Origin of the sequence: Shewanella sp. NKUCC05_KAH (assembly GCF_019345585.1) — a bacterium.
Lineage (GTDB): Bacteria > Pseudomonadota > Gammaproteobacteria > Enterobacterales > Shewanellaceae > Shewanella > Shewanella oncorhynchi.
Map to the genome: position 1 here is coordinate 230,686 of NZ_JAHKQZ010000004.1, position 56,636 is coordinate 287,321.

General features: G+C 44.5%; 52 protein-coding genes, 1 other RNA gene and 2 pseudogenes. 30 read left to right on the top strand and 25 right to left on the bottom strand.

Annotated features, from left to right (window positions below; genetic code table 11):
* Window positions 1-95: 95 nt before the first annotated feature.
* Entirely contained in the window at window positions 96-1,451 is a 1,356-nt protein-coding gene (lysC, locus tag KO533_RS05910) for a lysine-sensitive aspartokinase 3 (RefSeq protein ID WP_219253268.1), read from the top strand.
* A 1-nt stretch (window position 1,452) separates the two neighbouring features.
* Window positions 1,453-2,574: a succinylglutamate desuccinylase/aspartoacylase family protein gene (locus KO533_RS05915; protein ID WP_219253269.1), complete on the top strand. Its 1,122-nt coding sequence runs from the start codon at window positions 1,453-1,455 to the stop codon at window positions 2,572-2,574.
* A gap of 102 nt (window positions 2,575-2,676) precedes the next feature.
* Here the strand turns inward: KO533_RS05915 and KO533_RS05920 are convergent, their stop codons facing one another.
* Window positions 2,677-3,642, bottom strand: a complete 966-nt coding sequence (locus KO533_RS05920) for a zinc transporter ZntB (protein WP_131525184.1) — start codon at window positions 3,640-3,642, stop codon at window positions 2,677-2,679.
* A gap of 196 nt (window positions 3,643-3,838) precedes the next feature.
* Here KO533_RS05920 and KO533_RS05925 point away from each other — a divergent pair, with 196 nt between their 5' ends.
* Window positions 3,839-4,213 carry a YacL family protein gene (locus tag KO533_RS05925; RefSeq protein ID WP_105250233.1) on the top strand — a complete coding sequence of 125 codons (375 nt, stop codon included), beginning with the start codon at window positions 3,839-3,841 and terminating at the stop codon, window positions 4,211-4,213.
* A gap of 91 nt (window positions 4,214-4,304) precedes the next feature.
* Here KO533_RS05925 and KO533_RS05930 read toward each other — a convergent pair whose 3' ends face one another.
* Both KO533_RS05930 and narQ read right to left on the bottom strand, forming a co-directional pair.
* Complete coding sequence (locus tag KO533_RS05930; RefSeq protein ID WP_173247473.1) at window positions 4,305-4,934, bottom strand: response regulator; 630 nt, start codon at window positions 4,932-4,934, stop codon at window positions 4,305-4,307.
* Window positions 4,927-6,762: a nitrate/nitrite two-component system sensor histidine kinase NarQ gene (gene narQ / locus KO533_RS05935; protein ID WP_219253271.1), complete on the bottom strand. Its 1,836-nt coding sequence runs from the start codon at window positions 6,760-6,762 to the stop codon at window positions 4,927-4,929. The genes KO533_RS05930 and narQ overlap by 8 nt, the downstream gene beginning before the upstream one ends.
* 225 nt (window positions 6,763-6,987) lie before the next feature.
* Here narQ and nrfA point away from each other — a divergent pair, with 225 nt between their 5' ends.
* Entirely contained in the window at window positions 6,988-8,391 is a 1,404-nt protein-coding gene (nrfA, locus tag KO533_RS05940; protein ID WP_219253273.1) for an ammonia-forming nitrite reductase cytochrome c552 subunit, read from the top strand.
* Window positions 8,392-8,545: 154 nt separating this feature from the next.
* On the opposite strand, the gene KO533_RS05945 is transcribed toward nrfA, so the two are convergent.
* Window positions 8,546-9,088, bottom strand: coding sequence for a hydrolase (locus KO533_RS05945; protein ID WP_028761799.1), 543 nt, complete (start codon window positions 9,086-9,088; stop codon window positions 8,546-8,548).
* Window positions 9,089-9,432: 344 nt separating this feature from the next.
* Here KO533_RS05945 and KO533_RS05950 point away from each other — a divergent pair, with 344 nt between their 5' ends.
* The 5 genes from KO533_RS05950 to aroG all read left to right on the top strand — a co-directional run bounded on the left by KO533_RS05950 (window position 9,433) and on the right by aroG (window position 14,277).
* Window positions 9,433-9,771, top strand: a complete 339-nt coding sequence (locus tag KO533_RS05950) for a P-II family nitrogen regulator (RefSeq protein WP_028761800.1) — start codon at window positions 9,433-9,435, stop codon at window positions 9,769-9,771.
* Between the two features lie 10 nt (window positions 9,772-9,781).
* Entirely contained in the window at window positions 9,782-11,032 is a 1,251-nt protein-coding gene (locus KO533_RS05955) for an ammonium transporter (protein WP_219253275.1), read from the top strand.
* 178 nt (window positions 11,033-11,210) lie between these two features.
* Complete coding sequence (locus KO533_RS05960; protein WP_131525189.1) at window positions 11,211-11,549, top strand: hypothetical protein; 339 nt, start codon at window positions 11,211-11,213, stop codon at window positions 11,547-11,549.
* Between the two features lie 127 nt (window positions 11,550-11,676).
* A complete protein-coding gene (locus KO533_RS05965; RefSeq protein WP_219253277.1) occupies window positions 11,677-12,870 on the top strand; it encodes a hypothetical protein in 1,194 nt (397 codons plus the stop codon).
* A 351-nt stretch (window positions 12,871-13,221) separates the two neighbouring features.
* Window positions 13,222-14,277 (top strand): 3-deoxy-7-phosphoheptulonate synthase AroG, encoded by a 1,056-nt coding sequence (aroG, locus tag KO533_RS05970; RefSeq protein ID WP_131525191.1) that lies wholly within the window; start codon window positions 13,222-13,224, stop codon window positions 14,275-14,277.
* 103 nt (window positions 14,278-14,380) lie between these two features.
* Here the strand turns inward: aroG and KO533_RS05975 are convergent, their stop codons facing one another.
* Window positions 14,381-14,557 (bottom strand): hypothetical protein, encoded by a 177-nt coding sequence (locus KO533_RS05975; protein WP_105250227.1) that lies wholly within the window; start codon window positions 14,555-14,557, stop codon window positions 14,381-14,383.
* Window positions 14,558-15,029: 472 nt separating this feature from the next.
* Here KO533_RS05975 and KO533_RS05980 point away from each other — a divergent pair, with 472 nt between their 5' ends.
* Window positions 15,030-16,826, top strand: coding sequence for an ABC transporter ATP-binding protein/permease (locus tag KO533_RS05980; protein WP_219253279.1), 1,797 nt, complete (start codon window positions 15,030-15,032; stop codon window positions 16,824-16,826).
* Between the two features lie 79 nt (window positions 16,827-16,905).
* Window positions 16,906-17,163: a hypothetical protein gene (locus tag KO533_RS05985; protein ID WP_219253280.1), complete on the top strand. Its 258-nt coding sequence runs from the start codon at window positions 16,906-16,908 to the stop codon at window positions 17,161-17,163.
* Between the two features lie 108 nt (window positions 17,164-17,271).
* On the opposite strand, the gene KO533_RS05990 is transcribed toward KO533_RS05985, so the two are convergent.
* The 3 genes from KO533_RS05990 to KO533_RS06000 all read right to left on the bottom strand — a co-directional run bounded on the left by KO533_RS05990 (window position 17,272) and on the right by KO533_RS06000 (window position 19,752).
* Window positions 17,272-17,481, bottom strand: coding sequence for a hypothetical protein (locus KO533_RS05990; protein WP_105250224.1), 210 nt, complete (start codon window positions 17,479-17,481; stop codon window positions 17,272-17,274).
* Window positions 17,482-17,632: 151 nt separating this feature from the next.
* Window positions 17,633-19,123 (bottom strand): FMN-binding glutamate synthase family protein, encoded by a 1,491-nt coding sequence (locus KO533_RS05995; protein WP_173496712.1) that lies wholly within the window; start codon window positions 19,121-19,123, stop codon window positions 17,633-17,635.
* An 11-nt stretch (window positions 19,124-19,134) separates the two neighbouring features.
* Complete coding sequence (locus KO533_RS06000) at window positions 19,135-19,752, bottom strand: histidine phosphatase family protein (RefSeq protein WP_219253282.1); 618 nt, start codon at window positions 19,750-19,752, stop codon at window positions 19,135-19,137.
* A 226-nt stretch (window positions 19,753-19,978) separates the two neighbouring features.
* Here KO533_RS06000 and KO533_RS06005 point away from each other — a divergent pair, with 226 nt between their 5' ends.
* The 3 genes from KO533_RS06005 (at window position 19,979) to KO533_RS06015 (ending at window position 22,168) form a co-directional block, all read left to right on the top strand.
* Window positions 19,979-20,605, top strand: a complete 627-nt coding sequence (locus KO533_RS06005; protein WP_105250221.1) for a DUF5610 domain-containing protein — start codon at window positions 19,979-19,981, stop codon at window positions 20,603-20,605.
* Window positions 20,606-20,729: 124 nt separating this feature from the next.
* Window positions 20,730-21,479: a ferredoxin--NADP reductase gene (locus KO533_RS06010; protein WP_105250220.1), complete on the top strand. Its 750-nt coding sequence runs from the start codon at window positions 20,730-20,732 to the stop codon at window positions 21,477-21,479.
* A 92-nt stretch (window positions 21,480-21,571) separates the two neighbouring features.
* Complete coding sequence (locus KO533_RS06015; RefSeq protein WP_131525196.1) at window positions 21,572-22,168, top strand: glutathione S-transferase N-terminal domain-containing protein; 597 nt, start codon at window positions 21,572-21,574, stop codon at window positions 22,166-22,168.
* Between the two features lie 14 nt (window positions 22,169-22,182).
* Here KO533_RS06015 and KO533_RS06020 read toward each other — a convergent pair whose 3' ends face one another.
* Window positions 22,183-22,584: a hypothetical protein gene (locus tag KO533_RS06020; RefSeq protein ID WP_219253284.1), complete on the bottom strand. Its 402-nt coding sequence runs from the start codon at window positions 22,582-22,584 to the stop codon at window positions 22,183-22,185.
* Between the two features lie 220 nt (window positions 22,585-22,804).
* Here KO533_RS06020 and KO533_RS06025 point away from each other — a divergent pair, with 220 nt between their 5' ends.
* From KO533_RS06025 to KO533_RS06045, 5 genes are all read left to right on the top strand, one after another.
* Window positions 22,805-23,812, top strand: a complete 1,008-nt coding sequence (locus tag KO533_RS06025; protein WP_131525198.1) for a Fe(3+) ABC transporter substrate-binding protein — start codon at window positions 22,805-22,807, stop codon at window positions 23,810-23,812.
* Window positions 23,813-23,888: 76 nt separating this feature from the next.
* Window positions 23,889-25,520, top strand: coding sequence for an iron ABC transporter permease (locus tag KO533_RS06030; protein ID WP_219253286.1), 1,632 nt, complete (start codon window positions 23,889-23,891; stop codon window positions 25,518-25,520).
* Window positions 25,520-26,599, top strand: coding sequence for an ABC transporter ATP-binding protein (locus KO533_RS06035; RefSeq protein WP_219253288.1), 1,080 nt, complete (start codon window positions 25,520-25,522; stop codon window positions 26,597-26,599). The genes KO533_RS06030 and KO533_RS06035 overlap by 1 nt, the downstream gene beginning before the upstream one ends.
* A gap of 145 nt (window positions 26,600-26,744) precedes the next feature.
* Window positions 26,745-28,457, top strand: a complete 1,713-nt coding sequence (ggt, locus tag KO533_RS06040; protein WP_219253290.1) for a gamma-glutamyltransferase — start codon at window positions 26,745-26,747, stop codon at window positions 28,455-28,457.
* Between the two features lie 248 nt (window positions 28,458-28,705).
* Entirely contained in the window at window positions 28,706-29,641 is a 936-nt protein-coding gene (locus KO533_RS06045; RefSeq protein ID WP_173496718.1) for a Dyp-type peroxidase, read from the top strand.
* Window positions 29,642-29,714: 73 nt separating this feature from the next.
* On the opposite strand, the gene KO533_RS06050 is transcribed toward KO533_RS06045, so the two are convergent.
* On the bottom strand, window positions 29,715-30,617 hold the full coding sequence (locus tag KO533_RS06050; protein ID WP_219253292.1) for a LysR family transcriptional regulator: 903 nt from the start codon (window positions 30,615-30,617) through the stop codon (window positions 29,715-29,717).
* Window positions 30,618-30,723: 106 nt separating this feature from the next.
* Between KO533_RS06050 and KO533_RS06055 the strand changes: the two genes are divergently transcribed.
* Window positions 30,724-31,356, top strand: a complete 633-nt coding sequence (locus KO533_RS06055; RefSeq protein ID WP_219253294.1) for an NAD(P)-dependent oxidoreductase — start codon at window positions 30,724-30,726, stop codon at window positions 31,354-31,356.
* A 147-nt stretch (window positions 31,357-31,503) separates the two neighbouring features.
* Here the strand turns inward: KO533_RS06055 and argR are convergent, their stop codons facing one another.
* Window positions 31,504-31,974: a transcriptional regulator ArgR gene (argR, locus tag KO533_RS06060; protein ID WP_006080175.1), complete on the bottom strand. Its 471-nt coding sequence runs from the start codon at window positions 31,972-31,974 to the stop codon at window positions 31,504-31,506.
* Between the two features lie 294 nt (window positions 31,975-32,268).
* On the opposite strand from argR, the gene mdh reads away from it, so the two are divergent.
* Window positions 32,269-33,204, top strand: a complete 936-nt coding sequence (gene mdh, locus KO533_RS06065; protein ID WP_105250210.1) for a malate dehydrogenase — start codon at window positions 32,269-32,271, stop codon at window positions 33,202-33,204.
* A 103-nt stretch (window positions 33,205-33,307) separates the two neighbouring features.
* Here mdh and KO533_RS06070 read toward each other — a convergent pair whose 3' ends face one another.
* Entirely contained in the window at window positions 33,308-33,706 is a 399-nt protein-coding gene (locus KO533_RS06070) for a DUF393 domain-containing protein (RefSeq protein ID WP_198571919.1), read from the bottom strand.
* 253 nt (window positions 33,707-33,959) lie between these two features.
* Here KO533_RS06070 and folM point away from each other — a divergent pair, with 253 nt between their 5' ends.
* The gene (folM, locus tag KO533_RS06075) at window positions 33,960-34,706 is read left to right on the top strand and encodes a dihydromonapterin reductase (RefSeq protein WP_219253296.1); all 747 of its coding nucleotides are present in this window, start codon (window positions 33,960-33,962) and stop codon (window positions 34,704-34,706) included.
* A gap of 56 nt (window positions 34,707-34,762) precedes the next feature.
* On the opposite strand, the gene KO533_RS06080 is transcribed toward folM, so the two are convergent.
* From KO533_RS06080 to KO533_RS06090, 3 genes are all read right to left on the bottom strand, one after another.
* Window positions 34,763-35,461 (bottom strand): 5-formyltetrahydrofolate cyclo-ligase, encoded by a 699-nt coding sequence (locus KO533_RS06080; RefSeq protein ID WP_219253298.1) that lies wholly within the window; start codon window positions 35,459-35,461, stop codon window positions 34,763-34,765.
* Window positions 35,462-35,470: 9 nt separating this feature from the next.
* Window positions 35,471-35,651, bottom strand: a non-coding RNA gene (gene ssrS, locus KO533_RS06085) — 6S RNA.
* Window positions 35,652-35,768: 117 nt separating this feature from the next.
* A complete protein-coding gene (locus tag KO533_RS06090) occupies window positions 35,769-36,071 on the bottom strand; it encodes a cell division protein ZapA (protein WP_105250206.1) in 303 nt (100 codons plus the stop codon).
* A 235-nt stretch (window positions 36,072-36,306) separates the two neighbouring features.
* Between KO533_RS06090 and KO533_RS06095 the strand changes: the two genes are divergently transcribed.
* The 6 genes from KO533_RS06095 to gcvP all read left to right on the top strand — a co-directional run bounded on the left by KO533_RS06095 (window position 36,307) and on the right by gcvP (window position 44,343).
* Complete coding sequence (locus KO533_RS06095) at window positions 36,307-36,882, top strand: UPF0149 family protein (protein WP_105252998.1); 576 nt, start codon at window positions 36,307-36,309, stop codon at window positions 36,880-36,882.
* Window positions 36,883-37,061: 179 nt separating this feature from the next.
* Complete coding sequence (gene ubiH, locus KO533_RS06100) at window positions 37,062-38,303, top strand: 2-octaprenyl-6-methoxyphenyl hydroxylase (protein ID WP_219253300.1); 1,242 nt, start codon at window positions 37,062-37,064, stop codon at window positions 38,301-38,303.
* A gap of 42 nt (window positions 38,304-38,345) precedes the next feature.
* Window positions 38,346-39,569, top strand: coding sequence for an FAD-dependent monooxygenase (locus tag KO533_RS06105; RefSeq protein ID WP_219253302.1), 1,224 nt, complete (start codon window positions 38,346-38,348; stop codon window positions 39,567-39,569).
* Between the two features lie 253 nt (window positions 39,570-39,822).
* Window positions 39,823-40,917: a glycine cleavage system aminomethyltransferase GcvT gene (gene gcvT, locus KO533_RS06110; RefSeq protein WP_219253304.1), complete on the top strand. Its 1,095-nt coding sequence runs from the start codon at window positions 39,823-39,825 to the stop codon at window positions 40,915-40,917.
* Window positions 40,918-40,942: 25 nt separating this feature from the next.
* On the top strand, window positions 40,943-41,332 hold the full coding sequence (gcvH, locus tag KO533_RS06115; protein WP_011845766.1) for a glycine cleavage system protein GcvH: 390 nt from the start codon (window positions 40,943-40,945) through the stop codon (window positions 41,330-41,332).
* Window positions 41,333-41,454: 122 nt separating this feature from the next.
* Entirely contained in the window at window positions 41,455-44,343 is a 2,889-nt protein-coding gene (gene gcvP, locus KO533_RS06120) for an aminomethyl-transferring glycine dehydrogenase (RefSeq protein ID WP_219253306.1), read from the top strand.
* 385 nt (window positions 44,344-44,728) lie between these two features.
* Here the strand turns inward: gcvP and KO533_RS06125 are convergent, their stop codons facing one another.
* The 4 genes from KO533_RS06125 to KO533_RS06140 form a co-directional block, all read right to left on the bottom strand.
* Window positions 44,729-45,478 carry an HNH endonuclease gene (locus KO533_RS06125; RefSeq protein WP_219253308.1) on the bottom strand — a complete coding sequence of 250 codons (750 nt, stop codon included), beginning with the start codon at window positions 45,476-45,478 and terminating at the stop codon, window positions 44,729-44,731.
* Between the two features lie 295 nt (window positions 45,479-45,773).
* Window positions 45,774-48,053: a hypothetical protein gene (locus KO533_RS06130; protein WP_219253310.1), complete on the bottom strand. Its 2,280-nt coding sequence runs from the start codon at window positions 48,051-48,053 to the stop codon at window positions 45,774-45,776.
* On the bottom strand, window positions 48,050-49,198 hold the full coding sequence (locus KO533_RS06135; RefSeq protein WP_219253312.1) for a hypothetical protein: 1,149 nt from the start codon (window positions 49,196-49,198) through the stop codon (window positions 48,050-48,052). Before KO533_RS06135 ends, KO533_RS06130 begins: the two co-directional genes overlap by 4 nt.
* A gap of 131 nt (window positions 49,199-49,329) precedes the next feature.
* The gene (locus tag KO533_RS06140) at window positions 49,330-50,244 is read right to left on the bottom strand and encodes a nuclease-related domain-containing protein (protein ID WP_219253314.1); all 915 of its coding nucleotides are present in this window, start codon (window positions 50,242-50,244) and stop codon (window positions 49,330-49,332) included.
* 649 nt (window positions 50,245-50,893) lie between these two features.
* Here KO533_RS06140 and KO533_RS06145 point away from each other — a divergent pair.
* Window positions 50,894-52,213, top strand: coding sequence for an SGNH/GDSL hydrolase family protein (locus tag KO533_RS06145; RefSeq protein WP_219253316.1), 1,320 nt, complete (start codon window positions 50,894-50,896; stop codon window positions 52,211-52,213).
* A 493-nt stretch (window positions 52,214-52,706) separates the two neighbouring features.
* Here KO533_RS06145 and KO533_RS06150 read toward each other — a convergent pair whose 3' ends face one another.
* The gene (locus tag KO533_RS06150; RefSeq protein ID WP_219253318.1) at window positions 52,707-53,267 is read right to left on the bottom strand and encodes a DUF2726 domain-containing protein; all 561 of its coding nucleotides are present in this window, start codon (window positions 53,265-53,267) and stop codon (window positions 52,707-52,709) included.
* A gap of 161 nt (window positions 53,268-53,428) precedes the next feature.
* Window positions 53,429-53,509, bottom strand: a pseudogene (locus tag KO533_RS06155) (DUF3297 domain-containing protein); the annotation flags it as partial.
* An 86-nt stretch (window positions 53,510-53,595) separates the two neighbouring features.
* On the opposite strand from KO533_RS06155, the gene KO533_RS06160 reads away from it, so the two are divergent.
* Complete coding sequence (locus KO533_RS06160; protein WP_251073360.1) at window positions 53,596-54,411, top strand: ABC transporter substrate-binding protein; 816 nt, start codon at window positions 53,596-53,598, stop codon at window positions 54,409-54,411.
* Between the two features lie 154 nt (window positions 54,412-54,565).
* On the opposite strand, the gene KO533_RS06170 is transcribed toward KO533_RS06160, so the two are convergent.
* The 4 genes and pseudogenes from KO533_RS06170 to KO533_RS06185 form a co-directional block, all read right to left on the bottom strand.
* Window positions 54,566-55,096: an SMI1/KNR4 family protein gene (locus KO533_RS06170; RefSeq protein ID WP_219253321.1), complete on the bottom strand. Its 531-nt coding sequence runs from the start codon at window positions 55,094-55,096 to the stop codon at window positions 54,566-54,568.
* A gap of 385 nt (window positions 55,097-55,481) precedes the next feature.
* Window positions 55,482-55,727: a DUF3297 family protein gene (locus KO533_RS06175; RefSeq protein ID WP_006080205.1), complete on the bottom strand. Its 246-nt coding sequence runs from the start codon at window positions 55,725-55,727 to the stop codon at window positions 55,482-55,484.
* A gap of 165 nt (window positions 55,728-55,892) precedes the next feature.
* Window positions 55,893-56,291, bottom strand: coding sequence for a short chain dehydrogenase (locus KO533_RS06180; RefSeq protein ID WP_251073361.1), 399 nt, complete (start codon window positions 56,289-56,291; stop codon window positions 55,893-55,895).
* Window positions 56,288-56,636 (bottom strand): annotated as a pseudogene (locus KO533_RS06185) (IS4 family transposase); the annotation flags it as partial. The gene KO533_RS06180 and the pseudogene KO533_RS06185, both read right to left, overlap by 4 nt.

Consider the following 56,636-nt stretch of genomic DNA (forward strand, 5'->3'; position numbering starts at 1 on the left):
ACGAAGTCAGTTCGGAGTGTGATCATGTTAGTTAATCAATATTTTATTCAATCTGCGTTTATTTCTTGCCCTACGTGTTTCACGGAGGTGCGCTAATGTCCTTCGTTGTCGCAAAATTTGGTGGCACCTCAGTCGCCGACTATAACGCTATGAATCGCTGTGCAGACATAGTGTTAGCTAATCCTGATTGCCGTTTAGTCGTGGTCAGCGCTTCGAGCGGCGTGACGAATCTGTTAGTGGAATTGACCCAAGAAGCCATCAACGACGATGGACGATTACAGCGATTAAAACAAATTGCCCAAATTCAATATGCGATTTTAGATAAGCTCGGTCGTCCTAACGATGTGGCCGCCGCATTAGATAAATTATTGAGTCGCATGTCGGTATTGAGTGAAGCGCTCGCATCACAACGCAGCAAAGCGACTATGGATGAGTTGTTGTCCCTCGGTGAGCAATGTTCTTCGGCGTTGTTTTCGGCGGTGATCCGCGAGAAAGGTGTCAACTCAAGTGCCTTCGATGTGCGCCGAGTATTACGTACTGACAGCCACTTTGGCCGCGCGGAACCTCAGGTTGAGCAGATTGCGACTTTAGCTCGTGATTATCTACAGCCACTGTTAGCTGAACAAGTGATTGTCACGCAAGGCTTTATCGGTGCCGATGACGCCGGTCAAACGACCACGTTAGGTCGCGGCGGTAGTGATTATTCTGCTGCGCTGTTAGCCGAAGCGTTACGCGCCTCAGCGGTCGAAATTTGGACTGATGTTGCGGGGATTTATACAACGGATCCTCGTTTGGCGCCCAATGCCTTTCCGATTGCCGAGATCAGTTTCAATGAGGCTGCCGAGATGGCGACCTTTGGTGCTAAGGTATTGCATCCAGCGACTATTCTTCCTGCCGTTCGTCAGCAAATTCAAGTGTTTGTGGGTTCAAGTAAAGATCCTGAAAAGGGCGGGACTTGGATCCGTCATCAAGTGGAAGATGCGCCCGTATTCCGCGCTGTGGCCTTGCGCCGCGATCAAACTCTGTTAAATCTTCACAGCCTGCAAATGCTGCATGCGCAGGGCTTTTTAGCGGAAACCTTTGCGACATTAGCGCGACATAAGATCAGTGTGGATCTGATTACCACCTCAGAAGTGAATGTGTCTCTAACCCTCGATAAAACCGGTTCAGATTCAAGTGGTCAAGGTCTGTTGAGTGAGGCATTGCTGCAAGAATTATCACAGCATTGTCGTGTGCGAGTTGAAGATGGATTGGCCTTAGTGGCGATTATCGGTAACCGCATCGCGACGACGCCGGGTATTTGTCGTCGTGTGTTTGAAGTGTTAGAACCACACAATGTGCGGATGATTTGCCAAGGTGCCAGCCCACATAATCTGTGTGTGTTAGTGGCAGAGTCGGAAGCTGCGCAAGTGGTTAAATCGCTGCATCAAAATCTGTTCGAAGGCGCTTAATATGTTGCCGACAACATCGTCTCTGCAAATCGGGGAGCTTGCCGCAGGGCAAGCACTCACTTTGCCTATCTACCATTTCAAGCCGAGTGACGATAAGGCGACTGGCCCCAAAGTGTATATTCAGGCCAATGTCCACGGTGCTGAAGTACAAGGTAATGCGGTGATTTATCAGTTGATGAAGCAGCTTGAACACTGTGACATCCGCGGCGAAATCACCTTAGTGCCATTGGCGAATCCACTCGGTATCAACCAAAAAAGTGGTGAGTTTACCCTTGGCCGATTTGATCCTATTACGGGCGCGAATTGGAATCGTGAGTATTTGAATCATGCAATCGATTTAACGACTTGGTATGGGGAACATGCCAAGCTGAGTGATAGCGAGCTGATCCAAGCCTATCGCAGTACTTTGGTTGAAGCTTGTCAGCAAAAATTACGGCATGAATGGGGCATTACAACCGGCCATAGGCTTGCGGTTAACCTGCAGATTATGGCCCATGGTGCGGATATAGTGCTCGATCTGCACACCGGTCCTAAGTCTTGTAAGCACTTGTATTGTCCTGAATATGACTTAGCTGCTGCGCAGTTTTTGTCGATCCCTTATACGCTCATTATCCCCAATGCTTTTGGTGGCGCCATGGATGAGGCTGCGTTTTGTCCTTGGTGGCAATTGAGTGATTTTGCAAAATCTCAAGGGCGTGATTTAGGGGTTGCAGTGTCAGCGTTAACGTTGGAATTGGCGAGCCAAGAGCGCGTCTGTCTTGAGGATGCACGGGTTGATGCACAAGGGATTTTGGCATATTTAAGCCACCGAGGCGTGATCGCTGAAACCGTTGCGCCCGCTAAAATGCCGCGCTTTGGTTGTTATCTAAAAGACTATAAAAAATATCACGCGCCAAGTTCTGGTTTAGTGGAATACCTTGCACCTGTGGGCGAGCCATTAGCTGCGGGGCAGCCCTTAGTGAATTTACTGCGTATGGATTTATACGGTACGGCGGATGAGCTAAAAACGGTTAGTTTGCCGCAGGACTGCGTGCCGATTTTGCACTTTGCTTCGGCATCAGTGCACCAAGGAACTGAGCTTTATAAAGTCATGACTCATGTGTTTGAGTTACCAACGACATAATCGCCCGCTTAGAGTATAAGCATTAGCCCATAACAATTAGTTTATGGGACTGAGAGAAAACAACGCCAATCCTAATCGATTGGCTTTGTTGTTTTAAGGTGGCTATAACCACTTAAATCGATAAAACAGCGCCATTTGCAGGGCGACGAGTGAGATTAATATGCCGCAGAAGGTGGCGAAGGCCCAAGTGTTGTCCGCGCCCGGTATCCCGCCAATATTGACCCCAAGTAAGCCTGTTAAAAAGCCCAACGGTAAGAAGATTGCTGACACTAAGGATAAGAAGTATAAGCGTTTGTTGAGTTGCTCCGACTGCTGACTGAGTAATTCTTCTTGAGTCACATTAGCCCTATCGCGCAGGGCATCGAGATCTTCAATGGTGCGGATAAGTTTATCGTTTGTTTCCCTCAGCTTGAGTCGCTCAGTATCTTTAAATAGGCTGAATTGCTCGGAAATCATTTTCGAGAATGCTTCGCGCTGTGGGGCTAAATAGCGGCGAATGGCTACAGTTTGACGGCGCAGTTCGGCGATATCGGTACGTAAGTCTTTCACATTGCCTGAGACGACTAGCTCTTCTAAATCAGAGAGCTGTTCTTCCAATTTATCAATAAACTCGACTTTACGATTGGTCAGTCGCTCACAGATTGCGACGATAAAGTCCCCCGTAGTTGTAGGCCCATTTCCCTCAAGGATCAACTCGGCGACATCTTTGACCGACTGTAACTCGCGATCGCAGGTGGAAATGATCCGCTGTTTATCGGCATAGATACGCACTGCCACCATGTCTTCGGGAGCAGAATTGGGGTTGAGGTTAACGCCGCGTAATGCGAGTAATATGCCTTCACCTGTAATCACAGCGCGGGGGCGAGTGTCTTGGGCGAGTAGGGCATCACTTTCGACCTTAGGCAGACCGCTATTGAGTATCCAGTGGCGTGCCTTTTTATTGCGATAGCGAAGGTGTAACCAGAGTAGGCCATCCTGAGGATCCCATTTTTCGATCTGTTCTAGGCTCAAGGTGGAACCCGCTTGGGCGCCGCTGAGCACTAAACTGTAGATAAACCCTTCGTGCATATCGCATTCCATTTAACTTTCAAAATCATCCAAACAAACTAACTGATTTTGTCATGAAAATGAAGTCAGTACTTATGCTTAACGACATGAGACAAACGTAAATTGACATAAATTTGATGTGCTGAGGGATGCAAGCAACTTAGCCAAGGATAGGTTAAAATTAGCATTAGTAGGCTTAGATCAAAGAGACAATAAAATGGAATACGAATTTCGGCGTAACAGTTTAACTGGCACTTTTTTGGCTAGCTTTAGCATGGATCATGAAGTGCTTGGGCAATGGTTTACGGAAGAATTAGGGACTGAGTTAGCTAAAATTCAGCAAGTGTTGGGTGTGATAAAAGAAATTCAAGCCGATAAACGAGGTTCATGGCGTCTTGTTGGTAATGATTTTACCTTAGAGTTAGAGCGTGAACAGGCGCGAGTCTTTGCCAATACCTTAGGCTTTGAGCAAGAATATGAATTAGAAGAGGCTATGTCACTCTATGATGCTGAGTCAGAAGCTTATTGTGGCCTTGAGGATTTTGAGCAGGCGCTATTGAGTTGGCAGCAATTTATTGAGAAAGGTTTGTAATCATTTATTTAATCTCTATTTGATAAAAACATAAAGGCAATCATGGGATTGCCTTTATTGTTTGCGCGATACCAAGCTCATTTTTGTATCTTTAATGATTCAGATAGCGCACCGCCATTTCGGTTCTCGATTTAGCATTGGCTTTACGCAGTAGGTTTTTCACGTGCACTTTAACAGTGCCTTCACTAATGTGTAAATGCTCTGAAATCATGCGATTACTTAAGCCTTCCGCCAGTTGCTGTAGAATTTGCAGCTCCCTTGGGGTTAGGCTCGAAATCCATTCTTGTTCATCGGTCGCATCTTTAAGTTCGTAAAGGTATTCCTCGACTTCATCGCTGATCACCCTGTGGCCAAGCATGGCATTTTTGAGTTTTTCGAGCAGCAAATCTGGCTCAGTATCTTTAAGCAAATAGCCGTCGGCTCCAGCGCGAAGTAAACGGATAACATCCTGTTTTGCATCGGAAACGGTGAGAATTACTATGCGTGAGGTAACACCTTCTTGGCGCATGGCGTTGAGGGTATCTAAGCCTGTCATGCCTTTCATATTCAGATCGAGCAATATGATGTCGGGTTCATCGGTGACCACTGCGGTTAATGCGTCTAAACCACTACCGGCTTCGCCAAATAGGCTGAAGTCAGGATCTGAAGCGATGAGTTGGCAGATGCCTTTGCGCAAGAGGGGATGGTCATCGACCACTAGTACGGAATAAGGTTTACCCATTTGAAGGCTCCTGTTGAGATGGGAAAATAAGCGTCACTCTAGTGCCACTTGACCCTTTGCTGTGCTGCATAAGGTTTAATGGGCTGTTAGGGTTGAGTGCGTCGTCTTGTGCATTGCATCCTTGCTCAGTCGTTGTTGCCATAGCAGGTTTAAATCTCTTTAAATCATTGTCGCTGAACACGACTTTACCTGAAAGCTTACTGGCTCGTTCATGCATTATACCTATGCCAAAATGTTGATCTCGTTCTTTTAAATGTCCAATACCTATGCCGTTATCACAAACATCAATATTGACCATACCCTCGTCATCCTTATAGCAATAGATGTTAATGAGGCTGGCCTCGGCGTGTTTGATGGCGTTTAACGTTGCTTCTCGCGTGATCTGCAGTATGTGGATGTGCTGCTTTGCCTCTAGCCATTGTGGCGCAAGTTTATAGTCTAAGGTTATCTTTATATTCGTCTTTGTCCTGAGTTGCTCAAGCATAGCCTCTAAAGCACTTTTTAGATCGGGCTCTTTAATTGTGAGCCTAAAGGTGGATAGTAACTCCCTGAGCTGCACGTAGGCAGTGCTTACACCTTCGTTGATTTCGGTTAACTGCGCCTCAATGATTGGACTGCGGCAACTGCAATCTAAGTTTTTGCGTAATAAGCTAATTTGGATTTTTAGGAAAGATAGCACTTGACCCAAAGAGTCGTGCAGCTCCCGGGCAATCACGCCACGTTCCTCCATTAGCGCCAGTTGCTGTCTTTGCTCTGTGGCATTGTGGATCACGATTGAGCGCGTCAACATAATTGCGAAATTGTTAAACAAGGCGATATTGGGTGTTTGGTCGGCAATTAACTCTAAATAGCCTAAATTAGCCTGCTCAAATTGCAGTGGGAAACGGGTGCTCTCTTGAGTCATATCTGGCCAACCGCCATCGGCCTCAATCACTTCTAACTCTTGCTCTGGGTATTGAATGATGAGTCTTAGGTAGTCGAGTGATTCATAGCCTTTTAACTGATTCAGCGCCGCTTTAAGAGCTTTGTAATCGAGTTTATTCGCGTTTAATGTCAGTAGGTTATCATATAAGAATGCCAGCTCGTTGTTGGCCCTTGTCAGCGCTAGGGTTTTTTCTGCTACCTGCGATTCTAAGTTGCCATAAAGCGTCGCGAGTTCCTTCGCCGTTTTTTGTAGGGCATGGGTCAGCGCTGTAAGTTCAATGTATTCGGTCTCGGGCATTTCAATTTCAAAATTACCCTTAGAAATGGTATTCGCCGACTCCATCAGTTTTTGCAGTGGGATCACCACTTTCTTCTTTGTAAAACGCACGGCCACAAAAGCGATAATGAGCATGACGCCTAAGCCTAATATTTGGCTGGCGGCAAGGAGCCTGAGTTTAAAGGCGGCGTAGTGCTCCATCTCAAGCACCAGTAAATCTATGGTATCAACAAAGTCCTTCAGTGAGGCGACATAATCGCGGGAGTTTTCTTGTTCTATGTAGTGTTTCATCACCAGCCATTTATCGATGACAAGCTGATATTGAGCGGCAATTTCTGGTGGACTAAACCAACTTTCCGAGGGCTTTAATGTGTCGGAATAGAGCGTATTTTCGAATTCGGTAATTTTATCCTGTGCGGCCTCACTGCCTGAGTTGGCGTAAAACATTAACCGATAGCTTTGCATCCTCAGCGACCCTGAGGCATTAATCGCCTTGGCGTCGCCTAAGCTGTAGGACAAATTGATGATAGCAAAAGTCGATAAACTACTAGAGAGCAGAATAAGTACTAACATTAATCCTAAGATTTTTGAGGTGAGACTACCTCGTTTCATTAATCCGCTGTTCATTTTGATGGCCGCTGTTATGGCACTTTGCAGTGGTTTTTACATTAGAAAATAATGTAATACATTAACAAAAGTATAGAAATGTGAACAACAACACCTTTACATTTTGATCTAGCGCAAACTTCAACCTAGATACCCCCTAAGAGGTATATTTTTAGCAGGGTTAAATCACTAAGTTTGACCATGGAGATGTCGTGATTTACAACAATAATGCAACACGGAGATGAGATGATGAAGAAGATGACAGGTAAGTCCTTTGCACTGAGTGCACTGGTTGCCGCCAGCTTCATGGCAGCGGGCGCAATGGCGAGTGATAAAACAGAGCCTCGCAACGAAGTTTATAAAGATAAATTTAAGAATCAATATAATAGCTGGCATGATACCGCAAAGAGTGAAGAACTTGTCGATGCGATTGGGCAGGATCCTAATATGGTGATCCTGTGGGCTGGCTATGCATTCGCAAAAGATTACAACGCTCCTCGCGGCCATATGTATGCCGTGACCGACGTGCGTAATACCCTACGTACTGGTGCGCCGAAAAATGCGGAAGATGGTCCATTGCCTATGGCATGTTGGAGCTGTAAGAGCCCTGATGTACCTCGCTTAATTGAAGAGCAAGGTGAAGATGGCTACTTCAAAGGTAAATGGGCTAAGGGTGGCCCTGAAGTCACTAACACCATTGGCTGTGGTGATTGTCATGAAAAAGGCTCACCAAAACTGCGGATCTCTCGTCCTTATGTAGACCGTGCAATGGATGCTATCGGTACGCCATTTGATAAAGCTTCGAAGAAAGACAAGCAATCTATGGTGTGCGGTCAGTGCCACGTTGAATACTATTTTGAGAAAAAAGAAGACAAAAAAGGTTTCGTCAAATTCCCTTGGGATATGGGCATAACTGTTGACCAGATGGAAGTTTACTACGACGGTATCGAGTTCTCCGATTGGACTCATGCGCTGTCTAAAACACCTATGTTAAAAGCGCAACATCCAGAGTATGAAACGTGGAAACTGGGTATTCATGGTAAAAATAATGTCAGTTGTGTTGACTGCCATATGCCAAAAGTGACTAGCCCTGAAGGTAAGAAATTTACCGATCATAAAGTGGGTAATCCATTTGACCGTTTCGAAGAAACCTGTGCAACTTGCCATAGCCAAACGAAAGAATTCTTAGTTGGCGTCACTAATGAACGTAAAGCTAAAGTTAAAGAAATGAAACTGAAAGCGGAAGAGCAATTAGTGAAAGCGCACTTCGAAGCTGCTAAAGCGTGGGAATTGGGTGCAACTGAAGCTGAAATGAAGCCTATCTTGACCGATATCCGTCATGCTCAATGGCGCTGGGACTTAGCGATTGCTTCCCATGGTGTTGCAGCTCACGCACCGGATGAAGCATTGCGTATTCTGGGAACTTCGGTAAGTAAAGCTGCTGATGCTCGTGTTAAGTTAGCGCAATTACTCGGTAAAAAAGGCATCACAGATCCTGTTGCGATTCCTGATATCTCTACTAAAGCTAAAGCACAAGCAGCCTTAGGTATGGACATGAAAAAGATGAATGCAGAGAAAGAAGCATTCAAGAAAGACATGTTACCTAAGTGGGATGAAGAAGCGAAAAAACGCGAAGCCACTTATAAGTAGGTTTTAATCAATCGCGGTTGAGTTTTCGATATGAGCTAACCCCTCATGCAAACAAAAGCCCTCGCTGACTCAGCGGGGGCTTTTTTATGAAAAAAATATCGAGTAATGTCAGGCGTTGCTCATGCTGGCCGAGTGAATACCACGGGCTAAATCGTTATTTAATCAGTTTTAATAACGCCCTAAACCGCTCGCCTTGGGCTTGATGTTGTAATTCAAATAATAGCGATTCCACGTTAGTTAATAGGGCGCCTCTGGCCGTCATCATTTGGATCCCGAGTTGTTTATTCTCAGCACTGCGTGACGATACGCAATCGGCGACTAAATGCACCGAATATTGCTGTTCGATAAGGTCACAACAGGTTTGGTAAACACACACATGGGTTTCAATACCCGCGAGTATGACGTGTTTGCGATTCGTCTTAGTTAATGCCTTTGCAAACGTGTCACAGTGCCAGCCGCTAAAATGCTGCTTAGCAATGGGTGAGCTGGTTTTCGCAAGTAAGGTTTGCAGCTCAGGGCTAGTTGCTCCGAGTTTATCGGGTAGCTGTTCTAACCACAGTATTGGAATTTCAAATAATTGTGCGCCTTGGATTAAGGTCTGTAGTTGTTGATGCAGCTTGTCACTGTTATCCATGATTTGTGCAAGTTTTCCTTGCACATCGACGATAACGAGAACACATTCTTCTGGTTTTAACATCGGGCCTTCCTTCTGCGCTTGATGATTGTCTTAGTGATGATCTTCGCTTTTGTCTAAGAGCTTGTGTTGTGATGCTCAGATTTCATCTCGATTTACGCTTCCCCCAGTAGACCCTAATTTAACCTTGTTACCAATAGGCCTAAGGTCGAATAGCTGTCGCACTTAAACTGCTCACTAAAAGAGTGCATCGCACCAGTTAGTGCTCGATTATGGTGCGTTTTTAACCTTAAAAAATAGTGTTAAACAATTTAAACCATTAATAATCAATAGATTAAATTGTTGGCCTAATGATTGAATTACCTTTGATACAAGTTAATAACAATCGCGTTTTTTTGGAGGTCAGGATGAAACTAGTCAGCGCTATCATCAAGCCGTTTAAGTTGGATGATGTCCGTGAAGCTATCGCCGGAATTGGTATTGAGGGCATGACGGTGACCGAAGTGAAAGGTTTTGGCCGTCAGAAAGGGCATACAGAGTTGTATCGCGGCGCCGAGTATCAGGTGGATTTTTTGCCAAAAGTAAAACTAGAAATTGCCACTAAGGCTGAAAATCTCGACATGTTGATTGAGGCGATTACCACTGCGGCCCATACGGGGAAAATTGGTGACGGTAAGATCTTCGTCGTTGATTTAGAACATGCTATCCGTATCCGTACGGGTGAACTTGATACTGAAGCGCTATAAGGGGCTGACAATGGAAGAATTAACGAAATTAGGCGGCACAGTCACTGAACTACGCTTTGCACTCGATACCTTTTACTTTTTGATTTCTGGCGCTTTAGTCATGTGGATGGCGGCGGGATTCGCTATGTTAGAAGCGGGTTTAGTTCGCTCTAAAAATACCACTGAAATTTTAACTAAGAACGTTGTGCTGTACGCGATTGCCTGTGTGATGTATCTGTTGGTTGGCTACAACATCATGTATGTGGATAACACTGAAGGTGGCTGGTTACCGTCAATTGGCACCTTAATTGGTTCGCAATCAGCAGATGCGAGCCATGCATTAGAATCTGACTTCTTCTTCCAAGTTGTATTTGTGGCAACGGCGATGTCAATTGTCTCTGGTGCTGTGGCGGAACGGATGAAGTTGTGGGCTTTCTTGTTCTTTTCTGTGGTGATGACAGCGGTTATCTATCCAGTAGAAGGTTATTGGACTTGGGGCCAAGGTTTTATCGCTAAACTGGGCTTTGTAGACTTTGCTGGTAGCGGTATTGTGCATATGACGGGGGCGACCGCGGCGATTGCTGGCGTAATATTACTCGGTGCGCGTAAGGGTAAATACGGGCCTAATGGTCAAGTGAATCCTATTCCAGGCTCTAACTTGCCAATGGCAACCTTAGGTATGTTTATTCTGTGGATGGGCTGGTTTGGCTTTAACGGCGGATCGCAATTAATGGTGTCGGATGCGGCGAATGCAAGCTCAGTGGCGAAAGTGTTTGTGAATACCAATACTGCAGCGGCTTTTGGTGCCATCTCAGCTCTTATCGTGTGTAAGATGATTTGGGGTAAAGCGGATTTGACCATGATCCTTAACGGTATTTTGGCTGGATTAGTGGCGATTACAGCAGATCCTCTCTCGCCTTCATTGTTAATGGCGGGTGTGATTGGTTTAGTGGCGGGCGGCGTGGTGGTGTTCTCGATTGTGGGCTTCGATCGCATTAAGATCGACGATCCCGTCGGTGCGATTTCAGTACACGGTGTGGCTGGTTTCCTCGGCTTAATGTGTGTGCCATTATCCAATGCCAATGCAACTATTACCGGACAGTTGACGGGCGCAGCGATCATTTTCACTTGGGTATTCTGCTCATCATTTGCTGTCTGGTATGTGATTAAGATAACCATGGGGATCCGTGTGACTGAAGAAGAAGAATACAACGGTATGGATGCTTCTGACTGCGGTATTGATGCCTATCCTGAGTTTGTTACGGTCAAAAATGCGGGCTGATTAAACTTGCACATTAATGCGTGATTCACCTTGATGCTTAGCTTGGAACGAGGGATAGTGAAGCAGAGCCTAGGCTCTGCTTTTTTATGGGTAATCACTGTGATTGAAGTTTAAGCACAGGGTAATAAGCTTAATTACTGAGTAATTCTGTTTTATTGCATAAATTAAGGAGTGTTCTATGAGATTGAATATAAAAACAATAGGTCAATTTTTGCGACTAAGTCTTATCGTCATTTCTGGCTGGATATCGGTTTCTGCCTTTGCAGGAGAAGTGATCGTTAATCGCTCAAGTGAGCCTGTCGATGCCTTTGCCGTGCGTGATCAAGTGCTCAAGGATTTTGAATGGCAGGAGTCGCTTCGTCGCCAGCAGCAAATCCAAATTTTGCAGGCTTTACCCTCAGGTTGCGTTACGGTCATGAAACCCTATCGACATTTTACCTGTGGGGAGCATAACTATCGGCCGTATGATTATCAGCAGCGTGAGTTATACATAGAAGTTGACCGACCTTCACAATAGTTAATTCGTTAAATTATTTGCAATTATTTTCAATCGATCGCGATTATCATTTTTTGTAACCATTTTATGTCGTCTTTTTCGCCATTTGTAATAAGCTCAAATAGGAGCTAATGGTGTGGGAGGACGTATGTCGAAACTATTCCGAGCCGTATACTTGAGTACGATCTTGATCGTTGTATTCAGCCAATTGTTTGCTTGTAGCTCGACAACCATTGAGCCTAATCCGTCGGATCTTGAGTCGTTACTTGCCGATTCACTGTTTACCCCTGTGGCCGATATTCCTTCTGTTGCGGATATCTTTTATCTGCCACCCGAGGTCGTGACAGACGTAAAACGTCGCTATGGGATATACACTTTGTCACACAATAACAACATGTTAGCCAATGAATGGTTAGCTAGTTATATCAATGCGAGTCAAACCAATAGCGCTAACATTGATTTTCGATATCAAGATAATCTGACCCAAATTGCCCGTGAAACCTATGCCCAAAGGGCGGGTAATTGCATGTCTTTAGTGGTCATGACTTCTGCGTTAGCGGACATATTGAATGTGAGTGCTGAGTATCAAGATATCGCGATAGAACCGGTATGGGATAAGCAAGGTGATTTCTATTTAATCAATGGGCATGTGAATTTACGCTTACTTCCACCTGAAAACGCACATTCAGTTTATGTGTCATCTACCGGAGTTTTAGTGGACTTTATGCCAGAGCGAGCTCTACGGGGATACGGTAAAACCCAAGTGGATCGGCAGACCTTAATCAGCATGTTTTACAACAATATGGCGGCAGAGTCTTTGGTGAACGGTGATTTAGACAGGGCCTATGCCTTGATTAAAGTGGGTTTAAAAGTCGGCCAGTTTGTTCCTTCACTCAACACGCTCGCCATTATTTACCGGCATAAAGGTGATGAAAAGCGGGCCGAACAGGTTTATCGCTATGCACTCAAGTTTGATGCGAAAAATCTGACAACGCTTTATAACTTAGCCTTGATTTTAGGGGAGCAGGGGCGGCTTGATGAATGGGCCGAAATTAATAAAGTGCTTGAATTAGCGCGAATACGTAATCCCTATTATTACTATGACATGGGGCAGCAAGCCTATGATGAGCATCAATACAACGAGGCCTTGGCTTGGTATCAAAGGGCGTTGGCAAAAGCGGATTATCGTCATGAGTTCTTCTTCGGTTTATCTAAAACCTACTGGGCGCTGGGGGACGAAAAGCGTGCCAAACTGAATATGGATAAAGCCTTGGCTTTGAGTCGAGATGAGTCAGAGCGTCAACGCTATCAGAGCAAGTTACAAGTCATGTTACAGCATTAGCATTTGCCCGCTCTTTTCTATAGAGCGCTGGCCATCAATTAAGCTTATTACGGGTAAACATCTTTGCTTGCTTACATAGGGCACCTAAATACACTTGCAGTAAATATGTTTATTCCTTTTTATCCGCCATATTCGATTTTGTTCATCAAGGCTGTGAGTTAGCTGGCATATTTGAATTTTGATTTTTTTAAAATATATTAAAACAATAAGTTATATTTGATTTTTTGAAATGGAGACAACTTGGTTGCATTGGCGCATGAGACTCGATAAATTGAACTCAGTATTGCAGTTGAGATCCCTTATCGCAGCGATAGAAATAGCCTAAAACACCAGCGTTGGAGCAGTAAAATTATGTATTACCAAAATGATGACGTTCGTATTAAAGAAGTAAAAGAGTTACTTCCACCTATCGCGATTCTTGAACGATTTCCTGCTTCCGAAAAAGCCTCTGCGACTGTGTTTAATGCGCGTAATAGTATCCATAATATTCTGGCTAAGTCTGATGATCGTCTATTAGTGGTGATTGGGCCTTGTTCTATCCACGATCCCAAAGCTGCGTTGGAATATGGACAGCGTTTGGTCTCACTGCGTGAACGTTATAAAGATCAACTCGAAATTGTGATGCGAGTGTATTTTGAAAAACCAAGAACCACAGTGGGTTGGAAAGGGCTGATTAACGATCCTTATATGGATAACAGCTTTAAACTCAATGATGGTTTACGCACCGCCCGTAAATTATTAGTGGATTTGAACGACAGCGGTATGCCAACCGCGGGTGAGTTTCTTGACATGATCACCCCACAATATATGGCTGATTTAATGTGCTGGGGAGCCATTGGCGCCCGTACGACAGAATCTCAAGTACACAGAGAGTTAGCCTCGGGTCTTTCTTGTCCGGTCGGCTTTAAAAATGGTACTGATGGTACGATCAAAGTTGCTATTGATGCGATAGGTGCTGCCAATGCACCACACCATTTTTTATCTGTGACTAAGTTGGGCCATTCGGCGATCGTTTCGACTAAGGGCAATCCTGATTGCCACATTATTTTACGGGGTGGCCGCGAGCCCAATTATAGCGCGCCGCATGTCACTGAGATTAGCCAGCAATTGTTAAAAGCAAAGCTTGCCGACAACATCATGATCGACTTTAGCCATGCTAATAGTAGTAAAGAGTATCAACGTCAGTTAGTGGTTGCTGAAGATGTAGCTGGTCAAGTGGCGGCGGGAAATACTGCTATTTTTGGTGTTATGGTAGAAAGCCATTTAGTGGAAGGTCGTCAAGATCTTATTGAAGGTCAAGAGTTATGCTATGGGCAGAGTATTACCGATGCGTGTATTGGTTGGGATGATACCGAGCGTCTGTTAGCCATTTTGAACCAAAGCATTATCGAACGCCGTCAGGTTTAATTGTCTGCTCGAGCGAACATAAACCGCAATTATACCTGAGTTAGCCGTTAACGATTGCGGGTTAAGTAAAAACAAAGGCGCTATCCTGGCGCCTTTGTTTTATCTATTTATTGCTTATTTCAACAATGTATTCATTTGCTTTGGCTAAGCTACCAAAGGCGGCAATAAGGTTGTTTCTACCTTTATCTTGTATCTCTGGATTGCCTGATTCGATCATCATCCACACCCAAGTTTGGATCAGTGGTAATGGCGGGTATTGAACTTTAGCGGAATCCAACATAAAGCTTCCTTTGATCTTAATTTAATTTGTTTGTCTTAATGTTCTCGCTAGAACTTGGGCGTATGAATCGCAAAATCTAGCGCGTAGAGGTTAACAAATTCTATTGATTTGTATAACCGCCTCCATGGCATTTTGGGCAAAACTGCAAAAATAATCAACAGCAGCAACTCTGTGCCAAGCCTTCTTCCATTGCACTCTTATCCTCTTATATACGGCTCTGAGGTTAAGCAAAACGGTACATGCCTGAACACAAATCAGTATAAATTCATTTATTGTGAATACGCCAGTGTAATGCGTAAGTATGATGTTTTGACTTTAAATACAATCAAAATAGCTGCTGAGTATGTCGTGAATAAGTCTATTTGTCTGTCAGGAAAATCTGATTGATTTTATTCAGACTTTGCTAGTTTCGCTTAGCTTATGTCCGGTGTGAACTGTTACAATTGGCATAACTCATTCAAGGTTATGTCTTATGCGCCCAACGTTATATTTTGAAGGTCCAGTCGATAAATTAAACTGGCACGTCATGAAACTGCTTTGGCCTTACTTATTGGAATACAAAGGCCGTATTGCGCTGGCGATGTCATGTCTCATCATCGCTAAGCTGACCAGCGTTGGTCTGCCTTTTATTCTGAAGCATTTGGTCGACACCTTAGATGCCGATAAAACCGCGCAAGCCCTCAGTGTGCCCGTAGGATTAGTGTTGGCCTATGGTGCGATTCGTTTACTGACGGCGATTACGGGGGAGATCCGCGATACCTTGTTTGGCCGCGTGACTGAGCGGGCGATCCGCCGTTTAGGCTTAGCGGTATTCGACCATTTACACCGACTGGATCTCGACTTTCATCTAGAGCGCAAAACCGGCGGCCTATCCCGCGATATTGAACGCGGCACCAGCGGCGTGAGTTTCCTCATGCGTTTTATGGTGTTCAACATAGTGCCAACCTTGCTCGAAATTGTCATGGTGATCGGCATTTTCTTCTATAACTATGGCATTGCGTTTGCGGCAATCACTTTTGTTGCTGTGCTGGCTTATATTATTTTTTCTGTGGTCGCGACCGAATGGCGTACTGAGTATGTTCGTGATGCGGCCAAGGCTGACTCGTTATCGAATACCCGCGCCATCGACAGCTTGCTGAACTATGAAACGGTAAAGTATTTTAATAATGAAAAGTATGAGTCGCAGCGCTATGACCAAGCGCTTGAACAGTGGGAGATCGCTAAGCGTAAGAATCGTTTATCTTTGTTTGCGCTCAATGGTGGACAAGCTGTCATTATCGCTTTGGCTATGACGGCTATGATGGCGCTGGCGGCATACAGAGTTACCTATGGCGATATGACCTTAGGTGATTTTGTGTTGATTAATGCGTTTATGATGCAGCTCTTTTTACCCCTTAACTTCTTAGGTTTTGTGTATCGCGAAATTCGCGGCGCGTTAGCCAATATTGAGCGCATGTTTAGCCTACTTGATAAACATCCTATGATAGTCGACTTACCCCAAGCACTCGATTTTCAACCCACTAAGGGTGAGTTGATATTTGAAAATGTTAATTTTAGCTACGATGAGCGGCAAATTCTGCGGGACGTGAGCTTTAAGGTTGAAGCCGGTAAAAAGGTGGCTGTTGTAGGTGATAGTGGTGCAGGTAAATCGACCCTGATTAAACTGCTATTTCGATTTTACGATGTGGACCAAGGTGCGATTAAAATCGATGGACAAGATATCCGCCATCTCACCCAAGATGCGCTGCGGCGTGCCATTGCTATAGTGCCGCAGGATACTGTGCTGTTTAACGATTCATTAGTCGAAAACATACGTTATGGTCGCCCGAGCGCGACGGATGAAGAGGTGCGTAACGCGATTAAACTGGCGCACTTAGAGCAATTTATTGCATCACTTGCCCTTGGTTGGGACACAAAGGTGGGTGAGCGCGGCTTAAAACTCTCTGGCGGAGAAAAACAGCGGGTCGCGATAGCAAGGGCCATTTTGAAGGGCTCGCCCGTGCTGGTGTTTGATGAGGCGACATCTTCACTCGATAGTCGCTCCGAGCAAGCTATTTTGTCGGCACTGCGGGAAGTCGCTAAGGGGCACACTAGCCTAGTGGTGGCTCATAGGTTATCGACCATAGTCGATGCCGATCAAATTGTGGTATTAAGCCAAGGAGAAATAGTTGAGCAAGGTAATCATCAGACTTTGCTGTTGGCAAATGGTCTATATGCCAAATTATGGCGGATACAAAATGAGCAACAACATACTCCTCTGAGCAGTTAATAGCGCAATACAGTTCAGTCTTTATTCAGCTTCGGCTCTCTATACTCAATGCCAACACATCAATCGGAAGAGATCTGGCATGGAAAATATTACACTGAGAGCTAATATTGAAGGCAAAGAAGAAAAAGTCGCCACTGATTGGTATGCCATCATGGCGACATTGAAAAAACGTGGTGTTGATTATGATTCATTGCAACGCATTCATGCTGAGTTGAACGCGGGCCTGTTGGTTACAACTCGGCGACTTACCTTGGCTAAAGTCAATCCAGAAATGGTGCTGGCAGGTGTGATCCGCGATATGAACGCGCCGACAAGTGACTTTATGGGTATGCATTAGGTGTGTTCGCTAGTGCTTTAGTACAGTTTAGGTGAGAACGTCCGAGAATAGAGGTGAGCCTCTATTCTTGATGCTCTAGAGAGACTCCAGAGATAAAATATGGCTGAATTAAGCTACGCCGTTCAGCTTCCCCGCTTTCCAACCTTCACATAAAAGATTCAATTTAGGTACTGACTCATCTATCAAAGTGAGTCGAATGATCTGCCCTTCGCGAAAACACACTAGTTCACCTTCGATCTCGGTCAGGCGATTACAGCTCTTACAGCTAGTGCTTACAGTTTTACTGGCGGGCAGTTGGCTTACGAAGCTAGATTTCAAAGTGTTTCCTTAAGTTCAATTGTGGGTAAGACACTTGAATAATGTCTCACGTCACGGATCTTACCTCTTTTGTGATACGCATTCAAATATACCTTATGTAAACCCTATATAAACGAAAGTTGTATTCGCCATTAACCGCGAGGGTTCGCGGCTACTTATCCATATGTGCATAGTATTTATCGAGTGAAATGGATAAACCGCTATCGAGTACAATTCGGACATGTGAGGGTTTGAGTTGTCTTGGTTCTGTGACTCCGCAAGAGTGCGCAATTAAGGCTAAGTCATGGTGTAAATTATGATTATAGTTAGCAACACGAGCCGATTTATCCCTAGGATCGAGTCCTTGTTGTAGTTTGGGATTGTGCGTTGTGATGCCCGTTGGGCAGGTATCTCTATTGCACTGTAAGGCTTGAATACAACCGAGGGCGAACATATTGCCACGGGCCGATGCGATGAAGTCTGCACCTAATGCCAAAGCCCAAGCGACTCTTGATGGCACTATGAGTTTACCCGAAGCGATGACTTTGATGCGTTTACGCAAGCCTCGTTGGATCAAGACATTAACTAGGATAGGTAAGCTTTCCTTCAGTGGTAATCCGACATAATCCATTAAAGGTTGTGGTGCAGCGCCTGTGCCGCCATCGGCACTGTCTAAGGTAAAGAAGTCGGGGGCAGAGTCTTCGCCACGACGTTCAATTTCATCACATAAATCTTCGAGCCACTGCACGTCACCGAGTACGGCCTTAATGCCCGTTGGTTTACCTGTAACTTCACGTACTCGTTCAACCATATCCAAAATATCGTTCACGGATTTGAACTCAATATGACCATTAGGGCTAATAGAGTCATAACCCTGAGGAATACCGCGAATATGGGCAATTTCAGCCGTGACTTTGATCCCAGGTAAAATGCCACCTTTACCCGGTTTAGCTCCTTGACTCATTTTAATTTCGAACATTTTGACTTCGGGATGAATGGCTATCGACTTGAGCTTTTCATCGTCTAAATGTCCGTGCTCATTACGTACACCGTATTTGGCCGTTCCAATTTGAAAGACGATATCGCAGCCACCTTTTAGATGATAAGGGCTCAAGCCGCCTTCACCTGTGTTAAGCCAGCAACCCGCCTGCGCTGCACCGTGGGAAAGGGCGGTAATTGCTGGGCGCGATAGAGCCCCAAAGCTCATGGCTGAAATATGACAAATGGCTTGAGTCGTATAGGGTTGGCGGCAATTGGTGCCAATTGTCAGTGGATGAATGGGTGTGATCTCTTCATCTTGGGTTGGGAAGGCTGTATTCATAAACATAACAGTACCGGCTGTATCCAAGGGGCGAGTCGAACCAAAGGCGATAGTTCTATCGACATTTTTAGCGGCGCGGTACACCCAGCTGCGTTCAGCACGGTTGAAGGGCAATTCTTCCCTGTCTTGGGCGAAAAAGTATTGTCTAAAGAACTCGCCTTGTTTCTCGAACAGATACCGAAAGCGACCAATTACAGGATAGTTATGTCTTACCGCTTGTTTGGTCTGCATTTTATCTGCGATATACATGTAAATAACCGCGAGTACTGCGAGTCCTATTACAATCAAAAACAGCCCTGAAAATAGATCGAGTCCCCACATAAACCAATTGAGTTCACTCATGTTATTTATCCTTATTCTTGTCCGTAACGGGTGGCGATCAAGCTCGCAGGTTGGTCATCATTAAGAGAGAGTAAAAACAGCTGGCTATAGTCATCTTCGCTGATCGCTTGGATCTCTGGTCCGCCAAGGGCTTTAATGATCAGTGGGACAGTGTTTGAATGCCCAACGATGAGTGTATTGCCCTTTACAGCATGCACTTGTTCGACAATGTGTTGAATATGTCCTTCGATAGGTTTGGCTGCTTCTACTATCGTCACAGGTAAATGGCGATCCTCGGCGATGGGCGCGAGTGTTTGTTGGGTTCTTAGGTATTGAGTCGCAATAAGTTGCGAAAGCGGCGTGCGGCTCAAGGCAGTGATCAGTGATGCTGCGCGTATTTCTCCCTTTGGTGATAACTGCGGGTTATTGGCTGGCGTGTCGGCTTTTTCTGCATGTCTGACTAAAATAATTAGTCTGCTTTCAGCATGAGCTTGGCTAATGTGAGTAAAGCCGAGGCAAGTGAATATGACGAGGATTGTTAGCAGGCTAAAGCGTTTCATATTGATGACCACATTATGCTTAAAATAGTGCTTAAGGATTAGTGTAAACCCGTGAAAGCGGAAATGACTCAAACTGCGGCCTGCTGCCATGGTGTAACATCCTTTTCTATTGGCTTATGTCTAAGCTAAGCGATAGTAATGATCTGCATTGCGGTGGGTTGGCGCTTTATGCACCTTATTAAAGAATGAACCCACTTAATTTATGTGGGCCTTATCATGGCCTTGTGGTCAGATGGTACTTCAATTCTAAAAATTACTAAAGCTGGTTAAATTTTGGTCGATAATTAAGTCGACCCGAATTGAATGGATAGTCATCATGGAAATCAATAAACCTCCTCAAGTGCAAAGTACCCCTTTGCCACAGAAAAAATATGCTGAAAACGCGGCGTCTAAGGGCACCGAAGTGAGTGATTCGAAGGACGCGAAAGCCACAGAAGTAACCTCGAAGCAAACCGCGCAGCAAACGAGTAAGCAGCTGATGAATCAAGCGATTTTATCGGCACAGCAAGATGTGAATATCAAGTCAGGCGATCAGTCTATGGCCTTGCTTTATCGCGCAGCGATAGAGTCGATTAATAAAGAATTAGCGCCCACTATGGGCGAGAACGCGATTCAGACGGCTTACGATAATGGCGTAGATACTTCTCCAGAAGCGACAGCAGATCGTATCGTGAGTTTTGCGACGCAGTTTTTTAGCATTCACCAACAACAAAATTCGGGTATGAGTCTAAGTGATCAACTCGATAGCTTTATGGGGATTATTGGCGGTGCCATCGACAATGGCTTTAAAGAGGCTAAAGATATTCTGTCCGGCCTTAAAGTATTGCAGGGTGATATTGCCGATGGTGTCGATAAAACCTACAGCTTAGTGCAAGAGGGGCTGCAAGCCTTTAGAGATAGCTTTAACAAGAAGACTGATGAGACAGTATCGAGTCCGAGTTAATACCTCAGTATTTTCAGTTCTATATTCAGCGTTATAGTCATAAGCCCCTTATATAAGGGGTTTTTGTTGTGCAGAAAAAAGTCTATGCTGGAAGCCTATTTAACGTTTCGCTTGAGGGCAAGTTATGTGGATTAGGGGACAAGTGATAGAACGTATTGATTGGAGTGATAAGTTATTCTCATTGCGCATTGCTGCCGAGTTAGCTCCATTTATTCCTGGTCAGTTTATCAAGTTAAGTCAAATGCAAGATGATAAGCGTGTGGCTAGAGCCTACTCCTTAGTAAATTCTCCCGATAAACCCTATGCCGAGGTGCTCGCCGTTGCGGTAGAGGATGGCCTGTTATCGCCTCAATTACACAACCTTGCAATAGGCGATGAAATTGAAATTACCTCAACCGCGACCGGTTTTATGACCTTAGCTGAAATTCCTAAGGGTGAACTCCAAGGGAAGCATTTGTGGTTTTTAGCCACAGGAACAGCAGTAGGGCCATTTTTGTCTATGCTCGACACCGATGAACCTTGGGAGCGTTTTGAAAAAGTCGTGCTTGTGTATGGCGTGCGCGAGGCACAGGATTTGGCATATCTTGATAAGCTGCGTAATTTAGAACGCAAATACCCTGAACAATTTACATTAGTCTTGAGTGTGACCCGTAAACCCTTTGCCGATGCTTTGCAGTGCCGCATTCCCGAGGGAATAGTCTCGGGTGAAATCGAAAAAAAGGCAGGATTAACCTTAAACGCAGCTGACTCTCAAGTTATGATCTGCGGCAATCCGGGTATGATTAATGGTGCGCAAGCCGCTTTACTCGATAAAGGGTTAGTGAAGAATTTACGCCGTGCTCCTGGGCAAATTACCGTTGAAAAATACTGGTAATCTCAATTTTACATAGAAGGCGAGAGTAAACTTGTTTCCGTTCTTGCCCCTAAAAAGCCATAGCGTTTAATGCAAACAAAAGGAAATTTTTGATGAAGTTGTTAAGTTCTCAAGCTTCGCCCTATGCCCGTTGTGTAAGAGCCTTAATCCAGTATCTAGGGATTAACAATATTGAAGAGCAGTTAGTTAATCCCTTTGAAAACAGTGCAGAATTACTCGATGCTAACCCGTTAGGACAGATCCCGTGTCTTATTACCAACGATGGTGTAGCACTATTCGATAGTGAAGTGATCATGCGTTACCTAGATGCAGAGCTTGGCGATCGTAAGATGTTTGGGATCTCAAATAATAACTGGGTGCTGGAGTGTCAGTATTCTTTAGTCAAAGGCTTAATCGATAGCGCGGTGAAATTACGCCAAGAGCAAATGCGTGAAGAAGAAGGCGTGAGGTCAGTATTTTGGACTGCACGTTTTGAACAAGCACTGCTGCGCGGCCTTATGCAGATTGAGCTTCAAACTGTGATCACCCAAACCACGATTCAAGCACCGCAATTAGCCTTGATTTGCTTACTCGATTACGTGGATTTTAGACATCCAGAGCTAGATTGGCGTAAGGTTGCACCTGCGACAGCACTTTGGTTCAGTGAAATGCGTGATTTACCTGCATTTATTCAAACTCGTCCCCAATAATCCGCAGAGGATGCTCAACCGTCGGTTGCGCGTCTTCCTTTTGGCCTATCACGGCGATTTTGTTCACCAAAAGCGCCGAATAACTCACGAGTAACCCCATATTCTACTCTGCGATCATTGCCTAGTTGGCGCCTGTCTTCATGGTGTTGATAGCGGCATTGACAGTTTGCCATAGTGCATTCTTCCATCGGAATTTCGGGCGCATCTTTCGATAAAAATCGTTTTCCAGAAAGCGCTTCAATTTGCTCACAGCAACTGCCGTTATTCACAATGCTCACACTGTGAAAACTGTGAGTCTTATTAATGCTGGGATCAGCAGCTTGAGAAGAGTGTTTATGTCTTTTGGGACGACTATTGAGTTTGAATAAGCAAAATAGCGCAATTGCGGCTACGCCTAGCAGCAAAACAGTTAACATAACGCCTCCTGAAAGCATTTTAATCAAATTAAGGTTCAGTTTAGTTTGATTTGAGATAATCTCAAATTTTCAGATTAATGCCATTAAAAACATAAAGTTAATTAGCTGCTTGCTCTCAAGTTCCGTATCTATTACTCTTGCGAAACTGATAAGCATTATCATTAATGCGTTAGTGTTCAAATTTTACTGAACACGTCATCACTTTGGGGAGAATTCGGTAATGAAATGGGTAACTTGCGCGGCTGTTGTTGGGTTAATGTCGGTTGGGCATTCAGCGAATGCAGATGATAAATTAACCGTTTATTCTTATCGTCAAGCTTTCTTGGTGGAGCCTATCCTGACGCGTTTCACCGAAGAAACTGGCATAGGTGTGAATTTGGTATTTGCTAAAGACGGTATTGCCGAGCGTCTCGTCCGTGAAGGCCGTTTATCCCCAGCGGATCTTGTGCTGACGTCTGATTTTTCACGTTTAGTTGAATTAGTGGATAAAGATCTAACCTCTCCAGTCAAAAATCCCCTGCTAGAGAGCAATATTCCTGCGCAGTATCGCGATCCCGACGGCCAGTGGTATGCCCTGACTATGCGGGTGCGAAATCTCTATACAGCCAAGGATCGTTTAGGCCAGCAGCAATTGACCTATGAAGAATTAGCCGATCCCAAATATAAAGGAAAGATTTGTACTCGCAGTGGTAAGCATCCATACAACATAGCGTTAGTCGCATCTATGATTGCTCATCACGGTGAAGCTGAGGCAAAAACTTGGTTACAAGGCGTGAAAACTAATTTAGCCCGCAAACCTCAGGGGAACGACAGGGGGCAAATTGCCGCAGTAAAAGAAGGTGTGTGTGAGATCGCCATTGGTAATAGCTACTATTACGGCAATATGTTGCAGGATCCTGAGCAAAAGGCGATCGCCGAAGCTGTGACGCTCAACTTCCCGAACCAAGCTGACCGCGGTGCCCATGTGAATGTGTCTGGTATGGTACTAACTCGCCATGCGCCTAATAAAGCCAATGCGATCAAATTGATGGAGTTCTTATCCGCCGATGTGGCTCAAAAGGCCTATGCCGATGTGAATATGGAATATCCAGTGAAAGCCGATGTGGCACCTTCATCTTTAGTGGCCTCATGGGGTAAGTTTAAGTCAGATCAATTGCCCATTTTTAAATTGGCAGAATATCACCAAGCGGCGGTTAAGCTATTAGATGAAGTGCAGTTTGATCTCTAGCTCCAGTGCTAGCGACAAAATGTAGATTTAGGTGATCAGCGCCAGTGATTGGCGCTGTGACGTTTTAAGGATTGACATGATTTTAGGATTAGCCAGAAGCTGGTCGCTTGCTGGTTATGCCGTGGCTGCCTTGCTGGTATTGCCACTATTTGCGTTGATATTTCAAGCTTTTCAGCCTGACGAAGCCGTGTTTGGGCACTTGATGGCAACGGTTCTGCCGACATATATCATTAATAGTTTATTGCTGATTTTCTGGGTGAGTCTGGGGGCGTTATTACTCGCGTTACCCTGCGCTTGGTTGATGGCTCGTTGTGAATTTGTCGGCAGGCGATATTTGCAATGGGCGCTATTATTACCCCTCGCTATGCCTGCGTATATTGTTGCCTACGTCTATACCGATTTACTCGATTATGCGGGGCCAGTGCAGCGCGGTCTTCGTTCGATATTTGGTTGGAACTCACCGCAGGATTATTTCTTTCCCGATATTCGTACCTTAGGCGGCGCGGCGTGTATGTTGTCGCTGGTATTGTTTCCCTATATTTATCTCTTGGCGCGTACCGCTTTTATGGAGCAATCCTTAAGTTTGGCGCATGCTTCGCGCATTATGGGCTGTTCACCGTGGCAAAGTTTTTGGCGTTTATCTTTGCCTATGGCAAGGCCTGCGCTCGCCGTTGGGGTGGCTTTAGTAGCGATGGAGACGGCCGCTGATTTTGCGACGGTTAACTATTTTGCCGTGCCCACCTTAACGACAGCCGTGTACGACACTTGGTTGGGTTATGGCAATTTGACCGCCGCCGCTAAGTTATCGGCGATTATCTTGCTGGTGGTATTTAGTCTGATTGGATTTGAGCGTTTTGCCCGTCGTAAACAGCAGTTATTCCAAAAACAATCACGTATACAAGCCACTGACTTGTATCGACTCTCGATGACTCAAACCTTGGTCGCACTCAGCTTTTGCGGCATGCTATTGCTATTAGCCTTTCTGTTACCTTTCGGGATTTTATTATCCTATGCCATTGGTTACTTTGAACAAAGCTGGGATAAGAGTTTTTGGCAATTGAGTCTTAACAGCCTCAGTCTTGCGCTGATCACCAGTTTACTCTGTTGCTTAATCGCCTTACTGCTTATGTTCGTTCGCCGGATAAGCCCAAGACAGAGTGATGCTTTGCCCTCACGGTTAGCTTCGACGGGCTATGCCTTACCTGGCACTGTACTGGCTATTGGGGTATTAGTGCCTTTAACTATGCTAGATTTTGCGATTAACGATCTGGCGGATCTTGTCGGCATAGCAGGCCCAGGCCTTATCCTTACTGGCAGTGTGATGGCATTGATTTTTGCTTTTTGTGTACGTTTCGTGGCAATTGCGATTGGCAGTGTTGAAAGCAGTTATAAACGCATCTCGCCATCGCTAGACATGGTGAGCCTGACCATGGGGCAAACTCCTAGGCAACTTTTGCGGCGGGTGCATTTGCCTTTACTTGCTAAGGGATTATTTGCGGGCGCTTTATTGGTGTTTATCGAAAGCATGAAGGAACTGCCCGCTGCGTTATTGCTGCGGCCTATCGGCTTTGAGAATCTTGCAACTTATGTATTCCAGTTTGCGTCCGATGAAAAACTCGAGCACGGCGCATTAGCTGCTATTGTGATTGTACTGGTGGGTTTAGTGCCGCTTATTTATTTAAACCGTTCATTGGAGCATCACAGCTGATGACAAGTACGCTCAAGCTTAAGCAAATTCATAGCGATTATCAGGGCCAGCAAGTACTTAAAGGTTTGAGTTTAACGCTCGCCCAAGGGGAAATCCTGGCGTTGTTAGGCCCAAGCGGTTGTGGCAAGACGACCTTATTACGTGCGGTTGCTGGATTACAGGCCATAAGCCAAGGTGAAATCCAGATTAATGGCCGCATAGTGAGTGGCGATAGCCAGTTTGTACCTAGCGAGCAGCGCGGCATCGGCATGATTTTTCAAGACTATGCGCTTTTCCCTCATTTGACTGTGGCGGAAAATATCCTCTTTGGGGTGGCTAGATTGTCGAGCGCAGAACGTCAGGCACGTTTGGATGAAATGCTAGCTTTGGTTAAACTTGAAGGGTTGGCACAGCGTTATCCCCATGAATTATCTGGCGGTCAGCAGCAGCGAGTTTCGATTGCGCGGGCACTTGCCTATGAGCCGCAATTATTGCTGCTCGATGAGCCTTTTTCTAATATTGATGCCCAAGTGCGTTACGAGATGATGGCGGAAATTCGCAGCATCTTAAAACAGCGTAATGTCAGCGCGGTGTTTGTTACTCATAGCAAGGATGAAGCCTTTGTATTTGCAGATACTTTAGCCATCTTTAATCAAGGCATCATAGTGCAGCATGGTAGTGCCGAAGCTTTATATGCCGCCCCAAACAGCCGCTATGTGGCGGACTTTTTAGGTAGCGGTAATTACTTACCTGCAGCAGTGTTTGATGGGCACAGTATTGTCACTCCCATAGGTCATTTAACGAGCCTCACGCCATTAAATTTGCCGAGCGAGTTCAGCGGAACAGTATTCTTGCGACCACAGCAATTGACGCTCAGCGCCGATGAACAGGGTGTTGGTACTATCACTGAGCGACGTTTCTTAGGCGCCTTTTGTCATTATTGGGTCAAAATTGAGGCCGCTTCCCATGCTTATTATGTGGAGGTGCGTAGCCAAATGATGCAGCTAAGTATCGGTCAAAAGGTTGGGGTAACGACTGAGCCGCATTCGCTTGTGCTGTTTGAATCTTCAGCATATTCAAACTGTGGGGACCCAATCTAAGCGATGAGTATTTATTCAATGCTGATATAGCATAGCCAACTAAAGTACGACATTTTTGCTTACGTTAAACTTGGGTCTATGCGGTATTGGTTGGTGATATTTTCGACCATCCTTGCTACTTTTATCCTCCGGTTTTGGAGGAATTATGATAAAAACAATAAATTCAATTTGCACCCTCGTTATTGTAGCAACGGCAATATCGTCTTCAGGAGTGATGGCCATGGATAGGATCACAGGTAAAGCCTTCGCAACGCGATCAGAAGTGTATGCAACCCAAGGGATGGCGGCGACCAGTCAGCCTTTAGCCACGCAAGTCGCTATTGATATACTCAAACAGGGCGGCAGTGCGGTCGATGCAGCGATTGCCGCTAACGCTATGTTAGGATTAGTCGAGCCAACGGGCTCGGGTGTCGGCGGGGACTTATTTGCTATCGTTTGGAGCGCAAAAGATAAACGCCTCTATGGTCTAAATGCATCGGGGCGCAGTCCCAAATCCTTAAGTTTAGAAAAGCTTAAATCCCTCGGATTAGACTATTTACCGCCGCTTGGACCTTTGCCTGTTTCTGTACCGGGCACTGTGGACGGTTGGTACGAGCTGCATAATAAGTTTGGTCAATTAGCTATGGCCGATAACCTTGCGCCTGCAATTCATTACGCCCGTGATGGTTTCCCTGTGTCAGAGTTGATTGCCTATTACCTTGATGGCAGTGGTAAAAAACTGGCTAAATTCCCCGGTTTTAAAGAAACCTATATGCCTAATGGTAAGATGCCTGCTGTAGGGGAAATCTTTAAAAATCCCGCGCTTGCTAACACCTATGAGAAAATTGCCAAGGGTGGCCGCGATGCTTTCTATAAAGGTGATATTGCCAAAAGTATCGATAAGTACATGAAATCCCAAGGTGGTTATTTAAGTTATGATGACTTAGCGAGCCATACTAGCGACTGGATAGATCCCGTTTCGGTGAACTACCGTGGTTACGATGTGTGGGAACTGCCACCTAATGGTCAAGGCATTGCGGCGCTACAAATCTTAAAAACCATGGAACCCTTTAATGTGGCTGCCATGGGCTTTAATAGTCCTGAATATGTCCATTTATTTGTCGAAGCAAAGAAACTCGCCTTTGCTGACAGAGCTAAGTTTTATGCCGACATGGCCTTTAATAAAGTGCCTGTTACTGAGCTTATCTCACAGAAATATAACTATGATCGCGCTAAGTTGATTGACCTTACAAAAGCCGCCAAGAGTGTCGATGCGGGTAATCCAGCGTTGCAACATGGCGATACTGTGTACCTGACTACCGCCGACAAAGATGGCAACATGGTGTCACTCATTCAGAGTAATTACCGTGGTATGGGGTCAGGGATGACACCGCCGGATCTCGGCTTTGTGCTGCAAGACCGCGGGCAGATGTTTGATTTAACGGAAGGGCGTTTTAATACCTACGCACCGGGCAAGCGTCCATTCCATACCATTATTCCGGCTTTTGTGACCAAAGACGGTAAACCTTGGCTGAGCTTTGGGGTGATGGGCGGCGCGACTCAACCACAAATGCACGCGCAGATTGTAATGAATCTGATTGATTTTAAAATGAACTTGCAAGAAGCGGGCGATGCCCCCAGAATTTTGCATATGGGTTCAACCGAGCCCACAGGCGAAGTGATGAATGATGGTGGCTACGTCAGTCTGGAATCAGGTTTTCCGGTAGAAACCCGTCGTGAGTTGATTAAGAAAGGCCATGTGCTGCGTGATGGACTTGGGGAGTTTGGTGGCTATCAAGCCATTGGATTTAATGCCGAAACTGGCGTATATCGTGCGGCCTCTGAGAGTCGCAAGGATGGTCACGCCGCAGGCTATTAACACTAAGATAAATGCTAAGGTAAACTCAACACTGAGTGAACCTGACGTCATGGATTCGATTTAACTGATTGGCGAGACTTTAATGGTCTCGTCAATTTTTATGTTTAAGGGTCTGGGGTGGGATAATGCTCCGCAATTGGCATTATCATAAACAGATCAGAGCAAACTGTGCGTTAGTTAATGTCATTTTTAGGTAAAGTTGCGGATAATATTGCCGAAAATGAATTTAGAAAAAGGGTGATAACCAAATGGATATTCAAAATATGCCGCGTGAACAGTTGGGTGTGTGTGCAGAGGGGAACTTACACAGTGTCTATTTGATGTTTAATGCCAATGACAATGTCGAGTCGCAATTACGTCCCTGTCTTGCCAACGTTGCGCAGTATATTTATGAGCTGACAGATCAATATTCCGACAGTGCATTCAATGGTTTTGTTGGTATTGGTGCTAATTATTGGGATAGCCTCTATCCTACTGCTCGCCCAGAACTGCTTAAACCTTTCCCTGCGATGCAAGTGGGTAGTCGTGAAGCGCCTGCAATTGAATATGATTTATTCGTGCATATTCGCAGTGATCGTTACGATATTCTGCATTTAGTGGCTAATGAAATCAGCCAAATGTTTGAAGATTTAGTGGAGTTAGTTGAAGAAGAACGTGGCTTTAGATTTATGGATAGCCGTGATTTGACTGGTTTTGTCGATGGCACCGAAAACCCTAAGGGGCGCCACCGCCAAGAAGTGGCACTTGTGGGTGATGAAGATCCTGAGTTTAAGGGTGGCAGCTATATTCATGTGCAAAAATATGCCCATAACTTGAGTAAGTGGCATAGGTTACCAGTTAAAAAACAAGAGGATATTATCGGCCGTACTAAGCAAGATAATATCGAGTATGAATCTGAAGATAAGCCACTGACCAGCCATATCAAGCGCGTTAATCTTAAAGATGCCGATGGTAAGTCAATGGAGATCCTGCGTCAGAGTATGCCCTATGGTTCGCTGAAGGAGCAGGGATTAATGTTTATCTCTAACTGCCGCACGCCAGAACATTTTGAAAAGATGCTGCATAGCATGATGTTTGGTGATGGCGCAGGCAATCATGATCACTTGATGCATTTTACTAAGGCGATGACAGGTTCATCTTTCTTTGCCCCCGCACTGGATTTTATGCTGCAGTTCGACGAATAAGCTTTCTATAATCAAGCCGGATTAGCATCAATCGAGACGCACTTAAGCTAACGCCTAAGTGCGTTTTTTTATGCTAATGCGCGGGAACCCATTTTTTGATATCGAGCTGCCATTGCTGGGCGGTGAAATCGATAAAGGCGCGCACTAGATTTTGCTGATAACTGCGGGACAAATATACCGCCCACAGGGTTTGGCCTGGTGTCGTAAATTCGGGTAAGACTTCTTTGAGCTGACCACTGGCAAGGTACTGGTTAGCTAAGTCACAGGGTAAACGCACTATGCCATGTCCACGTAGCGCCGCACTGACCAACACTCCCATATCGTTAGCCCTAAGATTCCCTGTAACTTTGACGTGCTCGGCTTGCAGTTCTTTTAGAAAAGGCCAGTTTTGTTGCGCTGAGTGTATGAGGCAGTTGTGGGCCAGCAGATCAATGGGTTCGAGGAGTGGCGTTGCGCTATCAAGATAGCTCGGTGCCGCGCAAAGTACCGCATCTATGGTCATCAAACGCCGAGCTATGAGATTCTCATCGGGCTGCTCGGTATAACGTAGCGCCACGTCGACTCTCTCATCTACCAATTGCGCAAAACTGTCCGACATCACCAGTTGAATGTTGACCTTAGGATGCATTTTAATAAAGCGATCGACGACATCAAACAGACTGTGCTGCCCTAAGCCAATAGGCGTAGCGATACGAATACTGCCTACCAGTTCACTGTTATGGCTGTGGGCACGGCTCTCCATGGCAGCAACTTCACTTAAGATCCGCTGGCAAAATTGTAGCGCTTCCTCACCCTGCAAAGTCAAGCTGGCGCTGCGCGTGGTGCGGTGTAATAAGCGTAAACTCAACCACTGCTCCACTTCTTGAATATGACGGGAAACCTGCAGGCGGCTGAGGTCTAAATGTTCGGCAGCTTTGGTAAAGCTGCCACAGTTTGCGACTTCGACGAAACTGCGTATTGCGGCAATTTTATCCACATTAGTATCCTATATTGAAACAATCATGCTCAATTATTGATGTTTATTAGGTGAAAAACTGCAAGTAAACTGGATCCAATGTAAATCATCTGAGTGGGACAATGAAATGAAAATCGCAATTTTAGGTGCAACGGGTTGGATTGGTGGTGCAATTTTAAAAGAAGCACAGAGTCGTGGACACCAAGTGACAGCGTTAGTGCGTGACCCAAGCAAGTTATCCGTGGCTGACGTAGTAGTACGTGCCGTGGATTTAGAGCAGCCATTGGTCGCCGATACCTTTGCTGGCGTAGATGTCGTGATTGCCGCCGTTGGTGGCCGTGCCCAACAAAATCATGGTCTAGTGGCGAGTACGGTTCAGCATTTACTGGATGTGCTGCCTAACGCTAACGTGCCACGATTATTGTGGGTCGGTGGTGCTGGGAGTTTAGAAGTGGCGCCGGGTGTGACGCTGGTCTCTAGCCCAGATTTCCCCGCAGCATATAAAGATGAGGCGTTAGCTCAGGGTGAAGCTTTGCAGGTATTCCGTGCGGCGCAAACGGCAATCAATTGGACCTTTGTGAGCCCAGCCGCTGAGATTTATCCCGGTGAGAGTGAAGGCCCGTACCGTTTGGGTGGCGACAGCTTCTTTACCGATGCCAATGGTCGCAGCCGCATTTCTGTTACAGATTACGCAAAAGCCATGGTAGATGAAGCCGAAAAGGGCGCTCACCCAAACCAGCGCATCAGTGTGGCTTACTGATATCGTTATAGTTGAGTTAGATATTGTGAGTTAGATATTGTGCTGGAATGTGTAACGTAATCGGGACAATTGCCAAATAACCAGCGCTATATTGCACTTCAAAATGTACAGATAAAATAGAACAGGTCAGCTCACTGACCTGTTTTTTTATTCTGCGTAATTGAATAAAGATTTGATGGTTTCTAAGGTATCGGCGATATCTTGGATGCTCGATGGGCAAATGAAGATAGTGTCGTCACCGGCAATCGTACCCAAAATGCCTTCTGGTTTACCAATAGAATCCAATAAACGGGCAATCAGCTGCGCGGCACCTGGGCTAGTTCGCACGACGATCATAGCTTGGTTGTGATCGACGTCGAGTACCAAATTCTTCAGTGGGCTACCCGCGGTGGGTACGCCTAATTCGGCTGGTAAGCAATACACCATCTCTTGCTTAGCGTTGCGAGTCCGCACTGCGCCGAACTTGCTGAGCATGCGTGACACTTTTGATTGGTTAATATTACCAAAGCCTTCAGCTTGCAAGGCGGTGACGATTTCACTCTGAGAGCCAAAGCGCTCTTCTTTTAAAATCGACTTAAAAATTCTAACAAGGTCATCCTGATTCTTGGTCGTTTGCATAATATTATTATTCGTTATTCAAAAAAACAGGCCCATTTTGAATATTTTTAGAAAAATTGTCAACAAATAACCAGATTGGTTGAATAAAAATTCACTAAGTCCCAGTGGTTAAGCGTTTGCTGGGGGCGTAAAAATCCCAATTTGAGTAATTGTTCTACATTGCTTCTACGTTATTCCGGAATTCTTTTGTCCCACGACTAAGGGATAATTGAAATTGTTGTGACATTCCAGTAATGTGACGCCAACGCAAATTAGATCTATGTCACACATATCCGAGAAATAACGGAGATAACTATGAAAGTTGCTGTACTTGGTGCTGCTGGTGGTATCGGCCAGGCTCTTGCCCTACTGTTAAAAACTCAATTGCCTGCGGGTTCACAATTGTCTCTATATGATATCGCACCGGTAACTCCGGGTGTTGCGGTTGACTTGAGCCACATTCCAACTGCTGTTGAAATCAAAGGTTTTGCTGGTGAAGATCCAACGCCTGCCCTAGTGGGTGCTGACGTTGTTCTAATTTCTGCTGGTGTTGCGCGTAAGCCTGGTATGGATCGTTCTGATCTGTTCAATATCAATGCGGGTATCGTTCGCAACCTGATCGAAAAAGTAGCGGCAACTTGCCCTACGGCTTTGGTTGGCATTATCACTAACCCAGTCAACACGACCGTAGCTATCGCTGCAGAAGTGATGAAAAAAGCGGGTGTTTACGATAAGAACCGTCTGTTCGGTATCACGACATTAGACGTGATCCGCTCTGAAACTTTCATCGCCGAATTAAAAGGCCTGAACGTTGCTGACGTTAAAGTGAATGTGATCGGCGGCCACAGCGGCGTGACTATTCTGCCATTACTGTCTCAAGTTGAAGGCGCGACTTTCACTGACGAAGAAGTGGCAAGTCTGACGACTCGCATCCAAAACGCGGGTACCGAAGTGGTTGAAGCTAAAGCCGGTGGCGGAAGCGCGACTCTGTCTATGGGTCAAGCGGCTTGCCGTTTCGGTCTGTCTCTGGTTCGTGGTCTGCAAGGCGAAGCTAACATAGTTGAATGCGCCTATGTTGACGGCGGCAGCGAGCATGCTGAATTCTTCGCACAACCTGTGCTGTTAGGCAAAAACGGTATTGAAAAAGTACTGCCTTACGGTGAAGTGAGTGCATTCGAAGCTAACGCTCGTGATTCTATGTTAGATACGCTGAAAGGCGATATCAAACTAGGCGTTGATTTCGTTAAATAATATTTCGGATAATCTTTTTAGATTATGAGGAATTAAAAACGGAGCCATTGAGCTCCGTTTTTTTATGCCTGAGTTTTATACTTTACTAAGCTAATTCAGTTGATCAGCGGCGCTTAGTGGGAATTTGGCAGTTATCATCGCAGCGGGCTTTGCCCGTCAGTAAATAGGAGATGCGGTATCTGTGTTTTGCGAATCTGAGATAGCACCAATCGGCCACAGTTTTAATAACGGGCAGGCGTAACAGTTGGATCCAGGCGCGCGTCCCTGTCAGTGCCCACGCTTTACAAGTGACATCTAACCCGAGTAACACTTCGCCCGTTGCGGTTTCGCCATGGAGAATCGTATTGGCGTAGTCTTTATTGATATGGCTGAAGCGCTCACTAAAGTCTGGCGCATTTAAATCCTCAAGCGCAATCAAGTTCTTCGGATCGCGCGCTTTCAGTTGACGCATTTCGGCGCTACATAATGGACAATTCCCATCGTAAAAAATCCGCAGTTCCATCGGTATTACCTCTGATGACTTGATCACAATACTTGAAGTGAGTACTCAAGCTTGGTTTTCTTCTACCCTATACGCAGAAGAAAGGGTTTTAGATCGAAGCGATTGTAGAACGGATCAGCCCCTCATTTGGCTTTTTGTTAGGTTAAATTCAAATGAGTGCAGTAACATCTTGGTTATTCATCAATTTAACTTGATTGCTGATTTTTAAGTGAACAAGGTAAAGCCTGACAAATAACGACTCAAAAGGATAGGTATGACATCTCCCATCATTATCACTGGCGTGGGTAAACGCATAGGTTACGCCTTAGCCAAACATTTTCTCGCCCAAGGTCAGCAGGTGATTGGTACTTATCGCAGCCATTACGACAGTATCGATGAGCTTAACGCCTTAGGCGCAACTCTGTATCCCTGCGATTTTTATGACGATGCCCAAGTGCAATCCTTAATTAATGAGTTAGCTAAATTGCCGCAAATTCGCGCCATTATTCACAATGCCTCAGATTGGCTGCCGGATACAGTTCTTACAAAGAATGAGCCTTTAAAGAGTACCACTTTTACAATGAGTGAAGTGCTGCAGCGGATGATGCAAGTGCATGTGAGCGTGCCCTACCAGTTGAACTTGGCCTTAGAGGCGCAGCTACGTGCGGGTGCTGGCGATGAAATCGGCGGCAGTGATGTGATTCATATTACTGACTATGTGGCAGAGAAGGGCAGTCAGAAGCATATCGCCTATGCCGCCAGTAAAGCCGCGCTGCACAATATGACGCTATCCTTTGCCGCCAAATTTGCGCCCGAGGTCAAAGTGAATTCGATTGCGCCAGCGATGATCCTATTTAATGCGGGTGATGACGCTGCCTATCAGCAAAAAACCTTAGCCAAAGCGCTGTTGCCGAAAGAGGCGGGGAATGAGGAAATTATCGACTTAGTGGAATATCTGCTGAATAGCCGCTACGTCACCGGTCGTTGCCATAATGTCGATGGTGGCCGGCATTTAAGATAAACAAGGCTATAGAGCGCCACTGCATGGCTGTAGAATTTAGCTTCTAGATCCTTCTTTTAAAACGTCAGTACCCGACTTGGGGTGATGATGAACGGTAAAGGCACATCCCAATACTCGCAGGGTAAATTCGTCACTTGCTGACAGTCGTGGGCGTAACCCATAGGCAAAGGTTTACCTTTAAGCTGCCAGTTTGCCAGCGTCCTATCGTAATAGCCGCCGCCCATGCCCATACGATTTCCCATTAAATCAAAAGCCACTAATGGTGTGATAACAACATCTAACTCTGTCACTGGGGTAATGGCGCGCACATCTAATTTAGGTTCTAAGATGCCGAATTGATTCGCCTGCATCGGCGTGTCTGCGGTGTAATGCAGGAATAATAATTGTCCGGCATTGAAGGGATGTAACCTAGGCAGATAGGTGTTTATGCCCATTTGCCACAGCGCAGCGATCAGCGGTGGCGTGGCGAGTTCGCCATCATGGGTGAGATATAATGCCACATGTTGCGCTTTGTTGGCCTGCAATGCATCGAGCATTCGCTGGCAGGCGTTTAAACTTGCTTGGGTTTGTTCTATTTCGGAGAGAGATTTACGGGCGGTGCGAATGGCTTTGCGTAACAGATTGCGGCTTTCTTTTGTATGGAGTGCGATATTTGCCGCATAGTTTGTGACATCTACGGCATCAGCGACTTCTACGGCAAGTTGCGCCGTGTCGCTTTGGGGATTCAAATGAGAAAGTTTGGAAGATGTAGACATAGAATTAAGATGCTCCCCAGAATGCCGCTACCGGTGTAGCCCTTGAACCGTAGGTTCAAGGCGGGTAAATGATTACCTCCTAAGGCTTCTCGGTACAAGCCGAGCATGCACAATGTCAGTAAAGCATTCACCCTGAGATAAAAATTATCGGCACAGGGACATTACCAGTTGGCATGCATCCCAGGGAGCAAAACGGTATTGAATCGCTAAAGCATTGGTTTATTTAAATAAGCCAGTTTAGCCATTCACTGTGCGTCAGTTGGTTTAACTCAATGAGTGTTAAATCACTAAGGTGCACAGTTTAAATCTATTTAGTTGAACGCTCAACTAAGGCACTTTCGAGAGTCGACTGCAGCAAGCTGATCCTGTCGTCCATCTGTTGCATGTAGTGCTTATTTTTTTGCTTTTCTTGGAACAACTCGTGTCCAATATTCAGCGCCGCCATGATCGCAATTTCTTCACGGCTTAGGCTATTGGTTCGGGTTTTTAACGCACTGAGTTGTTGTTCAACTCCCAACGCTACCGTACGTAAGGCATCCTCTTGACCTTTCGGGCAAGCGATAGAGTAGGTGCGCCCAAGTAGGGTAATTTCAACAGCACTGTTACTCATGTCGCGGGTGATCCTTTCGTTAGCCTCTTAGGGCGGACTATATAGGGCTGATCTTAAAAGTGCAAGGTAAGCCGCAAATGGATTGGTCTTTGACGGTTTTGTTTGCTGTTTGTGTGAGCAGTTGGATAGTTTTTTATCAGGGCGTGGCCGATTTCGCCATTATTGGGATTCAGTATTGGTTCAAGTCTTTATCTCTGCTAGCATTGCTGCTGGAAAAATCTTATTGGGATCTGATATGGCAACCCCTCCTTCGTTACGTATCGACAGCTTAAAACTCGCCTTAGATGCGGCTGAAATCGGCCAGCATCCGGTAGAAGTTCACGGTGCTTTAGTCGGTTTAATCTGCGGTGGTGTAGAGCAAACTGGCGACACTTGGATCAAGCCTTTATTCGACCTGATGAACGATGGTCAACCTTTGCCAGCGCAGTTGCATCAATTAGTGTGTGATTTATTTAACGATTCAGTGACGCGTTTAGTGGATTTTGAATTTGGTTTCATGCCGCTGTTGCCTGAAGAAGAAGAGCCGCTCAGCCAACGTGTTGAAGCCTTGTCTCTGTGGACCCAGAGTTTTTTGACTGGCATGGCGATTATTCAGCCGAAACTGAATCAAGCCTCGGCAGAAGTACGTGAAGTGATCAAAGACTTGGCGGAAATTGCTCAAGTGGAATTTGATGTTGCCGACGATGAAGAATCCGAAGCCGCTTACACTGAATTACTCGAGTTTGTACGTATTGCAGCCATCATGTGTTACTCGGAGTTTGGTCCTGAGCTTCCCCATGGTGAGGCTGACGATACTGCGGTTGTACATTAATTTACCGCAGTTGTTTAATGTTCAATAAGTTAACACAGTAGTGGCTTCATTAGATGTCAAAGGTGGGCAAACCTGCCTTTGAGTCCATAGCACTGGTGTTTTTGAGTGCATAGCATTGATGTTTACATCTTTTCTGTTTACATGCCTTAGTGTTATGCCAAAGCTTGAATGAGATCCCCATGACGGCCACAAATCACATGGATACTTCAGTTCAACACGTCGACATCGCGATTGTAGGCGGTGCGATGGCGGGGGCGACCCTAGCGTTAGCTCTCGCGCGTCTTTCTTTATCCGCAGCTCGGCCACTTTCTATCGCCTTAATCGAAGCGCACCTTCCCGATAAGCAACACCCCGGGTTCGATGCTCGCTCTATTGCTATCGCCCACGGTTCTATTTTCGAATTATCCCGTTTAGGTTTATGGCAAAAGCTCGCCCATTTGGGCACGGCGATTGAAAATATCCATGTGTCGGATCGCGGCCACTTTGGCATGACAGAACTCAATGCGGCGCAGTTTCATTTAGATGCCCTAGGCCAAGTGGTTGAGCTTAAACGGGTTGGCCAAGTGCTGTTTAACGAGTTGAATAAGAGTAATGTCAAACTCTATTGCCCCGCCAAGCTTGCCCAAGTAGAACCCGCCGTTGAAGGTCACACCTTAGTGCTCGATACGGGCGAGCGAATTCAAGCCAAACTTGTGGTCGCAGCCGATGGTTTGCAATCCAAAGTGCGCAGCAGTTTTAATTTGCCCGTGACCCAAGTGGCCTTTGAGCAAACGGCCATTATTGCCAATATTCAAACTGCCGATTTGCCAACCAATAGGCCTCACAAACATTGGGCCTATGAGCGCTTTACCCAAACAGGTCCCTTAGCGTTGTTGCCTATGGCCGATATTCAAGGTCAACCTCGCTTTTCTCTCGTGTGGGCGCTCGATGATGCGCGGGCTAAACAGATGCAAGACGCGCCTAAGGCTGAGTTTTTAGCGGCGCTGCAACAGGCCTTTGGTTATCGTGCGGGCACGTTTATCGATGTCAGCGTGCGCCATGCGTATCCGCTTAATTTGTCCTATATGCCAAGGCCAATTCATCACAGATGTGTGTTTATCGGCAATGCGGCGCAGACACTGCATCCGATTGCGGGGCAAGGGTTTAACTTAGGGTTGAGGGATGTGGTGAGTTTGCTCGAGGTGATCCAAACGGCGCTCGCGCAGGGTGACGATATCGGCTCCGCCGCTGTGACCCATGCGTACCTTAATGCCCGCGAGCACGACAGAAACAGCACTATCCGAAATATCGAATTTTTAGTCCGTGGCTTTTCAAACCAATATTGGCCGATGGCGCTGGGGCGTAACTTAGGATTACGGCTCTTGTCTTGGTTTCCGCCACTGAAAACCCCCGTCGCTCAAAAGGCAATGGGCTGGAAATAACTCCGCAATTTACTGGTATCGCAACGCGAAAAGGATGTACCCATGTTAAGTTCACAAGCCTATGACATTGCCATTGTGGGTGGCGGCATGGTGGGACTCGCCACCGCGATTGGATTGGCACAGGCCGATCTGAATGTTGTCGTTATCGATGCTGGCAACACCGAGGCCGTGAGCGGCGAGCCGCGTTTACGGGTGAGCGCCATCAATAAGGCGAGCCAGCGCTTGTTAGAAAACTTAGGGGCATGGAGTTATTTAGATACTTCCCGCGCCACGCCTTATCAAAAAATGGCGGTGTGGGATAAAGACGGTTTCGGCAAAATTGCCTTTGACGCCAACAGCATCAGCGAAACCAGTCTCGGCGCGATTATCGAAAACGATGCCATTAGCTTTGCCCTCGCCAAACGCGTCGGTGAGTTTGATAATATCACCCATATTCAAAACCAACGCTTAGAGCGCATTGCTTTTGGTGAGCGCGAAGCTTGGTTGACCCTTGCCAATGGCGCCGATTCTGAAATAGAAAGTGTCAGTGCTGCACTTGTGATAGCCGCTGATGGCGCCAACTCTTGGGTGCGCGAGCAATGCAAGATCCCGCTGACCTTTTGGGATTACGGCCACCACGCAATCGTCGCAACTATTCGTACCGAAATGCCACACCTTGCCACCGCCCGCCAAGTGTTTTTGCAGGACGGCCCGCTAGCATTTTTACCTCTGTATGAAGACAATCTTTGCTCTATCGTCTGGTCGGTGCCGCCCGAGCGCGCCACTGAGTTATTGGCAATGGATAAAGTGCAATTTGAGCGCAACTTAACCGCGGCTTTCGACGGTCGTTTAGGGATTTGCAAGCTGGAAAGCGAGCGCCAAGCCTTCCCATTACGGATGCGCTACGCCCGCCATTTTGCCCGTCACCGTTTAGTGTTGGCAGGTGATGCAGCCCATACTATTCATCCGCTGGCTGGCCAAGGGGTGAACCTCGGCTTTTTAGATGCGGCCAGCATTATCGAAGTGATCAGCGAATTACAGCAAGCGGGTAAAGATATCGGCGATTATGCGCAGCTGCGTGCACTTGAACGTTGGCGCAAAGCCGATGCAATGGAGATGATCGCGGCGATGGAGGGCTTTAAACGCCTATTCGAAGGTTCAAACCCAGTCAAAAAGGCGATTCGCGATCTGGGATTAAATCTCGTTGATAATGTCGCTGGGCTGAAAACAGTGTTCATACAACAGGCCATGGGCAATAAGTCGGCACTGCCTAAGTTGTGCCGTTAGCCTAGGTTGCGCTAATGTGATCAGAATTGCCGCTAATATCAGCATATTGACTGCAAGCTGCGCAAATCTGGCCTTCGCATGTAAAAAAATTACATGTTGAAGATGAGAAAATCTAATGACAATGGCTTCGGATTAGAAAAATCTCCTGTATACAAATTTGTGACGCAAGGTATAATTTCGCCGCATTTTAGACCCTAGTATCTACACCCTACACTAGGCAGAGACCTGAAAAAGGCCGCAAAAAGGGATAACAATGGCTAACAAAACTATTCTGTTTAACAAGCACTTAGAATCAAACGCTAAGATGGTCGACTTCCACGGTTGGGATATGCCCCTCAACTATGGCTCACAAATCGAAGAACACAACGCGGTGCGTCAAGACGCGGGTATGTTCGACGTATCCCACATGACTGTGGTTGATGTGATAGGTAGCGACGCTGGTGCATTTCTACGTAAGTTGCTGGCGAACGATGTGGCTAGACTTAAAGTGCCAGGTAAAGCCTTATACAGCGGCATGTTAGATGACAATGCTGGTATCATCGACGACCTCATCACTTATTACCTCACTGACACTAACTACCGCGTGGTAGTGAACTCAGCGACCCGCGAAAAAGATCTCGCTTGGATCGCCAAGCAATCCCAAGGTTTTGATGTCACTGTGACTGAGCGTCCTGAGCTGGCGATGATTGCCGTTCAAGGTCCTAACGCAAAAGCGAAAGCCGCTGCCGTGTTCAGTGCCGAGCAAAACGCCGCCATCGAAGGCATGAAACCTTTCTTCGGTAAGCAAGCAGGCTCACTGTTTATTGCGACTACGGGTTACACAGGCGAAGCGGGCTACGAAATTATCGTCCCAGAAAATGAAGCTCAAGCCTTGTGGCAAGTATTGTTAGATCAAGGGGTTAAACCTTGTGGTCTCGGTGCCCGTGACACACTGCGTCTCGAAGCCGGTATGAACCTTTACGGCTTAGACATGGACGAAACCATCAACCCATTGGCCGCCAACATGGGCTGGACTATTGCATGGGAACCAAACGACCGTGACTTCATTGGCCGTAAAGCCCTCGAAACACTTCGCGATGCCGGAACCAGCAAACTTGTTGGTCTAGTGATGGAAGAAAAGGGCGTGTTACGCCATGATATGCCAGTATTTTTCACCGACGCAGCTGGTGTAGAGCAACAAGGCGTGATCACCAGCGGGACTTTCTCGCCAACATTGGGCTATTCTATTGCGATGGCACGTGTTCCTAGCTCGATTGGGGATACTGCGGAAGTCGAAATGCGTAAAAAACGTGTGGCTGTTAGAGTAGTGGCGCCAAACTTTGTGCGCAACGGTAAACAAGCATTTTAAAAAAACGGAACAAGGAACAAGAACAATGAGCAATATTCCGACAGAACTGAAATACGCCTCTTCACACGAATGGATCCGCAAGGAAGAAGACGGTAGCTACACAGTAGGTATCACTGAGCACGCCCAAGAGCTGTTAGGTGACATGGTTTTCGTTGAACTCCCAGAAGTTGGCGACACTGTGACTGCGGGTGAAGATTGTGCTGTAGCTGAATCAGTAAAAGCGGCGTCTGACATTTATGCCCCTATTTCTGGCGAAGTGATTGCCGTGAACGAAGCGCTGGAAGATTCGCCAGAACTCGTTAACAGCAGTGCTTACGGCGAAGGCTGGTTCTTCCGCGTAATGCCTTCTGACGAATCAGAAGTCGACGCTCTGCTGGATGCTGAAGGCTACCAAGCTGTCATCGACGAAGAATAATCGTCGACGCTAACGAAGCCCTAAGGGGCTTCGTTTGTTTTAGCACAAGATTGACATAACAACAGTCCGTTAATCAGTACCCTACAGTTCTGAATTTCGGCAAATCTGGAACAAGGTTTATCATGACCAAGCAAACCCTCACTCAGTTAGAACAGCACGATTTATTCCTACGTCGTCATATCGGCCCAGATAGCAGCCAACAGCAAGCCATGCTGAACTATGTTGGTGCTGAGTCTCTGGACGATCTGACCGCGCAAATTGTGCCTGAGTCGATCCGTTTAAGCCAAGACTTGAGCATTGGTGATTCCTGCGGCGAAGCCGAAGGTATTGCTTACATTCGTGGTTTAGCGAAACAAAACCAAGTATTTAAGAGCTATATCGGCATGGGTTACTACGGCACTCAAGTGCCAAACGTGATCCTGCGTAACGTATTTGAAAACCCAGGTTGGTACACGGCTTATACGCCATATCAGCCAGAAATCGCCCAAGGCCGTTTAGAAGCCATTCTAAACTTCCAACAAGTGTCGATGGATTTAACGGGTTTAGATTTGGCTTCTGCTTCTTTGTTAGATGAAGCAACTGCTGCTGCTGAAGCGATGGCGCTGGCAAAGCGTGTTTCTAAAGCAAAAAAAGCCAATATCTTCTTCGTTGCCGATGATGTGTTCCCGCAAACCTTAGACGTAGTGAAAACCCGCGCTGAGTGTTTTGGTTTTGAAGTGGTGGTTGGCCCAGCATCTGAGGCCGTTAACCATGAGCTGTTTGGTGCTTTGTTCCAATATACTAACCGTTTTGGTCAAATCACTGACTTCACTGAATTATTCGCAACTCTGCGTGCGAAGAATGTGGTTGTGACTGTCGCCGCCGACATTATGTCCTTGGTATTACTGAAATCACCGGGCGCTATGGGCGCCGATGTGGTATTTGGTAGTGCGCAGCGTTTTGGCGTGCCAATGGGCTTTGGTGGTCCACACGCGGCCTTCTTCGTTGCCCGTGATGAGCACAAACGTTCTATGCCTGGCCGCATCATTGGTGTGTCAAAAGACGCCCGTGGTAACCGCGCACTGCGTATGGCAATGCAAACTCGTGAGCAACATATCCGCCGCGAAAAAGCCAACTCAAACATTTGTACTGCACAAATTCTGTTAGCGAATATGGCGTCTTTCTACGCCGTATTCCACGGCCCAGATGGTCTGAAAACTATCGCGTCACGCATTCACCGTTTCGCCGATATTTTAGCGACAGGCTTAAAAGCGAAGGGCGTGAACTTAGTCAACAGCACTTGGTTTGATACTGTTAGCATCAAAGGCTTAGATGTTGCTGCCGTCAATGCACGCGCACTGGCTGCTGAAATGAATCTACGTTTCGATGCCGATGGTATTGTGGGCGTGAGCTTAGACGAAACCACGTTGCGAACAGATATCGAAGCCTTGTTCGATGTGATCTTAGGTGCCGGCCATGGTTTAGATGTTGCCGCGTTAGATGCGCAAATCGTCAGCCAAGGTAGCCAATCGATTCCGGTGGCACTCGTGCGCCAAGATGCGATTTTAAGCCACCCAACCTTCAATCGCTATCAAAGCGAAACCGAGATGATGCGTTATATCAAACGTCTCGAAAGCAAAGACTTAGCACTTAACTACTCAATGATTTCACTGGGCTCTTGCACCATGAAGTTAAATGCAGCGGTTGAAATGCTCCCTGTGAGCTGGCCAGAATTTGCCAACATGCACCCATTCAGCCCACTGGATCAAGCTAAAGGCTTTACTCAGTTGATTGAAGAGTTGTCGACTTGGTTAGTGAACATCACAGGCTACGACGCTGTGTGTATCCAACCTAACTCTGGCGCTCAAGGTGAATACGCTGGCTTGTTAGCCATCAAGAAATACCATGAGTCACGCGGCGATGCGCACAGAAACATCTGTTTGATCCCGCAATCTGCCCACGGTACTAACCCTGCATCGGCACAATTAGCCGGTATGCAAGTGGTGGTGACGGCCTGTGATAAGCAAGGTAACGTCGATTTAGAAGATCTGAAGACGAAAGCTGCCGAAGTGGCTGAAAACTTGTCTTGCATCATGATCACTTACCCATCGACCCACGGTGTGTATGAAGAATCTATCCGCGAAATCTGCAACATAGTGCATCAGCACGGCGGTCAAGTGTACTTAGATGGCGCCAACATGAACGCTCAGGTCGGCTTAACGTCTCCTGGCTTTATCGGTGCAGACGTATCACACCTTAACCTGCACAAAACCTTCGCGATTCCACACGGCGGCGGTGGTCCAGGTATGGGCCCTATCGGCGTGAAATCACACTTAGCCCCATTTGTTGCGGGTCACGTTGTGGTTAAACCGGGCCGCGTGAGCGACAACAATGGCGCCGTATCAGCCGCACCTTACGGTAGCGCAGGCATTCTGCCGATCAGCTGGATGTACATTAAGCTGCTTGGTTCAAAGGGCCTGAAAAAGTCGACCCAAACTGCGCTGTTAAACGCTAACTACGTGATGAAGAAGCTGTCTGAGCACTACCCAGTATTGTTCCGTGGCCGTAATGATCGCGTGGCGCACGAATGTATTATCGACCTACGTCCACTGAAAGAAGCTTCAGGCGTGACCGAAATGGATATCGCTAAGCGTTTGAATGACTACGGTTTCCACGCTCCAACCATGAGCTTCCCTGTTGCGGGAACCCTGATGATTGAGCCAACGGAATCTGAGTCTAAGGTGGAACTCGATCGTTTCATCGACGCTATGGTGTCAATTCGTGCTGAAATCGCCAAAGTGGAATCGGGCGAATGGCCTGCGGACAACAACCCGCTGCACAACGCACCGCACACTATGGCCGATATCATGGACCCAGAGTTTGATACGCGTCCATACAGCCGTGAAGTGGCCGTGTTCCCAAGTGCAGCAGTACGCACTAACAAGTTCTGGCCAACCGTGAATCGTATTGACGATGTCTATGGCGACCGTAACCTAATGTGTTCGTGTGCACCATTATCAGACTACGAGTAATAATTGCTGCTTAGGCTAGCTACTGCGGCGTTGAATCTCAGCTTTCGTGCTCATTGACAGGAGTCAACTCCGCGCGAAAGCTTTCAATCCGCCTTGCATTAGCTTCGCCAGCAACGCAATTATGGACATAAAAAAGCGACCTTAGGGTCGCTTTTTTGTTTTATGCGTATTCTCTCTGATGAGCTTAGTGGTGCGAATGGGCCAATTTTGTGGCTTCTGGCAACTGTATTCCCCAATTGCCTGCCGCAGGCTTTCGCACTGTTACACCAGTGACTCGCCGTAGATACATCCCTGTAGGCTCTACTAAAACATCCTGTTTTAGAAGGTCACTGGTGCAACAATGCCAGTTCTGGTGTAACCATTGAGTGAAGAGGCATGTTTGCCATTACACTTTTTTTGCATTTAAATACATGGTGTTATGCCAACGAATGCTAGTTTCAGAAATGTCATGCAACAATGTCATTTTATGACCTTCATTTCCGCTAACTTGTCCGTCGGCAGCGAACGTAATAGAAAGTTTATCTAATAGAACGTGATGATTTGGACATAAGCACAAGATATTCGATTCCTTGTCAGGCCCGTGATGTGGTGCACCTAAGGGAATGATGTGAGCCCCTTCAGAATAATCCCCGTCAGGGGTGACTAGCTTAACCCCACATACTTGACATGAATTCTGATACAAATTTTTGATTTTTTTTGAAATCTTGGTGTCACGTATGATCCTATCTATTGTCTGATTTTTGCGTTGGGCGCGAGTGTTATTGCTAGGTTCTGATTCTTCATAATCTAAAGGAACAGCTCTAAATGTTTTACCATCGACATCTATTAGCTTCCTTTTCTCGGTAACAGGGTCAAATCCAACAGTTCTCGTTTCACCTTTGCTGTTCTTCTTAGTCCATACCCTAAAGACTAAAAGCTCATACCCTTCATCAGATATTTTTTTTATATGTTTAATTGCTCGAGCATAACTATTCGCTGACCAGTTAGGGCTTAGAATGGTGTCACCATTCTGGGCGCCTAAACTAAATAGAACTTGCATCTTTGCGTCACTACAATATGAGTACCCTCCTTGAGTTGACCCTAAAGACAGTCCTAAGGTTCTATTGACGAAGCTTGTTTTTGTTTCTTTATTCAATTTTAATTCCTCACTTAATGTCCCATTCTCAAGTTGGCATTTTGTCCGTTAAAACTTAATGAAAATAGTACTAATCATTTTACCTTGAGCGTCCGAAATACAAAAAAATTGAACGAATTAGCTCAATTTATTATCTCAGATGCACTCCTTGCCACGTTTGATGGCTCTCGTTTAAGCAATTTTAGCCATTGCCGACGTAGGCAAGCCACAAGCAGGTTATGTTGTTGATTTATTATGGATGGCCATTTATTCCTTAAAAAGCGAAATAATGGTTCGCTTTTTAATAAACATTTGGTTAAAAGGTAACTGATTCAGTTTTTAGAACTCCTTGGTCAGTATTGCCATTTAGTAGTAGTTGTTTAACATACTCAACCAGCATCCAGGACATAGGATGTTTAACCTTATCTAGAGAATGAGTGTCAAAACCAAGTAGATGATCTTTCTTTATTTGCAGTTTTCTAGTGCACAAAGCTAATAATATTTCCGGTAAACCAGTTGACTCTTCCGTTTCAGGTAATTTGAGCATTCTTTCTATTAAAGAACCAATAATCCTACTTTTAGCGTCATCTGCGCTATAATCAAGCTCTCTAGGTTTTGCTGATCTTAATACGCTAGCTTGGATAATACCTTCATTGAATCTATCAAATAACAGTGGATCTAACTGTCTAATAATGTATCCGGAGCCTAGAGGAATTGTTCCATTATTTTTAGCTTTTGTTCTTAAACGTTGTAAGACAGAAGATATAGTAAAATATACAGTAGATTGGTGCTTAAACTCATGATCATTATCGCCTTTGTTCCAGAATGCAAAGGTTTTACCCAATACTAAGTCTTTGCCTGCAGGTGATTTTAGGAAAATATGCTCTCCTAATCCTCCTGTATTAATTGATGAAGCCCCTTTTATCTGAATGAGGCGCTGTTCTATTATTGGCTTTAAATCTGAGTTGTTTTTATATTTCTCCGTTAATAACTTTAGAACTTCAATCTCTTTTTCCCAACTGTTTTCCTTGTGTTCATTAATTGGTAAAAGAATTTTTTCTATGAAATGAAATTGATGTGGACCACATGGACCTTCTGAAAATGTTAAATCTTTTTGTAATTTACCAAACTCATTATCACTATTGTACTTAGCAAACCCTACTATATAAGTAATTGGCAAATTGTTAAATTTTCTTAATGCTCTGCTAATGTTTAGAAGAGACTTTCCCGATTCTATAGAGCCTGCAACAACAATTATTCCTTTATTAGGTGTTTTATCTTCAGGGGCCATTCCATCATATAAGTCGACATGTAGATTTAATTCTGAAATTTTATTCTTAATAAGCGTTGCTAACTCTTTGGCACCTTGATCTTTGCAATGAATAATGCAGTCAGTATTTAAAGGGAAAGAGCGGTGAATTTTGCTTACCAACAGATTTTCAAATTCTTTATTTTTAATGATTTTACTTACATCTATGAAGTATTCAGGTGTTGGTGTTTTTGTTCCATCGACACCATCAAACAAGCAGCGGAAAGCATCAAGATCTTTATATTTGTGAATTAAATCTCTTAGGTTTTCATCTGAATCTACAGATAAAGGCAAGTAAGCTTCGGTTCTAGGTGCCTCAAAAATAAATTTGCTTTTATCTAATGCAATTGGAATTGAATACTCCCTTAAACACATTGGGCATTCAATTTCATTGTATGATTGAAAGTGTTGGAAGTATGATTTACAGAATTTTTCTTTAAATTTTTCGAACTCAATTAGAACATTTTGTTTATTGATATTTATTTGTGCCATTATTATGGAAACAATTGATGCCTGCTCTAGATAGCTATTTCTCTTTAATTTTTCATATAAATTATTACTTGTAGATGCAGATATTAATATAAGTGTTTTTTCATCAGAGCTAAAATTATAATCTTCTATTCCTCCATAACTCCCGAAGGAGTCAATTGGGATTATTCTTGAACTTTTTTCAAAAGCCTTTATTATGTTGCATATTTCGTAAGCTAATGGGTAAATTCCTGATGTATCTACATAAATTTTATTTATTTCACTAGGTAACAGCTTTAAAATGCTCGTTGCAATAAATGCAATTTCAGCTGAAGACTCAAGAATGTTTTTTACATCAATAAATTTGCTTGTGTGTTTTCCTGATGGTTTTATGAAGTGAATATTGGAGTGAGCTTCAATAATTAGATTTCTGTTTTTTATTATGTCATATAGCCCGAAATCAATAATCTTTATCATTTCAGATTTTTTTATACTACATGAAGAACTGTCAAAAGTATTTAAATCAAGACTACCGTCACGTTTGACAAAGCAAGTGTGGAATTCAAGTGTTTGAAAACTATTTATTCTATCTTTTATTGTTTCTTGTGATTTTTTGTTCAGGAGTTTTTTGGTTATTTCTTCTTTGTTAAACTCTTGTGTGATAAATATTATATCTCTAATAAAAATAGAAGATTTAAACTTTGTGACTACCTCGTTAAAAAATTCCTCTGTGGAGAAAATATCACCTGAGTAAAAACAAACCATAACATTAGGTCTGTTTACGTTAATGTCCGTTTGGTAAAAGTAGAAATTTTTCATCGTAAAGGCACCAAAATGCTACAAGCTAAACCTTCTACAGAAGCCTGTTTGTGATAGTTTTTATTTAACTTGCTAACTTCATCGTATAGAGATAAAGATTCTTTTTCAGACTCTATAACCGGATGTAAATTAAAATCATGGTACACGCCAATTCTTCCTGTTCTTAATGATATAAACCCCTTTTGTTTATTTAAAATACTGCGTACATTAAACAACCCTCTACCATATCCTTGAGAATCAGCTTTTGAAGTTGTTCCTTTGGAAAATGAGTTTTCTACAACTTTAACTTCATCTTCAATACTTATATCAAATTTATTTTCAGATGAAAGGGATTTGAAAATACCTTCGCCGCTGTCAAAAATTGAAATCTCCAATATGTGCACTGTTCTATTAAAACTTCGAATACCTTCAAGATATTGAGTTATCGCTGAATTAGTACCTCCAATACTTGCAGATTCTTGCTCTTTACTGATCAATTTGTATTCAATAACGAGTCCTCTGACAGACTTGTTGGTTCTTCCTGTATTTATTTCATGCTTTGCATGTTGTTCAGTATTTTCGATAAGTTCGTATAAGATTTGGCCCAAGTCTTTGATGTGTTCTTCACAAACGGTTGTTTGTGTTGTTGGTGTTAACTCAATAATTCTATTCAATAAATTAGTGTAAAACTGACTTTGTCTTAAAGCGTTATTTCCCTCAGAAGTATAGAAACAACTAGGATAGGCATATTTTTTTATTGAATGGTCAACAGCAAATAATTGTACACATTGGCCTGTTCTATAAATTGACTTGTTCAGGCGAGATTGTATATCTAGATTTATTTTAGATTTAAGTTCTACGGCAATTTTTTGTCCATCTTCAATATCATCTTTCTCATAAACATTATCAGACATTAATAACGCTGTTAGGCTATGTGGAGAATCAAGTAATTCTTTTACAGCGGTTTCTTTAGATGATTCAAACTGAAAAAATTTTATCTTTTTATTAGGGTTAAACTTCATTGAGGTAATAAATAATTGACAAATTCTAGGTAGTAATCCTAAACGTAACTTCTTAAAGCTCTGGGGGAGATTCATTACATCATCTCCTAGTTTTTCATATAAAATCTCAAGTTCATCGTTATTTATAATAGATGGAACTTTCATAAATAACCTCCATTTATATATTAGGTTAATCGTAGTCGCAATTATTGGGCTTTATTTAGTATTAAGGCGTAATTTCTCTCGTTAAGTTGTTGTATTTTTTGGATCATTGTCTTTAATCTCCTCGAATTTACTTATTTCCCGACTTCGCTTTTACTCAGGCATCTTTGGGCGACTTGGTAGATGATGGTGTCGACTTGTTGCTGGGTAAGATCTTGGGTTTTCAGTTTTGGGATCGTTCCGACTAATTGTTTGTGGTTGAGGATCGGGAACGGTGGTTTTGATTGACTGGTGACATACCAGCCGGGGAATACTAGGACTGGGGTTGAGGTTACTGGTGTGCCTGTTGCTTTGGTTAACCATTGACTGACCCACTTGGCCTGACGTTCGGCTTGTTCGATTGGCTTGGTTTCTGTCCACGAGGGGAAGTTTAAGCGCCCGTCTTTGTAAAATACTTGATAGCCTTTTTTGCCAGAGCTTGAGCCATTGCCATTGGTTTGGAGTAGGTCTTTGTTCCGTTTATGGCGGCCTTTGGTTTCAATGGCGAATACGCCATTTTTGCCAACGGCGAGATGGTCGATGTTAAAGCCGTCGGCTTGGATATCGTGAAATACTTGATAACCCAATGCTTGTAAGCCTATGAGCTCATTGGCTGTGGCGATTTCTGCGGTATGGCCGAGGCGTAATTTGATGAGTTTGGAAAAGAGTTTCCAGGTTTTAATGCCGAAGTAAATTACTCCTATTAAACCTGTTAAGGCGAACAACCAAGGGAATTTTCCGACTGTGATATGCGCTTGGATGCTGCTGGCGGCAAATGGAAGGCAAACAATCAATAGTCCCATCATCATGCAGCCGATTAAATCTAATTGCAGATCATGGATTTGCTCTTGTAAGCTATAGGCGGGGATACGGGTCAGTTGCTCACGATCAACGGGCAACTTGACGGTTGCATCGCGATGTTTGAGCAACACATACATCACACCCACTGTGACAAGAAGGCCAGAGAGAAGTATCCCGTAGGATAAAAGAATGCTGCTGAAATCGGTCATTTACGTCCCTGAAGTAATGCGAGTCAATAGTTAACCCGATGACATAACCCGCTAATAAAATGTACTTATTATTTTGGAAAGTGGTGGCAGACTTGTCTGCTTAGAGTTTGGGCGCACATTGCTGATTTGCTTCTTCTTCCCTAAATGGCGTGCTCGATGATTGAGTTCGAGTTTGCCCTGTATTTTCCTGAGTGGTCACACTTTTTACTTTGTGGTCACACTTTAACCCGCTCTATACGGTTTAATCAATGATGTTTATCACAAAAACGTATTTTAAATAACAACTTGTATACAAGTTACTCTGGGGAAAAGATCTGATAGGCATCATTTGTCGCGTCGCGTTTTTAGATTCTGATATTTTTCCTTACTAAACTTGCAGATCTACACAAGTGTTAAACAAGATTAAGCACTTCATGGAAATAACTGCCCGTAGTAAGGATATTTTATATCACCTCATCGGACCAGTTTCAAGTGTCAACATACTAATTATAATATTTTTTTGAGTTTTTTATCATTATTCTCCCATACTTAATATTTATTCTGATATTGGCTGTGAAACAACTTATTAGTCTATTGAATTACTAGGTTTCTCAATTTTAATTTTATGGCCAATTTATGTGTGTTGATTTTATTTTTGTTAAGGAAATGTATGAATAAGGCTTTATTATTTTTTTCATTAACCCTACCTTTTTCAGCTGCTTGGGCTGCTAATGAAACGTTTAGGGATGATATGGAGAGCCAAACTAGCATATTGGAAACGCTTAGATCTGCGGATATCGATGAGATAGATGATATAGATGAGACAGATGGTCCAGATAACCATTTGGAAGCTGGTCACAGTCATACTTATATTCGTTGTTGGTATCGATTAGATCAAACGCATAATAATCCTGCAACTGAACATAGGTGGGCAAAGCAAAAGGACAGTGATGAATATTATTCTATTCAAGGCGCTTGGAGACATAAGCTTTCGGGTAAAAATATGTTTTATACAGAGACGTCACAAGATGAAATCATGCAACGGTGTGTCGATACATTAGGGGTTTCAAACAATGAAGTCGCAGACATTACCTTCTTTGCTGCTAATGAAAAATTATCATTTAATCAGACTATCTGGACGCAAGATAAGGCGGATCAAGGGAATAAAATTAATAAAATTATCGCATTTGGTGATAGTTTGTCTGATACGGGAAATCTATTTAATGGTTCTGAGTGGCGATTTCCAAATCCTAACTCTTGGTTTTTAGGGCATTTTTCTAATGGATTTGTATGGCCGGAATATTTAGCTAAATCGCAGAATATTCCTCTGTATAATTGGTCTGTTGGCGGGGCCGCAGGTATTGATGAATATAAGATTATTCCCGGTTTAGGTCATCAAATACAATCCTATTTTCATTATTTAAAAAAGGCTGAAAATTACCAGCCTGCAAATACGTTATTTACACTTGAAATTGGCCTTAATGATTTTATGAATTATGATCGTGAGGTTAAAGATGTGAGTCAGAATTTAAGTGATGGGTTGAAACGTTTAGTTGATGAAGGCGGAGCTAAGCATATTATTTTATTCACGTTGCCCGATGCTACGCGCGCACCACAGTTCAAGTATTCTACTCAAGAAAACATTGTAAAAATAAAATCAAAAATTGAAGAGTTCAATGGTTTTATTAAACAGCAGGCTCTGTTCTATCAAGCAAAAGGTATAGATCTAGTGTTGTTTGATGCTCATTCTATCTTCGATGAAATTATTCAAAATCCTAAAGAGTATGGTTTTGTTAATGTCACAGATGCTTGCTTAGATATCAATAGAGATAGTAGTAAGGATTATTTGTTGTCACACAGCTTAACAAAAGATTGTGCCTACTATGGCTCTGATAAGTATCTGTTTTGGGGGATCACTCATCCAACGACTGCCGTGCATAAAGTTTTTGCGGATAAGATTATTGAAACAGGTTTTTTTAATCGTCATTAACAGGCGAATAGTCGGCGAGTAAGATATTTTGGTTAAATATCTCTAAATAATCAATAATATGGAGGTAAGCCAGTCAAAGCTGCTTTACCTCCATGAGTCAATTGAGTCAGTTGTAATTTAAGCCAGTAAAGCCACATCTTTTTGCATTTTTTAGCACCGCTTTTAAATTGCCCGAATAATGCTGATACTTTGAACTGTGGTGAAATCATGTTACTTGACGTGTTGCTCGCTGAGTAGAATGAGCTGCTAAGTAGTATTAGCTAGCTTATGCTTTGTTTTATTGAAGAAATTGCTCGCAAGGCCAATCGTGAAGACAAGTATTAAAGGTGCGTTTGGGGAAGGCCGCTTTAAATCTCAAGCGCTGTTAGACGAGTAAGCGCTGCCCGCTTACATGATGTACATGAATTCAAAAAGCAGCATAAGGGTAAAAAATCGAGTCAAGCTTAACATCCTCAAACTCAGGATATGTAGTGTTCATGGATTTAGTTTATGTTTAGTCCGCGGTCAGTATGATTGGCGACTCTTCAGCAGCGTGAGTTTTTGCTGGTAAGGCTGCATGTATAGTGCTGCGAATAAGCGCTAGCTGATAGCTGCGTTTGGCATCGAAGCGGATTAATGGCAGTTTGGCGCTTTCGCAGGCTTGCTCGATGAAGAGGTCGCGTTGCTGAGTACGTGTTTGCTTATGGCTTTTATCGTCGAGTTCGATGGCGGCGATAACTTCAAGTGTATTTTTGTCGCAGAGTAAGTAATCGAAGTGCTTGGCTGAAATTCTATTAAAGGCAATTTGCCAGTGTTTGCGGTTCATGCCTTTTTCTGGGGTGATAACGTCGGCGATACGCACTTTGCCCAAAACTCGGAATTGTTCGCCTACAGCTTGATCTAATATCCCGAGAAAGGAGCGTTCAGCACTGGAAAATAGGGCGTCTTGTTTACGGTAGCGATAGTTATTATCTGAAGATGGGATAAGCAGATTAGTGAAAATGCGTAAGAGTAGCGGCACGAAAATGATAATCGCCAAACCCAGCCCGATAAGTATTAATTGATTCGAATTCATCATTACATCCTTGTTTAGTATTGTCATTGTAACTTGCTAAGTACATATCCGTTAGCTGCTAGTACTTTTATGCCAAAAATAATGAGTCTTTGAGTGTAGTGGTCACATCTTGTTAGCCACTACATCAACAGTCGTACCGATATTATCAGTACGCATACATCTTAACGATAAAACGCTTCAACTGTGCCTTTTACTGCAAGTAAAAGAGGTTGGCCGCGACGGTCTAAGGATTCATTATGGATGGCCATTTATTTTAATGTTTTATGCACTTTAGTTTTCGATTTTTTGAGTTATGCTAAATGCAACATATAAATTTGCGGGTATCTCTATGTATTTTAAAAGTATCCTTGTTTCATTGCCTTCTGTTTACGCAATTTTGTGTGTGCTTGGTTGTGGATTTTTCGCGGGCATCATTGTCGCCGCTGAGGTTCAATCGGCTACTTTTTCTAACGTGTTGCGTGCCGATTTTCGGCATCGTCCTCCTGAGATGGTGCTTGATGAGCGAACTAATACTATGACGAGTCCGTTAAAGGATATTCTTGAGGAAGCGGCGGCTAAGGTCGGTTATCGCGTCGAATGGAGCGCGCGTCCTTTTGCTCGCAGCATTCATGAGTTGCGGGTAGGCACGGTCGACATTGTGCCGCGCACGATACGAGACGAAGAGCGAGAGGCATTTGTACGGTTTCTTGGTCCTATCGGCACTCAGACTCGCGATATTTTGTTTCTCGTAAAAGCCGGCGAGGAAGGACGGATTAAGTCCTATGAGGATTTGTATCAGCTTACTGTAGGGGTTAAACGGGGCACAGTTTATTTTGAGCGTTTTAATACGGATCCCGCGCTACGTAAAATTGAGTCTACCGATGATGAAAACATGGCTCGCATGTTTATCATGGGGCGTTTTGACACTATGGTGGTGCTCGATCGTGCCGCCATTGAGAATGCCTTCAAGCAGCTCGGTTACGATCGTTTTAGCTATGCCGATTACCGTCAGTCGAATCGGATCGAACATTATTTTGGTATGTCCCGTAACTCTACCCATGCTGCTATTTTCGATGAACTTAATCGGGCGCTGCTTGATATGGCTGCATCGGGCCGTGTAAAACAGATTTACCAGGCCTATGGTTTAGCCGCAGAAGTTGAATAGGCAAACAAAAACGGCCAATATTAATTGGCCGTTTTTATGATCTAGCTCTTTGCAAGCTTAACGATAAAAGGCTTCAACTGTGCCTTTTACTGTGAGTAGCAGTGGTTGGCCGTGGCGGTCCATGATTTATTGCGGATGACCATTTATTTTTTGTTTAAATTTTTTCAAAGGTAACTTTTTTAGGAGGGAAACTATTAGGTAATGATCCTGATCTTATTTTTCTTAACAATAAACCAGTCAATAGAGAGGTTATATTTTCATCAAAATATTCTACATCTGGCGATCTAGATGCGATTATTGCAGTGCCCCATGTCTCACTGTCTTTCAGATCGGAAACAACCCAAAATATGCAATCACCATTATCCGTTACGCCTATTGGTAAAAGGCCATTAATTTCTGGATAGAGGTTATATTTAAAATACTCTGGGTCTTCATTATTAAGGTAATTGAAATCCTCAATGATTGATTTCTTCTGCTCAAAAAAATCAAGGTCACAATTCGTAGTAAATGGATTGAATATCGCTATAAAATCGGCAATTCTTCCTGTGCCATAACGATTAATAAACGCAATGTAATCACTGGGAAAACAAAGACCTTCATCTATAGAAGGCCAAACGTTACCAATCCCAGATTCATTAGGGATGTTAGGGGGAACTAAAATGCTATTTAATACAGATAGGGTCATGATCTACATTCCACGAGGATTAAGAAGAGTAATGCTTTCAAAGAAACCACCACTACCTTGAGCATTCACTGTTATACCTGCCAGTATTCTGGAAGGACCTTTATATATTGGAGTTACCGAGACATCAACTATTTCTCCTCTCTCTAACGCTTTCTCTCGTGAATCCCCAAATAAACTTAATGATATTCAAATAAGTAGGCATGCATAATGCTATTTGATTTAATCCATTTCGCCAAAAACCGACTAGATAGCTGTTCCGAATAGTCGTTCACTGCACTGGTGCCGTTTCAGCAAGTAGTATTGAATTAGTATCATTTGCTGCTGGGCAAACAAAAACGGCCAATTAGATTGGCCGTTGTTATGATCCTGCTCTTTGCGCTAAAGCTTAACGATAAAAGGCTTCAACTGTGCCTTTTACTGTGAGCAAAAGAGGTTGGCCGCGACGGTCTAAGGATTTGCTTGGCACTTTTACCCAACCTTCACTGATGCAATATTCTTCGACATCAAAACGCTCTTTGCCGTTGAGCTTAATACCGATATCGTGCTCGAAAATTTCTGCCACATGGTGTGGGCTGCGTGGGTTAACGGAAAGGCGATCCGGTAAAGCAGGTAATGATGTTGTGTCGGTCATGGTCGTGATCTGTCGTTGTCTATAGTGAAAAAGCGTGCGCTATTGTAGGCAATCCCAGCGCAACGCTCAAGACTTTAACTGTGACTGATTACGCGCCTTGCGTTACAAGGTTCGGTTGTCCTGTTAGGACACTGCTGTTAGGACACTGCTGTTAGGACACTGCTGTTAGGACACTGTGCCGCAGCTGGAAAAGGCTTTCAGCACTCGGCCGTTTTCTCTGCCCATGACTGAGCGCAAATAAACCTTGGCTAATATGTCGGCATTGATTGCACTAAAACCGGGAAAATAGTCCTGATAGCTCGCTAATGACTCGCTTAATACCGTTGGGCTGACAATGTTTATCCGCTGCTGCGCAGGTAATTCACCCGCGACGGCGGTAACAAAATGCTCAAGTGCGCCATTGATTGTGGCGGCACTGATGCCATCTTTTACTGGGACATCGGCAATAATGCCACTGGTCAGTGTAAAACTGCCCCCAGTGTTGAGGTATTGGCTGCCTATTTGCACTAACTGTATCTGCCCCAATAACTTACTTTGGAGCCCTGTACTGTAGGATCCCCTCATAATTCATAACCCCAACAACCATGAGTTAATGAGAGTTCAGTTAGTTTCTTCGCAGCACAAAGCAAATTATCTGCTGATATGGGGTAATCATGCCGTCGCCGCAGCAGTTCTTTGCCCATCCTGATTGTTGATAGTACATTCCTTTTCTTTATCGTGTTTGCTTGGAAGTGCCGCTGTAATTGCTGTGTTTCCCCATATAATCCTACCCACCAAAATGCCAGTTGCACCAATAACGCTATCAATAGCAGTATATCCATCCTCGCCGCGTAACGTGTTCTGCTATGACGTAAACCAAAGCCATAAGCGGGACTTTTTAAATCTCTAAAGGTTTCTTCTATTTGCATC

Coding starts and splice junctions, on each gene's coding strand:
- lysC (WP_219253268.1), top strand. CDS start 96: ATGTCCTTCGTTGTCGCAAAATTTGGTGGCACCTCAGTCGCCGACTAT.
- KO533_RS05915 (WP_219253269.1), top strand. CDS start 1,453: ATGTTGCCGACAACATCGTCTCTGCAAATCGGGGAGCTTGCCGCAGGG.
- KO533_RS05920 (WP_131525184.1), bottom strand. CDS start 3,642: ATGCACGAAGGGTTTATCTACAGTTTAGTGCTCAGCGGCGCCCAAGCG.
- KO533_RS05925 (WP_105250233.1), top strand. CDS start 3,839: ATGGAATACGAATTTCGGCGTAACAGTTTAACTGGCACTTTTTTGGCT.
- KO533_RS05930 (WP_173247473.1), bottom strand. CDS start 4,934: ATGGGTAAACCTTATTCCGTACTAGTGGTCGATGACCATCCCCTCTTG.
- narQ (WP_219253271.1), bottom strand. CDS start 6,762: ATGAACAGCGGATTAATGAAACGAGGTAGTCTCACCTCAAAAATCTTA.
- nrfA (WP_219253273.1), top strand. CDS start 6,988: ATGATGAAGAAGATGACAGGTAAGTCCTTTGCACTGAGTGCACTGGTT.
- KO533_RS05945 (WP_028761799.1), bottom strand. CDS start 9,088: ATGTTAAAACCAGAAGAATGTGTTCTCGTTATCGTCGATGTGCAAGGA.
- KO533_RS05950 (WP_028761800.1), top strand. CDS start 9,433: ATGAAACTAGTCAGCGCTATCATCAAGCCGTTTAAGTTGGATGATGTC.
- KO533_RS05955 (WP_219253275.1), top strand. CDS start 9,782: ATGGAAGAATTAACGAAATTAGGCGGCACAGTCACTGAACTACGCTTT.
- KO533_RS05960 (WP_131525189.1), top strand. CDS start 11,211: ATGAGATTGAATATAAAAACAATAGGTCAATTTTTGCGACTAAGTCTT.
- KO533_RS05965 (WP_219253277.1), top strand. CDS start 11,677: ATGTCGAAACTATTCCGAGCCGTATACTTGAGTACGATCTTGATCGTT.
- aroG (WP_131525191.1), top strand. CDS start 13,222: ATGTATTACCAAAATGATGACGTTCGTATTAAAGAAGTAAAAGAGTTA.
- KO533_RS05975 (WP_105250227.1), bottom strand. CDS start 14,557: ATGTTGGATTCCGCTAAAGTTCAATACCCGCCATTACCACTGATCCAA.
- KO533_RS05980 (WP_219253279.1), top strand. CDS start 15,030: ATGCGCCCAACGTTATATTTTGAAGGTCCAGTCGATAAATTAAACTGG.
- KO533_RS05985 (WP_219253280.1), top strand. CDS start 16,906: ATGGAAAATATTACACTGAGAGCTAATATTGAAGGCAAAGAAGAAAAA.
- KO533_RS05995 (WP_173496712.1), bottom strand. CDS start 19,123: ATGAGTGAACTCAATTGGTTTATGTGGGGACTCGATCTATTTTCAGGG.
- KO533_RS06000 (WP_219253282.1), bottom strand. CDS start 19,752: ATGGCAGCAGGCCGCAGTTTGAGTCATTTCCGCTTTCACGGGTTTACA.
- KO533_RS06005 (WP_105250221.1), top strand. CDS start 19,979: ATGGAAATCAATAAACCTCCTCAAGTGCAAAGTACCCCTTTGCCACAG.
- KO533_RS06010 (WP_105250220.1), top strand. CDS start 20,730: ATGTGGATTAGGGGACAAGTGATAGAACGTATTGATTGGAGTGATAAG.
- KO533_RS06015 (WP_131525196.1), top strand. CDS start 21,572: ATGAAGTTGTTAAGTTCTCAAGCTTCGCCCTATGCCCGTTGTGTAAGA.
- KO533_RS06020 (WP_219253284.1), bottom strand. CDS start 22,584: ATGTTAACTGTTTTGCTGCTAGGCGTAGCCGCAATTGCGCTATTTTGC.
- KO533_RS06025 (WP_131525198.1), top strand. CDS start 22,805: ATGAAATGGGTAACTTGCGCGGCTGTTGTTGGGTTAATGTCGGTTGGG.
- KO533_RS06030 (WP_219253286.1), top strand. CDS start 23,889: ATGATTTTAGGATTAGCCAGAAGCTGGTCGCTTGCTGGTTATGCCGTG.
- KO533_RS06035 (WP_219253288.1), top strand. CDS start 25,520: ATGACAAGTACGCTCAAGCTTAAGCAAATTCATAGCGATTATCAGGGC.
- ggt (WP_219253290.1), top strand. CDS start 26,745: ATGATAAAAACAATAAATTCAATTTGCACCCTCGTTATTGTAGCAACG.
- KO533_RS06045 (WP_173496718.1), top strand. CDS start 28,706: ATGGATATTCAAAATATGCCGCGTGAACAGTTGGGTGTGTGTGCAGAG.
- KO533_RS06055 (WP_219253294.1), top strand. CDS start 30,724: ATGAAAATCGCAATTTTAGGTGCAACGGGTTGGATTGGTGGTGCAATT.
- argR (WP_006080175.1), bottom strand. CDS start 31,974: ATGCAAACGACCAAGAATCAGGATGACCTTGTTAGAATTTTTAAGTCG.
- mdh (WP_105250210.1), top strand. CDS start 32,269: ATGAAAGTTGCTGTACTTGGTGCTGCTGGTGGTATCGGCCAGGCTCTT.
- KO533_RS06070 (WP_198571919.1), bottom strand. CDS start 33,706: ATGGAACTGCGGATTTTTTACGATGGGAATTGTCCATTATGTAGCGCC.
- folM (WP_219253296.1), top strand. CDS start 33,960: ATGACATCTCCCATCATTATCACTGGCGTGGGTAAACGCATAGGTTAC.
- KO533_RS06080 (WP_219253298.1), bottom strand. CDS start 35,461: ATGTCTACATCTTCCAAACTTTCTCATTTGAATCCCCAAAGCGACACG.
- KO533_RS06090 (WP_105250206.1), bottom strand. CDS start 36,071: ATGAGTAACAGTGCTGTTGAAATTACCCTACTTGGGCGCACCTACTCT.
- KO533_RS06095 (WP_105252998.1), top strand. CDS start 36,307: ATGGCAACCCCTCCTTCGTTACGTATCGACAGCTTAAAACTCGCCTTA.
- ubiH (WP_219253300.1), top strand. CDS start 37,062: ATGACGGCCACAAATCACATGGATACTTCAGTTCAACACGTCGACATC.
- KO533_RS06105 (WP_219253302.1), top strand. CDS start 38,346: ATGTTAAGTTCACAAGCCTATGACATTGCCATTGTGGGTGGCGGCATG.
- gcvT (WP_219253304.1), top strand. CDS start 39,823: ATGGCTAACAAAACTATTCTGTTTAACAAGCACTTAGAATCAAACGCT.
- gcvH (WP_011845766.1), top strand. CDS start 40,943: ATGAGCAATATTCCGACAGAACTGAAATACGCCTCTTCACACGAATGG.
- gcvP (WP_219253306.1), top strand. CDS start 41,455: ATGACCAAGCAAACCCTCACTCAGTTAGAACAGCACGATTTATTCCTA.
- KO533_RS06130 (WP_219253310.1), bottom strand. CDS start 48,053: ATGAAAAATTTCTACTTTTACCAAACGGACATTAACGTAAACAGACCT.
- KO533_RS06135 (WP_219253312.1), bottom strand. CDS start 49,198: ATGAAAGTTCCATCTATTATAAATAACGATGAACTTGAGATTTTATAT.
- KO533_RS06140 (WP_219253314.1), bottom strand. CDS start 50,244: ATGACCGATTTCAGCAGCATTCTTTTATCCTACGGGATACTTCTCTCT.
- KO533_RS06145 (WP_219253316.1), top strand. CDS start 50,894: ATGAATAAGGCTTTATTATTTTTTTCATTAACCCTACCTTTTTCAGCT.
- KO533_RS06150 (WP_219253318.1), bottom strand. CDS start 53,267: ATGAATTCGAATCAATTAATACTTATCGGGCTGGGTTTGGCGATTATC.
- KO533_RS06160 (WP_251073360.1), top strand. CDS start 53,596: ATGTATTTTAAAAGTATCCTTGTTTCATTGCCTTCTGTTTACGCAATT.
- KO533_RS06170 (WP_219253321.1), bottom strand. CDS start 55,096: ATGACCCTATCTGTATTAAATAGCATTTTAGTTCCCCCTAACATCCCT.
- KO533_RS06175 (WP_006080205.1), bottom strand. CDS start 55,727: ATGACCGACACAACATCATTACCTGCTTTACCGGATCGCCTTTCCGTT.
- KO533_RS06180 (WP_251073361.1), bottom strand. CDS start 56,291: ATGAGGGGATCCTACAGTACAGGGCTCCAAAGTAAGTTATTGGGGCAG.